The sequence below is a fragment of the Rhodohalobacter halophilus genome (genome assembly GCF_001715195.1).
GTDB classification, from domain to species: domain Bacteria; phylum Bacteroidota; class Rhodothermia; order Balneolales; family Balneolaceae; genus Rhodohalobacter; species Rhodohalobacter halophilus.
Map to the genome: position 1 here is coordinate 1 of NZ_MDWE01000031.1, position 54,419 is coordinate 54,419.

Sequence of the window (54,419 nt, forward strand, 5' to 3'; positions counted from 1 at the left end):
TCTTACGCGCCTACACCGCCAAAGATGGGAGCTCCGAGGCGTATCAGCCGGGGAATATTCCATTTCAGCCTGAAGCCTATCTGAAATTAAACAGAAGTGAACTTGCTGCCGGTGATCCGATTATCACCCTGGGATTTCCCGGCTCCACCTACCGGCTCGAAAGCAGTTACGCTTTTAAATATTATGAAAAGAGCCAGTTTCCCTTCCTCGAAAAAGCATTTCAGGCGTACCTGAACGGACTGGAATTGGCGGCTGAACGTAACCCGGCTATTGGTCAGCAAAGCGCCTCAGAGCGGGCGTCGATTGCCAACACACTGAAATATTTTAATGGGGTCAGGAAAGGGTTTGAACAGCACCAAATCACCAAGAGAAAGACAGATTTTGACCGCAGTTTTCAGGAGTGGGCTGAAGCTGATTCCCTGCGAAATCTCCGCTATGGCCGGGTGCTTTCGCAACTTAAACAGAGTTATGATATAGCAGACCAAACCGGAGATGTGCTCTATCTTACATTCTATGCCCTTCAGTTCAGCAAGGTGCTACAGGCCGCTACTCTTTTTGAGGATCTGGAAAACCGGCAGGATGAAGAGAGATGGAGTGCTGAACAAAGCCGGGAGCGGCTGATGCTTTTTGATTCCCACCGCCAACTTTTGAGCAGTGCAGTGGCTGTTGCAGAAAAAGCTATTTTAAAAGATTTACTTCATGCCATGGCAGAGCTCCCGTTCGAAAAGCGCCCGCTTGTGTTTTATCGCTTTTTTGAACCCGAAGAGAGCCATGAACTAAAACCGGAAATCGATGCCTTTGTAGAGCGACGATTCTCCAGCTCCGTTTTAACAGACACAACTGCTGCACGAAACCTTTTTTTCAATACCGAGAACCCGTCCGAAACTCTCCGGAAAGACAGTCTGTATGTTGTTGCCGCCGACATACGGGAGATGCTGGAACAGAGCAGGGAAAATTATATTCGCCACTTCCCCTACCTTCAGCCTGCTCAAGAACGATATGTTGAGGGCATCACAACCATGAGTGAACAGAAGGCATTTCAGGCGGATGCAAATTTCACCCTTCGTTTGAGTTTTGGTGAAATCATGGGTTTCAGTCCGGAAGATGCCGTCTACAAATTCCCTTTCACTTCCGTTGCCGGGATGGTTGAGAAACATCGTGGGAGTCAGCCCTTCAACCTTCCCGATCAGCTGCTGAAACACTATGAGTCTGAAACACAATTTCACAATCTCCCCGTCAATTTTTTATCTACGAACGATATTACCGGGGGCAATTCCGGCAGTCCGGCACTCAATAAGAATGGAGAACTGGTCGGGGTCGTATTTGATGGAAATATTGAAGGAATTGCCAGCGACTACTACTTTATTCCAAATCTTACCCGCGCCTTAAGCGTGGATGTCCGGTTCATTCTATTTATGATGGAAGAGATGGACAAAACTGAACAGCTGCTCAATGAGCTGGAGATTGTAGCCGACTAAAGCTCTTTCGGTGACATGACCCAAAGCAGCCTGCAAGATCGGTTTTCAAGATTTTTCCAGCTGCCCAGTTCCACCTCAAAACAGGCAATGGTTGCGGTAGGCACACGGTGGTCAAAGTATTCTGTTGCCAGGCCAGCCATGGCATCGGCAGTCATAGGATTGTGGCCAACAGTCATCACGGTTTGTACATCATCCGGAGCAGAACGAATTGTATTGACATAGTCAATCGAACTCCCGAAGTAGAGATCTTCATTCCAACTGACACGATTTAAATCGTAGTCCATACGACCGCAAACTGCATTTGCAGTCTCTTTTGCCCTTTTTGCAGGTGAACTGATCACAAGTTCAGGGATAATGCCCAACCCGGCCAGGTAATCGCCCATTCTGGGTGAATCTTCCTTGCCGCGCCTGTTCAGCGGGCGATCAAAATCGCGCAAGCCCTCATCTGCCCACGAAGATTTTGCGTGTCTCATCAGTAAAATTTTCCTTTTCATATCGATCTATATTCAAATTTCCTGTGGAACCTTGTTTAAAATTCTGGACGGCAGGTAAAGTGCGAGAACAGCACCTCTGACAATCATAAAAAGCACCATAGCCAGCCACAACCCGTGAATACCAATCATGGCCGTACCTATGTAGTAGGCCGGCAGGAAGAATACGAACGTTGCAGCAAGCATCGTATTCCGCATAGGAGCGGTTTCCGTTGCTCCAATGAACACTCCATCCAATATATAGCAAATACTGGATACCGTGGGAGCCATTACCGTCCAGAACAGCACTACTTTTGCCAGTTCTATCACTTCGGTGTTGTTCGTAAAAATCCGAAGGATTAAATCACCAAACAGACCGTAAGCCATAGAACCGATCAGGCCGAGCCCCAGCCCCCACCCCAAATTGTAATACACCGCTTTTTTCAACCCTTCCTGATTTCTGCGGCCTTTGTATTTTCCAATTAAACTTTCGGCCGCATAGGCAAATCCGTCAATTCCGTAAGATGCGACCATCCACAGCTGTAATAGAATAGTATTTGCTGCCAGAACAAGATCACCCTGTTTTGCAGACATTGCCGTAAAAAAGGAGAATGTAAATATGAGGCAGAGTGTGCGAATGAAAATATCCCGATTCACAGAAAAGTATCTGGTCAACTCTTCGGCATTGAATATTTCTTTTTGTATGAAGTGTGAGAGATAGCGCTTATATCGCTTCAAATAGAGGAAAACAGCAATACCAAGTGCCATGTAGGTAGAAATGAGTGTTCCGTACGCCACTCCATCCACATGCATATCCAAAACCTGAATGAAGAAAATATTCAGCACAATGTTGAGCAAATTGTGAACGATGGTGACGATCATGGGATATTTGGCGTTCTGCATTCCCAAAAACCACCCGTTCAACCCATAAAGGGCGAGAACACCGGGTGCTGTCCAGATGCGGATATCAAAATAGACTTTAGTGAATTCGGCAACCTCTGCACTGCTGTCGATGATCCACAGGCTAAACAGTGCAATGGGCGACTGAAGGAGAATAATCAGCAAACCCATAGACAAAGCAATAAGCTGAACGCGGGCCAGAATCATCATCATCCCTTCCCTGTTCCTTGCGCCATACTCCTGTGCTGTCAATCCTGTAGTACCCATGCGCAGAAATCCGAATCCCCAGAAGAGAAAGTTGAAAATCATTCCGCCAACAGCCAGTGCCCCGAGATAGAACACCTGATCCAGATGCCCCACAAGTGCCGTATCTACAACACCCAGCAGCGGCACAGACAAGTTGCTGATGATATTGGGAATGGCCAGCTTGAGTATATTTTTGTTCACAGAAAGTTGGTTACATTATTGGCAATTCAAGCAGACAAAGCTATCGTTTAATTTCAAGGAAAGAAACCGCAACATGGAACTCAGTTACTGGCTCAGCAGATGGAATAAGAATAAGATCGGGTTTCACATGCCGGAGGGGTACGCGTCTCTTCCCAAGCACCTGAATCAGCTGAAACTCCCCTATTTTAAAAATGTTTTGGTTCCGCTCTGTGGCAAGAGTCTCGATCTGCTAACCTTATCAGAGTATTTTGACCACGTAACGGGAGCTGAAATTTCTGAAAAAGCTGTTCTGGAGTTTCTGGCGGAACATCAGCCGGAACACACGAAAAGTACATTTGCTGATTTCAGTATCTACCGATCGGAATCGTTTACATTTTGGTGCGGTGATTTTCTAAAATTACCTCCTCGCAAAACTCCCCCGTTTGATCTGATTTACGATAAAGCAGCACTCGTTGCGCTCCCTCCTGAAAAACGCCCCGCCTACGCAGAAAAGATCCATTCATTCTGTTCGGAGCAAACAGCCATTCTTCTTCATCACTTCATCTACAACCAGGAGGAGATGCCGGGCCCTCCGTTCAGCGTTTCTGATGCAGAAATCAACCGGCTATTCGGGAAAAATTTTCAGACAGCGCTTCTTGAAAGGGAAAATCAGGACATTCACCGCTTCAAAAAGTTTGTGAAAAGAGGGCTAAAAAGTGGTTTATTAGAGCAATTCCTACTTCTAACCCCCTGAAAATGCAGCCTGAACATCAATATTTGTTAAGATTCGTTCTTAATCGAATATGAAGGTTGCATATCAAATTACCTGCAATTATTTTCTGATTCGCATTTTATTCCTATATCGTAAACCAACACATTTTCTCACATGGATTTATATACGCGCAATAAGATTTTAACAGTTGTTCTCGGGATCCTCATTATATTTCTCTCCTATTTCCTTTACCGCTCAATTGTTGATCCTTACCAGGAAGTGATCGAAGAAAGAGAAATGGTAGAACGTGAGCGTCACCGAATGGAGTTGGTTCGCGATGCACTGGTACAGTACAGAAATCGCCGTGGAAACTTCCCTCCAACCGATGGCGGACTCGACAGCCTGATTCAGTTTGTAAAAACTGATGAGTTTGTTGCTCCACGGGCAGATTCCCTTTTCGCTTTCTTGCCACCAAGCACATACAATGCCGATTCTCTTGTAGTTTCACCCCGGCCTCCACACAACAGGTTTGAATATACACTGAATGACACACTGCGCCCTCAAATCTATCTGCTGGAGAATCCAGGATCAGATGATAAGATTGGCGATCTTCAACGCACCACTCTGCTGAACGCGCCAAACTGGAATTAATATGGCTGGAGATGGTTCATGTCTCGGGGTTTCGTATGCCGACAACCACCTATTCTACTCGGTAAATGATCCTGAGACAGAGAATCATCTGAAGCACATCGGAAGTATAGACTTCAACTTTGATGTGCAGCAGGCGATTATAACGGGGGACAAAAAAGGGTTCCCCGCTCTTCAAACTTCTCTCGAAAACCTTAAAGAGACTTATGGCTGCTCAACCGTAAAAATTCTCTCACCCGCAGTTGAGGAGTGCTGGACAATCGTGCCTCGCTCTGTGTATGAAGATTCTGCTGAACGGGAAGCACACATCTCGCTTTTGATGCACGGGATAGACAGAAGCAGGATCGAAACCACCTGGATTCCTGTCAGCAATGTAGACTACAAACTTTTACTGCTGCGCAACCGCGAAGCGATGCAAGGATTCAACCATCTGCTTGGATCATTCCAAGACTCCGAATATGTGGCGGAGTTTGAAATCGGTGCAGACTGGCAGAATCACAGCCGCGAAAACGGGTCGTTCATGAAGGTTTACTGTCAAAAAAATTACATCTCCGCGGCTTCCTTCATTTTAGGAAAACTGAGAGGCTGTACATTTCTACGTTACGATACTGCGGACGATTTGCCATATCTCTGGAACCTGTATGCCGACAAACTGAGCTGGATGAACGGGTTGCACGACTCTGTTTACGTTTATGGAGAGTATGCAACACCGGTATCCGACGCATTAAACACTTTTTGGGGGGATGCCGGCAAAATTCAATCCATGAACTCATTAAAGATCATGGGTGTTGATGCTGACGAGAAAACGTATGGATTCAGGCTGGAGAGCGCCTATCCTGCCATTATAATGAGTTTAAATAAAGATGCTGAAATAGAAGAACCGGCAACATGAGAATTATCACCGGAAAACTGAAAGGGCGAACCATCCCCATCCCAAAAACAGACCTTCTTCGCCCCACATCCGACCGTACAAAAGAGGGGATCTTCAATGTTATTGAAGCGCGTACATACCTGGAAAACAGCCGCATACTCGACCTTTTTGCGGGGAGTGGAAATCTTGGGTTTGAAGCCATATCGCGAGGTGCCTCAACCGTACTGTTTGTAGATCAGGAGTCAGCACACATCAAACAGATTGAGAAAACTGCCAAGCAGCTCGGCGTGGAGGATCAAATCAGCACGCTGGTTCTCGACACAGAGCTTTTTCTGGAGAAGAAGGGTTTTGGGTCATTCGATTTCATCTTTGCCGATCCGCCATACGATTACTTCTGGATGATCGAAATGGTGGATCAAATTATGGAAAGCGACCTGCTCAAGGAGGATGGATGGTTTATTCTGGAACACGACAAGCGTCACGATTTTTCCGGCCATCCGCTCTGCAGATTCTCCAAGGCGTACGGCCGCACCATTGCAGCCATTTTCCGAAAAACGGCCGACGGGTTCTAAATTCCATCGCAAAACTTTTCAGAATTGGTGGAATAGCCCGATTATCTATACTTTAGCAGAAAATCTAACTCAACTTCTGCTATGGAACACACCGCACTCTATCCCGGATCTTTTGACCCATGGACCAACGGCCATCTTGACATTCTAAGCCGAGCCGTCAAAATGTTTGACAAAATCATTGTAACGGTCGCCGTCAATAACAAAAAAACGGCTGTATTTACCGGAGAGGAGAGGATTGAGCTCATACGGAATTCCATCAAACAGTACGATTGGTCCGACCAGGTGGAGGTCATCCAGTTTACCGGCCTTTTGATCGATCTGGCCCGAAAAAAGAGTGTAAATGTACTTTTGAGAGGTGTTCGCCAGATTTCAGATTTTGAGTATGAGTTCAGAATGGCACTGGCAAACCGCCGTCTGGCGCCGGAGATTGACACAGTTTTTCTGATGCCGGATGAACAGCTCACTTTTATATCTGCAACCATTGTTAAGGAGATTGCAGTGTGGGGCGGCGACCTCAGCAGTTTTGTACCCGATAATGTTGCGAATGCTCTCCATCAAAAATATGAAAAGAAGTAAGTTCCGCTTCTTCTGATTCGGGATCAAAACCCACACAAACTTGTACACTCGCCTGTTCTGCCTAACAAATTATAATCGAAAGTTCGTGTTTGCGACGTGCTAAAATTAATGTGTATTATAAAAGTCTGTCAGATTTTGACAGCGCACATGAGAACGATATTCAACCGGTTTGGAGTTATGTAACTCAACCAACCCCAAAAAAATTAGTTTGATAAATGATCTCAACAGGAAAAAAGATTGATACTGATTTTACGCTATCCGTTGTACAAAACGGTGAGGAAAAAGAAGTGAAATTCGCAGAACTGCTCACCCGACCAACCATTGTATCGGTATATATGAGAAATAACACCAGCGGCTGTGACAAGCAAAACCGAAGTCTTGCCGAACACGCTGATGAGTTTGACAAAAAGGGATACAACCTGATAGCCTTGAGCAAAGACACCTGCGGATCGCATAAAAATTACGCCGAAAAATTGGATATCAACTACATACTGGCTTCCGATCCGGAGTTTAAATTTGCAGAAGCAACCGATTCAGTTGTTGAAAAAAAGATGTATGGAAAAACATTCAATGCACCTTCCCGTTCTGCTTTTGTGATCGGCAAGGATGGAACTGTTCTCGGAATTATTGAAAAAGTAAATACCAAAGCGCACGCAGAAGAGCTGCTTGAACTGGTTGAAAGCCTGTAACAGAAACTCTCCGGTGCCTTTATCGTCGATTTCGAAAAATGAGGTCGGCAAATCTGAATTAAACTGCTTACATGAAATCATTAGTAATTGTAGAGTCCCCAACAAAAACGAAAACAATCAAGAAATATCTGCCAAAAGGATATGTGGTAGAATCTTCGATGGGACACATACGCGACCTCCCCTCATCTGCCAAAGAGATTCCGGCGAAGTTTAAAAAAGAGTCGTGGGCAAATCTCGGAATTAATGTAGACGATCGTTACGATCCGCTCTATGTGGTACCGGCCGGTAAAAAGAAGATCGTTACCAAGCTCAAAAAAGAGCTGAAAGAAGCTGACGAGCTGATTCTCGCAACGGATGAAGACCGCGAAGGTGAAGCGATCTCCTGGCACCTGACGGAGCTTCTGAAACCGAAGGTACCTGTGAAGCGGATGGCATTTCGTGAGATCACCAAAGAGGCGATTCAAAATGCTCTTGAGAATTTCCGAGAGATCGATATGAACCTGGTGCATGCACAGGAGACCCGCCGTATTCTGGACCGGCTTGCCGGGTACACCATCTCTCCACTCCTATGGAAAAAGATTGCTCCGGGCCTTTCAGCCGGACGTGTACAATCGGTAGCTGTTGGATTTTTGGTAGCCCGAGAGCGCGAACGGATGAAGTTCAGAAGCGCCACCTATTTTGACCTGAAAGCCCAGCTCTCGAAAGAGGGGGACAAAAACAAATTTACCGGAGACCTGACCCATCTGAATGGAAAAAGATTGGCCAGCGGTAAAGATTTTGATGAAAATACCGGCAAACTCAAAAAGCCCGATAGCGTAGTACTTCTCCACAAAGAGGATTCCGAAAAACTGCGAGATCTCCTCAATGAGGCTGACTGGAGCGTAACCGATATTGATGTTAAAACACAAAAACGGAATCCGGCACCGCCGTTCATTACATCCACCCTGCAGCAGGAGGCTAACCGAAAGTTTGGTTTCTCCGCTCGCGACACCATGAGTATTGCTCAGAAACTTTACGAAAACGGTTTAATTACCTATATGCGTACCGATTCGATGAATTTATCGGGACAGGCAATAAATGCTGCACGGAATGAAGTTGAGAAGCAGTATGGCGAAGAATACCTGTTTAAGCGAGTTCGCAATTACGGTAAATCGAAAGGAGCGCAGGAGGCTCACGAAGCCATTCGCCCTTCCGGATCAAGTTTTGTACATCCTGAAAAAGCAGGTTTAAGCGGTCGCCAGTTTAAGCTCTACGACCTTATCTGGAAACGAACCATTGCCACTCAGATGGCTGAAGCCAAGCTGGAATTCACGAATGTAACCATTACCGCAAAGAAAGATGATACGGAAGCCGATTTCCGGTCAGGCGGTAAGAAAATTCTGTTCCCCGGCTACTTCCGAGCATACGTTGAGGGCAGTGACGATCCCGATGCAGCGATTGAAAACCAGGAAATTTTCCTGCCTGAAATGAGCATGGATGAGTCGATTGATCTGCATGATCTGGAGTCTATCTCTCACGAAACCAAACCGCCGGCACGATATACCGAAGCAACATTGGTAAAAGAGCTTGAAAGTCGGGGTGTGGGCCGGCCAAGTACGTACGCAACAATTATCAGCACCATACAAGACCGCGGTTATGCCCGGAAAGACGGAAAAACGCTCGTTCCAACCTATACCGCATTTGCCGTAACAGAACTGCTTGAAAAGCATTTTCCGGAAATTGTTGACAGCGATTTCACCTCATCCCTTGAGGATAAACTGGATCAGATTGCCAATGGTAAGTATGATCCGGTGAAATACCTGGACGACTACTATAAGGGGGAGCACGGCCTGAAAGAAAAAGTTGACCAGCGTGAGGATAAGATCGATCCGCAGGAAGCACGGCTTCTGGATCTGCCAATTGAAGGCTTGAATGGCATGCAGGTTCATGTTGGACGCTACGGCCCGTATGTGAAAGGGGAAATTGACGGTGAAGAAGTGACAACGTCTCTCCCTGCTGATCTGGATCCCGGAGAGCTATCGGCTGAAAAAATCAGGGAGCTGATTGAGGCCGAAAAAGAGGGGCCGAAATCGCTTGGAGAACATCCTGAAAGCGGAGAGCCCATATTTGTACTCTCCGGCCGATTTGGCCCTTATGTACAGCTCGGAGAAGTTTCTGACGACAACAAGAAACCAAAGCGTGTTTCCCTGCTCAAAGGGATGAAACCCGCTGATGTCGATTTTGACCTGGCTGTTTCACTGCTTGAACTACCCCGAACGCTCGGAGAGCATCCGGAAACCGGAAAAGTTGTGAAGGCAGGCGTAGGGCGATATGGCCCTTATGTAGTCCATGACGGAAATTTCAAATCTCTGAAAAAGGATGACAACGTATTGACGATCGAATTGGATCGTGCAGTTGAGCTCCTCAAAGAGAAGAGTAAAGGACGGCGTGGAAGCTCCACTATAGCCGAGCTCGGAAATCATCCGGAGACAGATAAACCCGTTAAAGTGATGACCGGGCGTTACGGTCCATATCTGAAGTATGGCAAAAAGAACATCTCCCTGCCAAAAGATACCGAGCCTGAAAAAGTGTCCATGGGAGATGCCGTTCGGCTTATTGAAGAGAAAGGGAAGAAGTAGATTCAATTCCATTCAACTGTTTTAAAAGTCCGGTTTCATTATCGGGCTTTTTCTTTTTCCGCCTTGAAATTTCGATGGTGAGCGGGAGTGATTTTGTGAACTTTATGATTGTTGTTTGTGGATATACACCGCGTTGGTGTAAATAAAATTTCCGGCTGTTTATTTTTTAATTTACTCCTCCAAAACTGATTTGCAGCCGCGGATCAAACATCAATATCCCCATGCTGCAAGTCGGGGATTGAATGGAAAAGAATCATTTAGAACACTGAAGCGGTAAAATAGTTTTTACTGCAAAATCAGGACGTTAGCTCTCCATATCGAAAACAGCCTTTGGTATGGTCATTCACCAGTCCGCACGCCTGCAGATAGGCATAGATCGTTGTGCTTCCTAAAAAGGAAAATCCTCTTTTTTTCATCTCCCTGGCAATTTTATCTGAAAGTTCGGTTTTTGCCGGCACATCCCGTATTGACTCGGGTGCATTGACGATCGGGCGGTGATCAACAAACGCCCAAATATAGGAGTCATATGACCCAAACTGTTGTTGAATCTTCAGAAAAGCCTGTGCATTCCAAATAGCCGACCGGATCTTTTTATCATAGCGAACAATCCCTTCATTGTTCATCAGGCGAATTACATCCTCTTCCCCAAATTGAGCCACTGCTTCCGGATCAAAATCGGCAAATGCCTCACGATACGCTTCCCGCTTCTTTAATATTGTACTCCAGCTCAAACCGGCCTGAGCACTTTCCAGAATCAGAAACTCAAAGTGAATTCGATCATCGTGCACCGGTACTCCCCATTCACGATCGTGGTAATCGACATACTGCTGAAACGTATTTTCAACCCAGCTACATCTCTTTTTCCGGTCTAAGCTCGAACTCACTTCACCACCGATCCTTTTGCCAGCCACCAAGGTTTCACTTCCACCTGAAGCATTCCGGCCTGAACCATAGGATCTTCCGATGCCAGCTTCTCAGCCTCCTCCAGCGTTGCTACACTGTAAACAGAAAACCCTCGGATTTCACCGCCATCTCCCGTCGGTCCGTTCAGTACAATAATTCCATCTTCATAAAGTGATCCCAGGTAATTCAAGTGCTCCTGCTGAAGGCGCATCGCTTCTTCTTGGCTCTGAGATCTGTTCTCTCCGCTCTTCAGAAATACGATAAAATACTTCTGCATCGTCATCTCCTCCCCGGCCCATTCGTAAACAAATGTTTCCGGCACAGCTGTCGAATCTGAGTCTTGCGCTGATAATTCACTCATCACTCCTGCAGCTAAAAAGATGCCGGCAAAGAAAGTTAGTTTTTTCATCAAAGTTTCCATCGATTCAGGTTATGTTTGGTACACTGTAAAGTCCTATTTTATTCATCCGTAACGATGAATCCACGTTAAATGATAATAAATTCTTCACCATGCACATAGATCATATCGGTATTGCCGTCAAAAATATTGATGACGCCGTTAAAACATATGAGAAAATACTCAACACCAGCTGTTATAAGCGGGAAGTGGTTGAGGGTGAAAAAGTGGATACCGCATTTTTTCAAACCGGAGAGTCAAAAGTAGAGCTGCTTGGCGGTACTGCCCCCGATTCGGTCATCAACACTTTCATTGATAAACGGGGTGAGGGAATTCATCATGTGGCGTTTAAAGTGGATGATATTCAGGAAGAGATGAGTCGTTTAAAACGAGAAGGGTTTAAGCTGCTGAATGATGAGCCTAAACCGGGGGCTGACAACAAACTGGTGGCCTTTCTTCACCCGAAGGGAAACCATGGTGTTCTGGTGGAACTCTGCCAGAGTGTAAAAAAATGACGCTTTTTATGATCGCTTTCACATCATCTTAATTCTGCCGTACCTTTCACTCAGTTAATTTTTATTTCAAACTCTACTTCTATGCAAGACGGTGCCCGATTTTTTGCCTACGCAACCTGGTCAATCATGATTTCTCTGGCCATTATACTTTTTTCGAACCGATTTCTCGATTTTATCTCAGAACCGGGATGGATCGGAACGGTTATTCTCCTGGCTTTTGGTTTTCTCTACCTCAATCTGACGTTTGCTGCTGTTAAGCGATACATCCGAAAAGTACCGGCTCCCACCAACCTGCATATGTTGTTGGCTTTCCTCGTATTTCTCCCGCCCGCTGCCTGGATCATCATTTTTGCCGAAGCTATTACAACCACAGAAATTCTCATCGTCGCAGTACTTGCACTCTCCTGCGGACTCGGGATGGTTTACGGAAATCGTGCCGGTATTAAAGCCAGATATGAGTACGTTCAGGCTCTGAAGGAGAGACAGAAAGAGGCCGCCTCAAATTCGCAATAATTTTAAAAGGGTGGACAAAACTCCACCCTCACAACCGACCCTGAATCAATAGTGATCGAAATCACCTCTCTTCTTTCGGGCAAAGTAATCCTTTGAAGCTTCCACCACCTTGGGTGATAGCATCAATGTTCCGATCATGGTTGGAATCGCCATCATTGCAAACATACCATCAATCAGGTTTATCACCATATCAATGGTTGTGATAGACCCAACGAAGATAGAGAAGATGTAGAAGTAGTTGTAATAGTGTTTTCTGTGAGCTCCACCCAGGAAGTTCAAGCACTTTGTTCCGTAGTAGGAGTAGGTAAACATGGTTGTAATGCTAAAAATAAATACACAGATAATGAGCAGATAAGACCCAAAAACCGGGATTCCCGTGTCAAATGCCACGGCTGTCATTGTAATGCCGTCAACAGAGGTGTCAGTCCATGCACCGGTCATCAGCAGCGCAAAAGCGGTCATTGTACAAACCAGAAGGGTGTCTATAGCCGGTTCCAGCATTCCCACCAGCCCTTCGCGAACCGGTTCTCGTGTTTTTGCAGCACCGTGAGCCATCGCCTCGGTTCCGATTCCGGCTTCGTTGGAGAAGGCTCCTCGACGGATACCGTTTGAAATCACAACTCCAAGAGCACCTCCGGCAGCTGCTTCACCGGTAAAGGCGTCGCTGACAATCAGCCAGAAGTAATACGGCACATCGACAATATTATTGATGATGATGTAGACGACGGTCAGAACATAGATGAGAACCATCAACGGAACCAGACGTGCAGCTACATGCCCGATTCGTTTAATTCCGCCAAAAATAACCAGAGAAACCAGGGAAACCAATATCACACCCATAATGATGTCTGAAAGACGAAAACCGCTCTCCGTTAAAAATGAACCGGCCAGTATCATTGTGTTGTACCCCAACAGTCCATTTTCTGCTAAAATGGTATCGCGAACAATTTGAGTAAGCTGGTTGGACTGAAACATAGGAGTACACCCGATCAGACCTGCAATACTGAAAAAGATGGCCAGCGGCTTCCACTTTTTCCCCAGACCCTCGGTGATGTAGTACATCGGACCACCCTGAATTTTTCCTTCGGTATCTTTACCCCTGTACATAATTGAGAGCGTACAGGTAAAAAACTTGGTTGCCATCCCAACAATTGCCGTTATCCACATCCAAAAAATAGCCCCCGGGCCTCCAACGCCTAATGCAATCGCCACACCGCTTATATTACCCATGCCCACTGTAGCCGCAAGTGTACTGGAGAGTGCCTGAAAATGGTTGATATCTCCCGGTGCATCGGGATCTTCATATTTACCGGATAGAACCTCAATTCCATGTTTGAAGTTTCTGTAGGGCATAAATCGACTGAAGATCAGGAAAAAGATTCCGCCTCCAACCAGCAAAACAAGCATCGGAGTTCCCCAGGCGTAGTTCGCAAAATTGATAAACAGTTGTTCTAAAAATTCCAGAGCAGTACCTCAATACGGATTTAGTTTCGGGTAAGCTGAAAAGCCGTCGGCTACTCAGCGGGCAGATTGATACTGAGTATAATCAATCTTAGGCGGCTTAATATCACAATTTCTAAGAAAAAGTGAAATTTGCGCGCGATGAAATTCACCGTGAACAATCAAATGGTGGCAAATATGTTCGAGAACGGAACTCCTTTTTACCATTTTTTCGGTGTAATAATGTATTTCGGAAGAGAGGTCTACTTCATGATCTCCAATCAGGTCGAGCCATTTCCGGTTTAATTTCCGGGCTTTTCTTCGAAGATCTTTAGGGTTGTACTCATCCCACTTCTCAATCTCAGACACTGAGGTTTCTACCACGCGGTTATACCACACCTCCTGTATGTTTACAATATGAGCTAAAAAGGCACGGCAGGCGACTTCATCCCTGAATGGTGAGTGAGCCGTAAAGTGATCGAGAAGTTTTCGGGCACACCACAAATCGTAAGTAAAAAGCCACTGCAACTTCTGTCGTTGATTCATATCAGCAGCTTTATCCTATTCCGAAGTATCGGCCAATTCCACTCAATATAAATTGAACACTAATGGCAAGAGCAATAAAGCCCATCAAACGGGTCATAACATTTAGTCCCGTTGGCCCGATATATTTTGCTGAAATAGGTGCAAGCCGTAGTAAACCGTAAGTGGTTAAAACAACCAAAAAAATCGACACCCCATTGATCGCATAGTCCATCATATTTTCGGCCTGTGTTGCAAAACCGATCACAACGGCAATGCTTCCCGGACCGGATAGAAGCGGGAGTGCGAGTGGGCTGAATGAAATATCCTCTTTCTCCATGGCGGCTTTTTCATCCGCTTTGGTCAGTTTTTTGCCCGATTTTTCAGGGTTCAACATAGAGTAAGCTGCTCTCATAATAATCAACCCGCCGGCAATACGAATACCGGGAAGTGAAATCCCGAAGAAACTCAGAATAAAGGTTCCGATCAGCAGAAAGACAATTAACACCCCAAACATATAAACGGACGCTTTCTTTGCGGTATAAATCCGTTCAGACTCATCAAACCGCTCGGTAAGTGAGAGAAAAAGTGGCATGGCGGCAAGCGGGTTCACAACTGAAAAGAGTGAGGTAAAACTTGCGAAAAGTAAACCTCCCCAATGTAAAAAGTGAGCCGTTGTCCCCTCTGATACTGTATCCGGAATCCATTCAAACATAGCGTCAAAGATAATGAGGATTTATCCCATTTTGAACCTAAATCTTCCGAAGAATTCAAACAAATTTGAATTCTTTGTACCTTTTCAGCCAAATCATCTCAAACGATTTAACCAAACTCCTTTTATGGATCACTCAGAAATTTTAAACGAAGCAAAATCAATCATCAACGGATCAGAAAAGCGTGATGAAAAACTTCTGGCCATCTGCCAGCTGCTCGATCGTGAAGTGGAAGTCTTTGACTGGACCGGATTTTACCTGGTTGCCAAAGATGAAGAGAATATGCTGGAACTTGGCCCTTATGTGGGTGAAGCCACCGACCATACCAGAATTCCCTTTGGCAAAGGAATTTGTGGACAAGCTGCTGAAACTCTTCAAACATTTGTTGTACAAGACGTAAACAAAGCCGATAACTACCTGGCGTGCAGCATTCATGTGCAGTCAGAAATTGTGGTTCCCATCATGAAGGGTGACCAATTTATGGGCGAGCTGGATATCGACTCTCACACCAAAGATGCGATCTCTGCTGAGCTGCAGTCCCTTTGTGAAGACATTTGCAAAGAGCTCTCTGCAATTTTTTAACCCCCCCCTCTCCTGCTCTATTTGAACGAATCCTGAACCTTCCGAGTTTTTCAGGATTCGTATCAAACCTTTGATGATTCCGTACGTCTAAATCATCGCACGAAGTGCACGTTACGGCTACAACTTCCAAATGTAATAATTTTTAAAAATCAGGGTTTTAGCTGTGATATTTTGTATCCCGTTTAAATTTCTATCGTACGACTGCGTACATTTAATATTGTCAATTTTAACAAAACGATTATTCCGGTTGAAAAAGCTACTATTCCTATCAAGCGCACTTATTGTTTCACTTCTACTTTCCTCATGCGGTTCATCCGATGATAACGGAAATGGCCCTCAGTTTGGCAGGCCCGGCGGATTTGGCGGTGGTCCTGCAGCCAGTGTTGAGGTAGTGCCCGTTCAAACAGAAACAATTTCGGACCAGGTTCGCTCTTACGGCACTATTCGCGCGCAGGACGTTGTGTCCATCACGCCGCAGGTATCTAATCGTGTTACCAAAATTTTGGTTGACCTGGGCGATAATGTGAGCCGGGGGCAGGTGATGGCGGAAATTTATGATGTGCCGTTCCGTGATGCGGTTCAACAGGCTCGAGCACAAATCCGCCAACAGGAGGTGGCCTTTGAGCGAGACAGCACAGAGTTTGCACGGCAGCAGCAGCTTTATGAACGAAATTTGATTAGCCAAGCAGAGCTGGATAACTCCCGGGCAACCTATTTGAACAGTCAGGCTTCACTTGAAGCAGCCCGGGCCAATCTGACACAAAGTGTGGAAAATCTTGAAAACACAAAAATTAAATCGCCGGTTGACGGTGTTGTTCTCAGCCGGTCTATTGCTGAAGGCGATGTTGCCTCATCGGGGCAGGTGGCTTTTGAGGTGGCTAATCTTGTAGGATTCGAAACCAGAGTATTTCTCCCACTTCAGGATTGGGAACTGATTCAACCCGGGCAGGCCGTTTCTCTCTCACTCTCCAGCCGATCCGATGAGATTGCACAGGGTGTGGTTTCGCGCATCAGCCCGCAGCTCGATGCTACCACCGGGCTTGGCGAGGTTGTTATCACGCTCACCGAAACCACTTCCTCAATCTATCAGGGGGCATTGGTTCAGGCCCGGGTAAACCTTCAAACAAGAGAAAATGTAGTGGTAATTCCACGTTCTGCAATGGTGGAAAAGGTTGACACCTACATTGAGCCGGAAACCGGAACCATTGAGCTTGAGCGAACATATTCAGCGTTTATATCTCAGGGCGACTCCATCGCTGTACAGCGTCAGCTTGAGCTTGGCATACAACAGGGTGATCGCATTGAGATACTCAGCGGACTTCAGCCCGGAGACGGTTTGATCGTAACCGGCCACAGAAACCTGAATGATGGCCAGCGCATCAGGGTAGCTGGTGCCACACAGCAATCCCGCCCTCAACAAGTTCAGCCCAATTCAAGTGACACAACAGATTTTAGCAGCCTGAGCCCTGAAGAACGTCGAGAACGACTCCAGAATATGTCACCCGAAGAGCGCGAGGCCATGCGCGAAAGAATGCAGCAGAGTCGCGGTCAATCCGGTAACCGGCAGCAATCCTCCAACAGCAATTAGTAAGCTGAACCTATGAGAAATCTACCTAAAATTGCTGTTAACAGGCCGGTAACGTTTATGATGATCAGTATTATACTGATCGGTTTCGGGTTGTATGGACTGAACAATCTGCGCCTCAATCTCTATCCTGATGTCTCCTTTCCGACGATTACGGTTTACACGACGTTCGAAGGGGTAGCGCCTGAGGATATTGAGGCATTGATCACCCGCCCTATTGAAGAACAGGTTGGGAGTATATCCGGTGTTCGGCGGGTTCGATCCCTTTCGAGCCAGGGAGCATCGGTGGTGAAACTGAACTTCAACTGGGGAACCGATCTATTTATAGCCGAAACGGAAGTTCGCAAAAGGCTCGATATGATCCGGCGATCCCTCCCAGATGAAGTGGAGCAGCCTATTGTCTTCTCTTACGATCCGAATGACGAACCTGTTTTGGTACTTGCCCTGACCTCCGACACCCGAAGCCCTCGTGAGCTTAGAACTCTCGCCACACGACAAATAGAGCAGCGTATTGAGCGAATTGAAGGAATTGCATCAGCCGAGACTGCCGGTGGATTTGATCGGCAGATCAACGTACGGATCAGCAATGCACAAATGAGAACCTACAACCTCGATGTTGGAAATATCTCAAACCGGCTCAGGCAGGAAAATGTGCAGGTGCCTGCGGGTGAGCTGACCGAAGGAGAGACTGTTTTCTCGTTAAGAACCATCGGTGATTTTAAAAACATTGATGAAATACGAAACAGTATCGTCACTACTACAGAGGCCGGAAATCCGGTATATCTGAAGGATATCGCCCGGGTAGAGGACGGAATTGCTCAGCCAATCGGAAATGTGCGCGTTCAGGGCAATGACGGTGTGATTATGAACATCTACAAACAGAGCGACAGTAACATAGTGAGCGCTGCAAACGGTGTTGTCAACTCTTTGGATGAGATCCGTAACATTCTTCCGGGGGATGTCAGCCTGGAAATTCTAACCAATAAAGCCGATTTCATCAGCCTGTCGATCAATAATTTGATAATGACCGGGTTACAAGCTGTGATTCTGGTAATCATCATGTTGCTGCTCTTTCTAAGAAACGGCAGGTCGGCTTTGGTGGTTGCCATTTCCATCCCGATTTCCATCGTCGCCACCTTCAGTATTATGGACTTTTCGGATGTGAGCATGAACATCATCTCTCTTTCAGGACTCACACTGGCGGTGGGAATGGTGGTAGATAATGCAGTTGTGGTTCTTGAGAATATTTTCCGGTTTAAAGAAGATGGCGAGGATAGCAAAACATCGGCTATTGCGGGTGCCCAGGAGGTTGCTGCACCGGTGATGGTCTCTACGCTTACAACCCTGGTGGTATTTCTTCCCATCCTGTTTGTGCCGGGAATTGCCGGTCTCCTTTTTCGTGATCTGGCACTCACCATCTCCTTTGCGCTCATTGTTTCTGTTCTAATCGCGATCTCGTTAATTCCGGTACTCAGTTCTAGGCTTTTTGACAGAGAGCTGATCGATGCCGATAAGAAAGATCCGGCCCGTAACTTGATGAACAAACTGCTGGTGTGGCGAAGACAAAACTTTTTCACCCGCCTGTTAGCAATACCTCTTTTTATTATCTACTTCCTGGCCTGGCCATTTCTGAAGCTTTGGGGATGGATTGCCAAACAGTCAAAAAACCTGTTCTCAGACCGTGTGGGCCCGTGGCTTGGCCGGCAGTTCGACAGACTTGAGAACAGCTACAAACGTGTACTCGACAAGAGTTTAAAGCGAAGTGGTTTGGTTGTACTCGGTGCATTTGCCCTGCTCTTGGCCTCCCTGCCGATCTATTATCTCCTGGGAGGTGAGTTCTTCCCTCAGGTTGATGAAAACTTTATCATTCTTGAAGTGCAGCGAGAACCCGGTGTAAGCCTGTTTGAACTGGAACGAACCATCATTCAAACCGAAAACATCATTCGGGAAGAAGTGCCCGAAGCCCGCCTCATCGTTTCTGACTACGGGGATAAAATTGGAATTGAAGGAGCTGACAATCCCGGTGGAAACCAGGGCAGAATTCGTGTTGAACTCGTTGAGGTTGGTGACAGAGACCGAAGCCAGATGGAAATCACATCTGCAATTCTTTCATCTCTTACAGCCGTGCCCGGTGCAAATATCCGGGAAGTTCGCGAAGATCCGCTGAGTCCAGATGGCGAAACCGGCCTAATCGTTCAGATCTACGGTTTTGATCAGGATGTCAAGCGAACACTTGCATCAGATGTAATGGCGGAGCTCAACGACATCAATGGAATTGTTAACGTGTTTAGTTCTGCAGATCAGGGCCGGCCGGAACTGCGGGTTGAGATGGACCGTGAACGAATTGCACGGGTGGGCCTGACGACCTCACAGGTGGCCACATCCCTCAGCAATGCTGTACAGGGAGCAACTGCAACAACATTTGTAGACGAAGGCCTCGAATTTGAAGTGCTTGTCGAAATTGACCCAATCGATAAAGCTCAATCCACATCACTCGAAGAGCTGCAAATTCAGACTCCCGGCGGTGTTTGGATGCCATTGAAAAACCTGGCCCGCGTTGACCGCTACACAGGGCCGTCCAACATTCTTCGGGTCAACCAGGAGCGAATGGTTGAAGTTGAGGGAGACCTGGGCGGAATCGATCTTCGGACCGCCACAGAACTGGCAAATGCAGCCATTTCAACCATCGATTTCCCGGAAGGTTACCGGTATGAACTGGGCGGCTCTGCCGAAGAGCAGCGCGAATCATTCTTCTTTTTGATCATCGCGTTTATCATTGCCGGAATTTTAACCTACATGGTGATGGCTTCGCAGTTCGAAAGTCTGGTTGAGCCGTTCATCATTATCGTAACAATTCCACTTGCACTTACCGGTGTACTCCTGATCCTTTGGATGACATCCACACCAATCAGCGTAACTGCCATGGTTGGATTGGTTCTGCTTACAGGAATTGTGGTAAATAACGGTATTGTGATGATCGACTATATTAAGATTTTGCAAGCCCGCGGACAGAACAGGCACGATGCCATTGTAAACGGTGCCGGCCGCAGGTTGCGTCCCATCCTGATGACCGCCTTCACCACGATTTTAGCGATGGTTCCTCTCGCGCTTCAACTGGGTGCCGGAGCCGAAACCTGGAGCCCGATGGCGCGAGCTGTAATTGGCGGACTGACAATGAGTACCATTTTGATGCTCTTTGCCGTTCCATGTATGTATAACATGATCAACAGTCTGGTAGAAAAAGCAGGCTTTGATGCGGTTCACAAGGAAGATCCTTTGAAAAGCTAAGGCATTCGATATGAAAAAAATCACAATCACAGAACGAATTCTGAAGCGGCCGGTAACAGCCATCATGATGTCATTGCTTGTAATCGGCTTTGGAATCTTCTCCCTGATGAACCTGAAGGTGACCCTCTACCCCTCCTTCAATATTCCGGTAATGGCGGTGTCGGTAAACTACTCTAATGTAGCTCCCGACGATATGCTCCGGCTGGTTGTTGAACCGATTGAGGGTGTAATTATGGGAGTGGAAGGAGTAGAATCTCTCGACTCAAATGTGCGACAGGGAGGAGCATTTCTTATTCTTAGATTAAAGCCGGGAACCAATATTATGGTAACCGAGCAGAAGGTTCGTGAAGCTGTTGACCGTATCCGACCGCAATTACCTGCCGAAGCGAATGAACCCTTTATCTTTCAGTTTGATCCGGACCGTGCTCCTATTATGCAGCTCAGTGTGGAATCTGATGTGCTGGGGCTGGATGAACTCCGGACACTATCCGTCGAATTTATGGAACCCCGCTTTGAACGAATTCCCGGGGTAGCTTCTGCTGAGACACGCGGCGGCCTGAACCGTAACATCTATGTCGATCTCTATCCCGAGGCACTTTCACGCCACAGGCTCCTCCCTTCGGATGTTACCGGAGCCATTCAGTCAAATAATGTTCAACAGCCTGTGGGCAGTATTGTAGCCGACAGAACAAGTTACAGTATCCGGGCCAATTCAATGTATGACAATGTTGAACAGATCGCTCAAACCATCGTTACCATGCGCGATGGTGCGCCGATTCGGGTCCGAGATGTGGCCAGCGTCAGAGATGACTATGAAGATATCACCAATATTGTTGAGATTAACGGCAGGAACAGTGTAACCGTAGAAATTCAGAAACAGTCGGATGCAAATACGCTGGATGTTACCCAGCAGGTCGTGCAGACAATGCAGGAGTTCGCTCCGAATCTGCCGGCAAGTGTAACCATGCAGGTTCTGAATAACGAAGGGCAGTTTATTGAGGACTCAATCTCAAATCTGGCTCAGTCTGCACTTATTGCGTTGGTCGTGGTTATTCTGATACTATTACTCTTTATGGGCGGCTGGAGAATTGCCTTTGTGGTAGCAATGAGTATTCCGGTATCACTTACGGCTACGTTTGCCTTCATGTATTTCCTCGATATCACACTAAACATCATCTCCATTACAGGCCTTGCACTTGCGATCGGTTTGTTAGTTGATAACTCCATCGTTGTGTCTGAAAGTATTGCCAGCCAGCTCGAAAAGGGTGAGAGCCGATTTAAAGCTGCGTTAAATGGAACCAATGAGGTGGGGGGAGCCCTTCTTGGATCAACCCTTACCACCCTTGCCGTTTTTATACCCATCATGGGTTTGAGCGGTTTTCAGGGAACCGTGGCAAAAGACCTTGCTCTCACCATCTCCATCTCTATTACCATCTCGTTTATCGCCTCTATTGTACTGATTCCGGTACTTGCCTCACTTTTGCTGAAACGAGAGGAGTTTCTCAAAAAGAGCTACACATTCGCCTGGATTAAATCTCTTGAAAACAACTACATCAAAATTTTAGAGTGGATACTGGCCAGAAAATATGTCATTACCGTTGGTGTGGTTCTTGTCATCATCGGGGCCGGCTATCTGTTTCAGGATATTCAGAAAGAGTTCTTCCCGGAAACAGATGAAGGACAGTTTGACCTTCGGATTGAACTCCCGGCCGGAACCAATCTGGCAACCACAGCCGAAAAACTTCGCGAATATACCGGTAAACTCATTGAGTCACCTGATGTACAGACAGTAATTACCAATATTGGAAGGCGAGGCCGCAGTACTCAAACCAATGGCGGGAATTTAAGCGTAACCCTTGTGGATGAAAACCTCAGAGAGAAATCTACCAGCGACATCGCATCTGAACTGCAAACCATGCTTCGCGAACCCGATATCAATATTGAAATTGCAAACCTGGGCGGCAGCGGCGGTATTCCGATGGGTCGAGGCGGTTGGGGAGGACGAGGAATTCGAGTCAGTCTGATTGGCCCCGATGTGGAAGTCCTGCAGCGATTAACACTCGAAATGGAAAACGCTCTGATCGACGACCCCCAGGTTATGTCGGTAAGTAATCCGCGCTCTCGCCCTATGCCGGAACTTCAGTATCAGCTCGACCGAAACCGAATCAGCCGTACCGGCGTAACTTCACAGAGTGTGGCAAGCGCACTGGGTGCACAAGCGCGGGGTTCACGTGCGGGCTTCTACAGAGAAGAGGGACGCGAAATTGCCATTCAGGTCCGAAATAATCGAGACCAATTCCAGAACCGGGAAGACCTGTTCGGGCTGGAGCTGGCACAGATCGGAGACCAACGCATTCCGGTTACCGGCCTGGGTGCGTTTGTCCCCGTTGAAGGCCTCAGCACCATTACACGCCGCGACCGGGAAACCCTGCTCGATGTCATGATTATGGTACGGGGTGATATGGAAGAGTATCAGCAGCGTGTAGTTGACGTACTGGAAAATGAAATTATTCTTCCCGATGGATACCGATACGAATTTTCCGGTTCGGTATTCTCCCAGCAGCAGAGTTCAGGCGAAATCTTGCTCGCGCTCTTTTTTGCATTAATGCTTACGTACATGGTGATGGCTTCCGTTTTCGAGAATCTCCGCGATCCTTTTATCGTGATGTTCTCTGTTCCACTCGCCTTCTTTGGCTCCCTCTTGTTCCTCTACATTACCGGAACTCCACTCAGTGTTCCTGCCTACATCGGGATCGTTATTCTGATTGGAATTGTGGTAAACAACGGAATTGTACTCCTCGACTACATTCACCTGAAAACCAAAGGGAAAGAAGATTCTCCCGACTATACCACCCTTTTTATTGAAGCCTGCAAACGCAGAATGCGTCCGATCTTGCTTACCGCTATGACAACCATCTTCTCTATGATTCCGCTTGCGCTCGAATTTGGAGCCGGGTCCGAAACGTGGAGCCCATTGGCACGATCCGTAATTGGCGGACTTGCATTTGCCACGGTTCTGACGCTTTTCGTCGTTCCAACTGTTGTGGTCGGAATTTCGAAGAAACGCAGAAAACAGGTCAAAAAAGCACTGATAGATTAAACCGCAACTGTATTATCTGCAACCTTCCTAGGATTCTGAACCTTTGGAAGGTTGCTTTATTTAGAGATGAACGACCTTTCCTGACTAACTCGTCGGCTCAAAAATTTTACTCATTCCCGTGTGCAGTTTTTCAGCAAGCAATTTCCGCTCATCACACTGTACGGGTTTTTCACAAAATCGGATATTACAATCAATCCGGCGGTTCTTCGCCAACTTCATCACATGTACATGAAAGGGATCACGGGCACCGTAAAAACAGACCGATTCATCGGCTGGCGGATCTCCCTTCTGTTCTGCAGTACTGTACTTGATTGAGCAGTAGTGGACCGGAATATTTCTGTTGGCGGGAAAATCGAGCAGGGATGGCCGAAACGGCAACAATTCCTCCCCGGCGGATGTCGTTCCCTCCGGAAAAAGAATCATCCCCTGATATCGATTCAGACTTTTTGAAATCAGCTCATTTACACGGGTTACATCTCTTTTCCTTGATCGATCCACAAAAATAACGCCCATCGTCTTTACCATAAACCCAAGTAATGGCCACGATCTCACCTCTTTTTTTGCTACAAAGGTGCAGTTCACATTTAAATAGAGCGGGATGATGTCGATATAGCTGAGATGGTTCGAAACCAGAAAAAATGGAGCTTCCGGCGGTTTTCCCTCCGTTACCACCCGAATATTCAGTACTGTACACATCCCTTTCGACCATAGGTACATATAGAGATTTCTGAGCGGTTCAACCCTTAGCCTAAAAACCCTCAACAGAGCATAAATAGGCAGATAGATCAGGTAGATTGAGAGCGTATAGACGATCAGGAAAAAGATTTTTGTGGACGCGATAAAGGATCTCATTCCCTTCAGGTTAATTTAAATTACTGACTATCCGAAAAACATTTTTCGAGTGCGGTCTGAAATTTTCTCCACATCCAAAAGGATCATAAAGTGTATCAGGTTGAGCTTTTTATCAAAGGATGGCCCGGCAATTACTTTTGAGCCCACATCCAGATAGTTTTTAAAGAGCGGCGGAATTTCGATCTCTTTACTCTCTGCATCCCCGGGATTATCAAACGGTTTAAACTCCTCTTTAGGCTCAATATAGTAGTCGGGATGCAGGTGCCCCTCTTTTTTCAGATATTCGAACGTATTGCGGGCTATTTTCAGGTTACTTGTATCTAAGGCGGCATAACCAAACAGATACCTTTTATTGAAATGCTCCAGATAGCCGGCAAATCCTTTCCAAAGCAGAAACAGAACACGGCCGCTTCTATGCTCTTTGCTTATACACGCCCTTCCAACTTCAACGGCATTTTTTAGCACATCTTCAGGTAAAGTGTTCACTTCAAATCTTACCTCACTTGTAAACCCATTCCCCTTTTGAGCCTGCTCAAACGTCTGCATACGGTAGGTGCCAACAATTTTACCCGTCTTATTTTCAACCACAATGAGATGGTGCGACTGGTCATCATACCGATCTTTATCCACACCCTCTTTGAAATCAAAATCTCGGCCCAGCTCCTCTTTGAATACCCTGTATCTTAATCGAAGAGCCTCTTCAACTTCCTCTTCCGTCTTGGCAAACTTAATTGTGTATTGTTGACTCTCAACATCAGTCAGCACATGCTCTTTAATCAGCAAATCAACACCTGTATTTATATTTTAAATTAGAACCTTCAGATGGTAACAATTTTTTTTATCGAATTGTATCAAAAATTTCACCTAAGCAATCGTGAACGAAAATGGTTTAAAACACTTTATTCAATTCTCTGATAAATGGCCTATTTTCATACACCCAAATTAAAACAGAATTTCACCCAATAACACTCCTTTTTTGAATTCAGAAGAGTCGAATCGAAGTCTTTTAAAAGATTTAAACTTATACATCATATTCGGAGTCACACTCACGGCTGTAATGGGGGTCTCCAGTATAGCACCGGCATTCCCATCCATTGCCCGTTCACTTGATGTATCTTCCGATCAAATTGGGCTTTTGATTACATTTTTCACTCTTCCCGGAATCATCTTCACGCCCATTTTTGGAGTGCTTGCGGATCGGTACAACCGAAAGGTCATCCTGATTCCCTCCCTTTTTCTATTCGGAATTGCCGGAACAGCGTGTGCATTTGCCACCTCATTTGATCAGCTTCTGATGTTTCGTACTTTTCAGGGAACAGGGAGTGCTGCGTTAGGGGTACTCAATTTAACACTCATCGGCGATCTCTACTCCGGCAATAAACGGGCAACCGTTATGGGTTATAACGGTAGTGTTCTGAGCATCGGCACGGCGATGTATCCGGCTATTGGCGGAGCCCTTGCAATACTGGGTTGGCACTACCCATTTTTTCTGAGCCTGCTTGCCATACCGGTGGGGCTTTTTGCTCTCTTTTTTCTGAATCAGAACAGTGAAAAAAATGGATTGGGTATGAACCTCTACCTGAAGGAGGTGAAATCTGCCCTGATGTCTAAAATGGTTCTCGGGCTGTTTTTGGGCATGTTTCTCACGTTTATCATTCTCTACGGCGGATACATCACATTCTTCACCATCCTGTTGGATGAGAAATTTGCTAAAAGCTCGCTCGCCATTGGGGTTATTCTGTCCGGATCTTCCCTGGTAACCGCCATTACATCCGCGCAGCTTGGCAAACTTACTCAGCGATTCAGTGAAAAAAACCTGATCACAACCGCGGCCATTCTCTATACGTTGATTTTTCTCATCATCCCAATGGTTGATAACATCTGGTTTTTTATCCTTCCAATTTCACTTTTTGGTGTGGCACAGGGTATGAACATTCCGAGTATTCTCAACTTACTGACCGGCTATGCGCCCAAAGAGTTTCGGGCTGCATTTCTCTCTGTTAACTGGATGGTGATGAGAATAGGCCAGGCGGTCGGTCCATATATTCTTGGGCTCGTATATCTGCATATCAGCCTGGAAGGTACATTTTATGTAACGGCCATTGCAGGGGGCCTATTTGTTTTGGTGTGCTTGACTCTGATCCGTCCCGGTAAGCGAAAAGCGGAAATTACAACCAACTGAGCGACTCCACACTGCGTCCGCCCGACTCCACATACTGTTCGAAAATCTCATTTAAATTGGAGTTTTTCTCCAGCTCTTTGCGTGTGGCTGAATCGAGATAAGCAAGGATTTTCCCTTTGTGCAGAATGGCGATATCGTCGCATAGATTTTCTACCACTTCAAGAATGTGGCTGGTGATAAAAATGGTTGTCCCCTTCTCTTTTAATCTTCGAATCACATTTTTCATACGTCCGATCGATATCACATCCACGCTTTCAAACGGTTCATCCAGAAATAGCAGTTTGGGTTCTGTTAGAATAGCCGCACAAAACGCCAATTTTTTCCGGCTTCCTGAGGAAAGCTGCTTGGTTTTTACATGAGTAAATTCTGTGATCTCAAAATAGTCGAATAGGGATTTAATCTTTTCATTCAGCCCGTGAGATGCAATTCCGTACATCTCACAAACGTATGTTATAAACTCATGAGAGGTGAAATTTTCGAATAGCAGAGGTGGCTGCAAAACAGATGCCACATCTTTTTTGATCTCAATTTCATTCGAGGAGTTGTAACTCAATCCATTGATGATAATGGATCCCTCGTTGTAGTCGAGCAAGCCCGTTAATATTCCGATCAGCGTACTTTTACCTGCACCGTTGGGACCAATCAACCCAAAAATAGTTCCTGTTGGTACTTCCAGATCCAGCTCGGTCAGAACCGGTTCTTTGTCGTAAGCCTTTGTAAGTTTCTCAATAATCAGAGCTCGTTCCATAGCTGGGGGATCACTTTTTCATTAAAAGAGTCAGATACACTTTGTAGCTTTTTAATATACAGAAACAGCAGTATTAGATTACCGGCAAGAAGTGCCGTAATGTGAAACCACTGTAAATTCTCCAAAACGGGGAATGTTATCATTCCAATTAGCACTACGATAAACATACCCGTAAAATTCACGGAAGCGGGCACAACCGGATTTGATACAGACATCAGACTCACGTCTTCAATTTTTTTATAATTGGTCATAGAGCTTTGAAAAACGTAGTGTGCAAAAACCAGTGTGATGAAGATTACCCCGATAAAAACCTGTAGCATGGTTACAGCAGAGTAGTATAAAAATGGAATAAAAATAAGCACTGAGAGCAATCCTGCGGCCGTAATCTTAAAAGCCGTATGCAGGCGCTCCCGAATAATTTGACCGCGCTGTATGGGAGCCTGAAGGGTTAACAGCAATTCACGATTTTCGAAACCGAACATATTTGCCATCAGCACCATTAAGAAAATTACCGGAATTAGAGACAGTAAAATAGATGTCATAAAACCACCGTTTTCTGTTCCGGTTGAGATAAAAATGATGTATGGAATAACAAAGAAATAGGTGAGAAGAATCTGGGTTTTACTGAATGGGTGTTTCCAGACAGAGTAGAAATATTTCCCGCCATGGAGCCCAAGCCATTTGATAAAAAGCCGAACCCCGCTGTTCTCTTTGTCATTCGATTCACTTGATGCGGGTGTTAAAAGGGCACGCTCGGTTTGTAGGTAAAGATCTCGTTGAAGAAGAAAGCCACAGATCAAAACCGTAACAAACGTTACGAGTACGTTGAGCTGCCCCGGGGTCCAGATGGCGGAAGAGTAGATCACCATTCCGGGAGTGTAAACCAGCCAGTTATTTACAATGGGAGCATAAACATCAGGCTTGGCAAAATACTGACTCAAATCAATTTGAACGAGAAAAATGAGAAAAAGCATTGCAAGCATCCCATAAAGCCCGTTAATTCTATTTGAATTCCCTGCTGTAAACCTTTTAAATCTCCACTTGATGGCATTAATCAGTCCGTAGTTGAGCACAATGAGAATGGATACCATAATGGCCTGAATAATTGTGGTTGCCATCAAACCCAGATAAATAAACCAGAATAGGTTAAAAAGTAGGTTTACCGGGTGTAAAAATCCGGCAATATTCATGTAGTTGATTAGCCTGTGCAGAGGCATGCCCATAGCTAAGAGCTTTCGGTTATCATTAAGGCGAAGGCGGCTGATCTTTGTATAGAAAAGCTGGGCAAACCAGACCAGATTAATAAAAAGCAGATGGATCATATACTGAACTTCTGCCGTATACCAAGGGAACTGTTCCTGTACAGCAGCGTGATCGGAAGCGAATATCAATGTAAATCCAACACCTACAAATTGCCCAAATACCAATAAGAGAAAAAGGGAGTAAAAAAGAATTGCTCCAATTTCTACAGCGCGCAGGGATCGCCACCAAAGTTTCCCGTTAAGTTCAAGAAATAATCTTGTCATGAGATTGAGAACACATTAAACCCGATAATCAATAGTCGCTCCAAAGCTGATTCAAAATCTTATTTTTGAATGCTTTGGAAAGCAGATCAAAATTAAGCCATAAGTAGATACTGATTGCGCCGATCAGCCCAGTCATCACCCATAACCGATAGGGGTGCCATTCGCCAAGCGGAACAAAAACCGTGTAACCGAGAATGAATATCGCGGATGACATTGTAAAAGTCACTTTTTGTGGAATTACAGGGTGCTTGAAGCTAAATGAGCTGTAACTCGCCTGCTGATATTGATAAAATGAACTCCACAAAAAAATCAGCATGAAACATACAAAAAAGAATGTATTTGCAATATAGATGGAGAAAACGGACCCGAGCTGTGGCAGGTAGATCAGCTCAAAGATGGTTATTGCGTAAAAAATAAAGAGTGGCACAACAATGATCCCCAGCACCCTCTCTTTTAATTGACGCTCAAATGGAACCGGGAGCTGCAGATGAAGCAAAAACTCACGGTGCTCATATCCGAACAGGTTGGCCATCACCATACCGAGAAGCGCCACCGGAATGGCTGCCAGCATGGTTGTAATCAAGATTGTAGAAATTACACCGAAATCAACCAGCAGAAGCAGCGGTATATACACAAGCGGAATGAGGGCAATTGCGAACACCTGCAGCTTGTTGTACGGGTGAGTCATCACGTAGTAGTAGTACTTTCCTGCATTGCTGCCTAACCACTTTTTTAAAAAGCGAAGAAGTGAACCTGCTTCCCGGCGAAGCTTAATGGCAGGGGGCTTCATCAAACCTTCTTTTGTTTTGTAGTAGTGATCACGAAAAATGAGAAAGGTCAGCGTAAAAAGGAATCCAAACAGAACGGTGGTAAGAAGCGGCTCATGGGAGTAAGATGCGGATTTCAGGAGGAGCCCTCCGGGCAACCAGTAAAAAAGTTCTATGAAACCTGTAAAATGCTCTGCAAATTGCCCGATAACTGATTCCGGTCTTCGTGAAAAAATAGTCAGCAATGAAATCACCCCGAACACAATAAAAATAAAGCTGAAAACGATGATTCTGAATCGTTTTTCCACCATCCGAAGAAACCGGTGTTTGATGGAGAATATCATCCCGTAATTGAGCAGAACCGCCGTAACCAGAATAGGGATGTTCCATCCGCTATTGACCTGAAGTGAGAGAAAAACAAGCCAGGTGATGTTGTAGATCATATTTACCGGGTGGTAAAGCGCCATCAGGTTAAGATGCCAGGAGAGTTTACCTGCCGGATAACCAAATGAGAGCAGCTTTCGATTCTGTTCCATGTTGAGCAGACGGGTACTCGTAAATGAAAAGTGCAGAATCCAGAAAACGTTCGCAAACACAAGGATGATAAGCTGATGAATTTCTGGAGTGAGCCATGGCAGATCGACTGCAAGTTCTGCGGTTGAGTCGAGAAAAATGACAACTACTGCCGAACCCATTAAATTCACTGTCATTACAATCAAAAACAGACTATACCCAATCAGAAGAATTGTCTGAAACGTCGTCAGTTTCGACAAAAACAGTTTCCAGTTTAGGTATAGAAGTTTTGTAATCATGAAGTTGGCATGGGGTATATCAGCTACCGGTTCTCGATATCAAAAAGACAAAAAAGCCCCGAAATAGATTCCGGGGCTTACAGTTAAAAAGATAAATCGGCCAGCTCTTAAAACATGATGCCCAAGGCAATTGAGAAGACTGCATTACGATCACTGTCCACATCACTGTCATCCCATACCGATGTAAATCCATAACTGTAACGTGCAGTTGCATTCAACTTAGTTAAGCCAAGGTTAAAATCCAGACCAAGAGCTCCTACGCCACCAAACTCTGTACCTTTAATGCCATCGCTAATATCATCAGTTTGGGTTACACCTCCGCTGCTGAACTCCTCTTCGGCATTAACATTAAATCCAAGGTAAGGGCCCACAGCTAAACTTGGAGTAATGGGTCCGGGAGGGCCCAATTGAAATTTAGCCATCACAGGCACTTCAATATAATCCAGCTTTATTTTTGATTCGAAATTATCCCCACTTAATTCGGCACCTTTTTGGCTATAGTAAACCCCGCTCTCTACACCGAATGGAAGTGCCGGTACATTAATATCTAAAACAGCTCCCAATAGTATCCCGGTTTTGGCGTCCGGCTCAAAATCTGAACCATGCAGATTTGAAATATTCATCCCGGCTTTCAGCCCGAAACTTACCGGACTCTGGGCGTGCACAGATTGTGCCATTACGGTTGTTATAAAAATTACAACCAGCAGGCTTGTTAGCTTTCTCATGTCTTTCCTCTGTCGTTTTATGTGATTTGTTTTACTTAGGATCGTTTCCCTCAACCTTTGTTACAACAATAAATCAATTTCGGTCATTAAAACAAAGATTTACATGATCTTCTCAGCCAAAATCTTAATTACTGCTGCTCGGAAGACTAATCCCAAACGTAATGGCAAATACACGATGTTTTCCATCTCTGTCGGTAAATGCATTGGCAAGACCAAAGTTGTACCTCGCATCCATAGTAAAGATGGAATTTCCAACTTCGATATCAACTCCGCCACCGAAAGATAGCCCATAATCAACCTGTTCAGTTTGACTTTCGATGTTTGTGCTTCCGCCAAACAACCCTCCGGTACCGCCATCCTGTTCTGCAAGCAATCTTAAACCTGCATACGGACCGGCAAACAAGTTTGGCTCAACAGTTGTATTTTGATTCATTGCGAATTTAAAGAGTACGGGTATTTGCAGATAATCTATCCTCACTTCATTATTATCTACTTTTCCACCCTGTTGACTATACATGATTTCGGGCTGAATTGAGAGAGGTGAGTCTGGAATCCCAAATTTTGCAAACCCTCCTACAACAAAGCCAGTCCGGCTGTCATATCCGTCGCTCATTGTTGCAAAGTTTAATCCGCCTTTAGCGCCGGTTTTGACGGCATCTTGTGCATTGGCTTGAAATGAAAGAAGTGTCATTAAAACAAACGTGATTATCGTAACTGCTTTTTTCATAATGTTTTACTGGATTGGTTAACTGTTTGTTACTCAATGCATAAAACTTAAGAAATTGAAGAATGTTTCAACATCCCTGTTTGAAAAAGCTAACTACAAAATTTCCTTCAGAAAACGGCCGGTGTGGCTCTCTTCAATGGTTGCGATCTCTTCAGGTGTTCCGGTTCCAACTACCTGTCCACCGCCAAATCCACCTTCCGGGCCAATATCGATAATCCAGTCAGCCGATTTAATCACATCCAGGTTATGTTCAATAATAATCACCGAATGGCCCTGATTCACAAGATCGTTAAACGACTTCAGCAGTTTGGCGATATCCTCAAAATGGAGTCCGGTGGTTGGTTCATCAAAAAAGTAGAGTGTGTGCTCATTGTTGGTCTTGGATAAGAATTTTGCCAGCTTCACACGCTGAGCTTCGCCTCCCGATAGCGTTGTGGCACTTTGTCCCAGTTTCAAATATCCGAGACCAACATCATCCAGTGGCTGTAGTTTATTCACAATCGATGACTCATCCACAAAAAAGTCGATGGCATCGCTTACACTCATTTCCAAGACATCGTGAATGTTCTTTCCCCGATATTTCACCTGCAGAATCTCTTTCCTGAAACGTGTGCCGCCACACTCCTCACATACCAGTTCGATGTCGGCCATAAACTGCATTTCAATCTTCTGAACACCTTCGCCCTGACACGCTTCACATCGCCCGCCCGGCACGTTGAAGGAGAAATGTCCCGGTGTATAACCCATAATTTTTGACTGCCGCGTATTGGCAAACAGGTCGCGGATTCCATCAAAAGCTTTGGTATAGGTAGCCGGATTTGATCGAGTGGAACGCCCGATCGGGCTCTGATCCACCATCTCCACTGCTTCAACATGGCGCAGCCCGCTCAGTTTTCGATGACGACCAATCTTCTCCTTCCAGGTTCCCAGCTCATTTTGGATGGATGCGTAAAGCGTATCATGCACCAGGGTTGATTTTCCGGAGCCGGAAACGCCCGTTACACAAACCAGTTTACCAAGAGGAAACTCCACATCTATACTTTTCAAATTGTGCTCGAAGGCTCCCTCAACCAGCAACGCTTTTCCGTTACCTTTCCTCCTCTTTTCAGGCACAGGTATCTCCTTCGCTCCACTCAGATACTTTCCGGTCAGGGTCTTTGCTTTCAGCAGCTTGTCATAAGGGCCGCTAAACACCACTTCACCGCCGTAACTTCCGGCAAAGGGGCCTATGTCGATTATGTTATCCGCCGACTTGATCATCTCGGGATCGTGCTCCACAACCAGTACCGTATTTCCGATATCCCGAAGCGATTTTAGAATATTGATCAGTCGGTCGTTGTCTCTGGGGTGAAGCCCGATGGTTGGCTCATCCAGAACATACAGACTCCCGATCAAGGAACTCCCAAGCGAGTTGGCCAGGCTGATGCGCTGAGATTCACCACCACTTAGCGTATTTGTAAGACGATCGAGCGTGAGGTAGTCGAGCCCAACTTCGTCCAGGTACTTGAGCCGTTTTCGGATCTCATACAGTATCTGTCCGGCTACCGCCTGTTCAAATTCCGTGAGAGTAAGATCATTAAAATATTCCCTTGCATGACCGATGGTCATCTCTGAAACCTCACCAATGTGAAGCTCGCCCACTTTCACATAAAGAGCATCTTTTCGCACACGGAAGCCCTCACAGTCCGGGCAGCGGCTATAACCACGGTATCGAGAGTAGAGCACTCGCATGTGAACTTTATAGAACTGGCTCTTTACATCTTCAAAAAATCCATGGATTCCGGCATAGCCATCTTTCCCATGCCACAATATTCGCCTGGTTTTCTTATCGAGATCTTTATATGGCACATCGATTGGAAGTTGCTCTTTCGCCGCCACCTTTATAAAATCCTTCAGATATTTACTGAACTTTGGCGAATCGAACGGGGCAACGGCACCGCCACGAATGGTCTTATCGTGATCGGGAATGACCAGATCTTCATCGATTCCTGCCACGCGGCCAAAACCTTCGCAGGTGTCGCAGGCGCCAAACGGGTTGTTAAATGAAAACATCTGCGGAGTCGGCTCCAGAAACTCCAACCCGTCGCGTTCAAACCGCTCACTGAACGGGAACTCTTTACCATCTCTTACCTTGATTGAGCAGCGGCCGTTGCCTTCCCTGAATGCGGTTTCAATGGAGTCGGCCAGCCGGCTTCGTCCGTCGTCATCTTTTTTCAGGGCGAGGCGGTCAACCAAAACCCGGAACTCTTTCGGCTTGATCTTTTTCGGATCCACATCATTACCGCTTAAGTCCACCATCTGCTCGTCATCCAGCTTCAACAGACGCGTAAAACCCTTTTCCTTCATCACTGCGAGCTGCTCTTCCATTTTTCTTCCCTCTCTCAAATCGAGCGGAAAAAGAACATAAAATTTGGTCTTCTCCTCAAGCTCATCATACAGCTCTTTGATGATCGTTTCGGGGGTATCCTTTTGAACCTGCTTTCCCGACTTCGGCGAGATCGTTTTTCCAATTCTCGCAAAAAGGAGTCGTACATAGTCATAAATCTCTGTAGAAGTCCCAACTGTAGACCTCGGATTACTGCTGGTTGTTTTTTGTTGAATAGCCATCGCAGGAGAGATTCCCTGCATAAAATCGACATCGGGTTTATCCATCCGTTCCAGAAACTGGCGGGCATAACTCGATAAACTCTCCACATAGCGGCGCTGACCTTCGGCGTAGATCGTATCAAATGCCAGGCTCGACTTCCCCGAACCGGACACACCGGTCACCACTGTTAGTTTATTCCGGGGAATTTCTACATCGATATTTTTGAGATTGTGAACCCTGGCACCCTTAACAACAATGGGACGATCTGAAGTTGGGGTACCGTTTTTTGAAATTGCTTTTTTTTCGATAGCTGATTCGCTCATGAAGCGTGGTTTAGATGATTCCGAAAACGTGTAAAAATACGAAACTATTTACCCGAATGGCAGAATGATTGGTAACAAATATTCTTTAACAATCAGATCAGCCTGGTGCGTTCGATGGTTCACCGCAGTGGCGCTGGGTACGCGGAGGAAAATGTGGGCGCGGGGATAAATCCCGCGCTCGTGTGTACACCCCATGAATGGGTTATAACAATTGCCTGAACTGAATTAGTAAAAAGTCTAGGGGCTCCGAGCGTTAGCGACACGTGAAACGAAATTTAGAGGGGTGTTCATTGGATATTAATATTCCGTACAGCTTTACCTTTCCCAGATTTATCTTCATGTAACTTCATGACTTGGCGTCTTTGTGGCCTAAACACTCAATTCTGCCACCAAGGCTCGAATACTCTAAGCTGTTCGAAGGATCTGAATTTATGTTTCCTGACAATTGATCACCGTCAATTCGATGCCGCCTGAAATAGGTGGTTCACCGCAAAGACACTTGTTGCGTTGACCTTTTTTAATAAACCTGTCAGCGATGCAGGATTTCCATGCAAAACGACAAATCGAAATTTTAACCATCCTATTCCATAGGAATATCCTGTATATAGTAACCGAAAGAAATTTACAACGACGCTCCGTAGGTGCCTCCTTTTCACTGAACTTAGCCAAATAAAAATTAAATACAGGAGGCTCCTCCGGAGCCTTTTTGATAGCACTGTGATTTCTATAAACAGGAAACCCCTGACGGAGTTTTCTTAACCTGATCTATATAATTAAATTTGCTTCTGGTCATCAGATTTGATTAAGAATCAGCAATCCAATACACATTATTCTCTAAGTACACTGTGCCTCCGCGGTGAACCTTAGATCAAAAACTAAAAAACCCTTCTCCAAAATTATTGAAGAAGGGCTTCTAGTTATTCATGAGGTTTGATCTACTCCGGCTTGTAAACTACCTCGCCGTCAATTATCACACCTTGTACTTTCGTTAAATACTCAAACGGATCACCGTCAAACATTGCAATATCCGCATCTTTGCCTCGCTCAAGTGAGCCGACTCGATCATCAATTCCCAATATATTGGCTGCACCTGCGGTTATTGAGTAGAGAGCATTCTCCATTCCCAATCCATTTGCGGCGGCAATAGCGGCTTCGTAACGAACAACTCGTGTTTTGGGAACGTATCCCTCAAACCCACTCTGAAATGCAATTGGAATATCTGCATCAAACAGTTTGGAAGCCGTCTCGAAGCTCATATTTTTCATTGCTCCACCGGGACGAGCCATCGTTGGGTGGATAATTACAGGAATATCCGCCGCTTTGATCTCATCCATCAGCAGATAAGATTCTGCTCCGCCTTCCAATACCATTGGAAATCCGAACTCGCGCTGTAACCGAAGTGCAGTGTTGATATCCTGCGAAGTCTGCACGTTGATCATGGCGGTGATTTTACCATCAATCAGATCTGCAATTACCTCAGACTTAAGGTCGGTGCCATTGGTCTCACCGGAAGCTCGTTTTTTAGCATAATCCTTGGCGCGGATCAACTCCTGTCTGAGCATAGCCACAGTTTTTGACCGGGTTCCCGGAGAGCTAAATGCACGACTCACACCGGACCCCATCGTAATTGAGAGCATTGTGCCATCTTTAACCAAAGCCTCATCAACCGTTGATCCGGTTGTTTTTACGATCATCATCTGACCGCTTATCACAGCACCGGGCCCGTGACCTGTATGCACTGTGGTAATCCCGTGCTCTTTCAAAAAATTAACCAGATACTCACGGGCATTGTACGAATCGGATGCTCGCAATTCAGGCTGAATAGCCGAGGAAGTTTCCAGCTGATCCTGATCGTGATCCTGGTTGTAATAACCGGCCAGACCCACCACAGAACGGGCATCAATCAATCCCGGTGTAACAACCTTCGCTTCGTGCACTTCATAACCCGAAGGAATATTCACCCGGTTCGCAGAACCAACCCGCTCAATCTTTCCATCGCGAATCAATACTACCCCATTTGATATGGCATTGCCATTCATGGTATAAACCGTTTCACCTTTTACGGCAATTTGTGCATCAGCAGACTCCGGCAGAACCGATACTGCAAAACCAATCAGCAAAAGGGCTAATCCGGCTAATTTTCCTGCTCGTTTCATTATGTTATTTTCTTTGATTTTCATTGTCAGACCTCCTTAGTGGTGAGTATGAAGAGTGGACGCCCGGAAAATATCGTATCCTCCGGTGGCATATTTACCCTGCTCCGGATCTTCCCGATCCCAGGCTTTTTCTCCCTCAATCCAGGTCTGTTCAACATGCGAGTAGACGCTGAACGGATCACCCGAAAGAATGATAAAGTCAGCATCTTTTCCTGCTTCAAGTGAGCCCACCCGATGTTCCAAATCCAGCATTTTAGCGCCGGAAATCGTCAGTGCTTCAAGAGCCCTTTCGCGGCTCATTCCCTCTTTCACTGCCAGGGCAGCCATTCGAAGTAAAAATCGGGAGTCAACAATTCCATCATCCGTATGAAATGCAACTTCGGCACCGGCCCTTTCGAGCTCTCTTCCGTTGATGTCGAAGATCTCAATCGTCTCCATCTTACCGCCCGGAGAGTCCAGTCCGATAATAGATGATCCGATCACGTTTGAGTTGGCAATTTCGTCGGCCACTTTCCAGGCCTCGCTCACATGCTGCAGAACAACCCGATACCCAAACTCCTCAGAAAGGCGGATCGCCGTCAGGATATCATCATGGCGGTGGGTATGATTATGAACAATGCGTTTACCTTCCAGTACTTCCACCAGCGTTTCCATTTCAAGGTCGCGCGCAGGCATCTTTTCAGGGTCACCATCAGCCTCTTCTATTTTTTTCTGATAGTCCTGAGCTTTCAAAAACAGGGAGCGAACCATCGCGGCAGATTTTGCGCGTGTGCCAGGCGTGCCTCCGGATCGAAGCGGATTCGTACCGTTCGCCATTTTCAGTCCCCCGTAAATCCCTGTCTCCTCATCAACAACAACCAGCATCTCTTCAATTGTATTTGCAGGCTTTGGTTTTACATAAACCGTCTGCCCACTCATCAAGTGGCCTGAACCCGGCATAATATTGACCGTGGTTAATCCACCGGCAAGCGCTTTATAGAATGTTTTGCTTCTCGGGTCGATGGTGTCCATAATGCGAACATCCGGATGAAGTGTTGCGGACCGGTCCCCGCCATCACCTTCACCTATATGAGAATGGGTATCCACCAATCCCGGCATAATTACTTTGCCTGATGCATCAACTCGAACGGCATTTCGTGGTATGGATACTGAACCTGACTCGCCCACAGCCTGAATTTTTCCATTTTGCACAACCAACACACCGTTGGATATCACATCTCCCGTAATCGGGATGATTTCCGCACCTTCAAAAACATGCGGACGATCTTGTGCATGCAGGCTAAACACCCACATGAACAACATCATACTTACAGTAAACAGTTTTTTCATAAATCTGACTCTGTTTGGTTTATATTAACATGTGGAATTAACATAGATAAACAGAACCATTTTGTAAAAAGAAATAAAGAAAGGCTTCAGGCTTCAGGCTTCAGGCTTCAGGCTTCAGGCTTCAACGGCAAGATGTAGAGAGTGACACTATGCTCTATGATATACGGTGTACGGCAAAAGTGTCACGCATTCGTCTGCCGAATTCCGGTGTTCATTTCGCTGGTTCGTGCGACGAGTTTTGGAAAAGTGACGAACATTGTGGTTTGATTTCCACAAAATGAGCTTCGTTTTCGATTTACCTCGGAGGGGTGTGCTGCTTTTAGAATATCAACCAAATGTATACTCCTCCGCTGAACAGAGGGAATGGAATGGAGCTCAGAATAAACCAGAGACGGTATTCACGCAGAACATTATTTGCAGCGGAGCTGCGTGGTTGTCGTCACGTAGCAGAACTCCGGACGAGGGAATTCTCAAGACTCACATCTCAGGACTCAATACTATTTTACCGCATTCGCTATCTGATCAACAAAATCCAGCTTCTCCCAAGAAAATTCATCCCGACCAAAATGTCCATAGGCAGCCGTTTTTCTAAATACAGGTTTTTTCAGGTCAAGTCTCTTAATGATTCCGGCAGGAGTCAGGTCAAACGTTTTCATCACAGCATCGGCCAGCTTTACATCATCCACCTTACCCGTTCCATACGTATTAACATAAATGGAGACCGGGTCAGCCACACCAATAGCGTAAGCCACCTGCACCAGGCACTCATCTGCCAATTCGGCTGCAACAATATTTTTCGCGATATGCCGGGTTGCGTATGCGGCACTTCTGTCAACTTTTGAGGCATCTTTCCCCGAAAATGCGCCGCCACCGTGAGCACCGCGTCCGCCATAGGTATCCACGATAATTTTACGTCCGGTGAGACCTGTATCACCATGCGGACCGCCAATCACAAACTTACCGGTTGGATTTACATGCAGAATGGTATCAGAATCGATAAAATCTTCAGGTATCGCGGTACCTATCAGGTGCTTTTTAATATCCTGTTTAATCTGAGCCTGCTCTACCCCCTCATCGTGCTGGGTTGAAATCACAATTGTATCTACACGCTTAGGCTGTTTGTTCTCGTCATACTCCACGGTAACCTGGCTTTTACTGTCCGGGCCAAGATATGGCATCAATGCAGTATCCTTCCTGATATGTGCCAATTTTCGGAGCAGGTCGTGCGAATATTGAAGTGTCATCGGCATGTACTGTTCCGTTTCCCGGTTGGCATATCCGAACATCATGCCCTGGTCGCCGGCCCCCTGCTTTTTCTCACCCGATTCATCCACACCCTGCGCAATATCCGGGCTCTGCTGATGAATCGTAGTGAGTACCCCGCACGAATCGGCATCAAACCGATAGCTCGCCTTTGTGTATCCTATATCACGAATAACTTCTCTGACAATCTCCTGCACATCAACATAAGAGTCGGTTGTCACCTCACCGGAAACCACGGCCAAACCGGTTGTCACTAATGTTTCAACTGCTACACGAGAGTTTCGATCCCCTTCCAGCATTTTATCTAAAATTGCGTCAGATATCTGGTCAGATACCTTATCAGGATGTCCCTCTGATACCGATTCGGAAGTAAATAATCTTTTCATCAATTTGTCTGTAGAAATTAATTCGTTGATTTAAAAGCGGTTTGAAAGTACGAAATATTTGTAAGGTTTTCACTTTGCGGATTTTTAATTATCCGCCGAAAATAGATCATTGCCATCGCCGCTGCCACTCTGCTTTATCCCCAGGTATTGATACGCTTTTGCTGCCGCAACCCTCCCCTTTGGAGTGCGCTGCATAAACCCCTCTTTAATCAAAAAAGGTTCATAAACCTCTTCAATCGTCCCTTTATCTTCCCCTACGGCAACGGCAAGTGTGCTCAAGCCAACCGGACCGCCGCTGTAGTTTTCAATAATTGCCTTTAAAATTCTCACATCCATTTCATCCAGGCCGTTTTGATCTACATCCAATGCGTTCAGTGCCTTGTCGGCTATTTGATCATTGATCTCCGTCATCTCCTCCACCTGGGCAAAATCTCGGGTTCTGCGAAGCAATTTGTTCACAATTCGCGGAGTCCCGCGGCTTCTCCGGGCAATCTCATGCGCGCCGGATTCCGTAATTCCAAATTTCAAAATGTGAGCCGTTCGCAGTGCAATTCGCTGCAATAGCTCGGTATCGTAGTAGTCGAGCCGCATATCTATGCCGAACCGAGCTCTGAGCGGTGCCGTTAACAGTCCTTTACGGGTGGTTGCTCCCACCAGGGTGAAGTGATTCAGATCAATTTGCACACTGCGGGCATTCGGCCCCGAATCGATCACAATATCCAGCTTATAATCCTCCATTGCAGAGTAGAGATACTCCTCAATAATCGGATTCAGCCGGTGAATTTCATCAATAAAAAGCACATCACCCTGCTCCAGATTGGTGAGCAGTCCGGCCAGATCTCCCGGTTTTTCCAGTACCGGGCCGGTAGTCGGTTTGATCTGAACACCCATCTCAGCTGCAATGATATAGGCAAGAGTAGTTTTCCCCAACCCCGGAGGGCCTGAAAGAATAACATGGTCAAGAGCTTCGTTTCTCTTTTTAGCAGCCTGAATAAAAACATTCAGATTGTTAATCACTTTCTGTTGTCCAACAAATTCATTCAATGAAGAGGGACGCAGATTTTCTTCTACTGAAAAATCTTTTTCTTCGGGGTCTAAAAGTGGATTTTGCAAGGTGCTACAGGTCTGATTTGTTTAAACTTTGGTAACACTATAATACTTAACTTAAAATGAAAATGCTTCATTGCAATGATCTTCTGCCCTGATTGCAATTCGAGCCTCAGATCTATCGGTCAACTATTAAAGCATTCGAATATACAATGAGTGAATTTTTGAATGAATATGAAATTCAGAAAAACGGAGGGCCTGCTGAGCTGAACCTTGCCGGAATGGATTACTTCCTGAACTATGAGCTAAGCTGGCTGAAGTTCAACTGGAGGGTTTTGCACGAAGCTCAGGATTTAAGCAATCCGCTTTTAGAGAGAGTCAAATTTATAGGAATTGTGTGCTCCAACCTGGATGAATTTTATCAAAAGCGAGTGGGCGGATTAAAACGACAATTCCATGCCGGTGTAACAGAGCTTTCTGTGGATGGGTTGACGCCAAAACAGCAATTAACTGCCATCCGAAAAGATGTTGGCAAGATGATCAGCTTTTACCGGAACTGCTTTTTCAATAACCTGATGCCGGCAATGAACCAGGAGGGCATTCGAATTGAGAGGTATAGAAACCTTAAGTCGGATCTTCGATCAAAAGCCGACCACTATTTCCAAACTCAACTCTACCCGATCATCACCCCGCTTGCTGTTGATGAAGCTCACCCATTTCCATTTATTTCCAACAAAAGCAGATCGCTGGCTGTAAAACTGAAGCAACCAGGGTCAGATGAATATTTTTTTGCACGTGTAAAAATCCCGGCCAACCGCCCCAGATGGATCACACTTGAGAAGAGTTCGGGAAGTGTCACTCTTCTCTCTACAAGTGAACTGATTAAGGCAAATATCTCATCCTTTTTCCCGGGAATGGAGATCATATCAGCCCACATATTCAGAGTAACAAGAAATGCTGATTTAAAGAGAAATGAAGAAGAAGCCGACGACCTTCTTGAAATGATTGAGGATGAACTCCGGGAGCGTCGATTTTCTGAAATTGTGCGACTGGAGATAGACCGTGAAATGCCGGACGATGTCAAGCAGTATCTGATCGACCAGCTAAAAATTAAAAAACACGACCTTTTTGAGATGGACGGCCCGCTTGGCCTGGCGGATGCAACCCAGCTCTATGACCTGGAAGGATTCAATCACCTGAAATATACGCCCTGGACTCCCGCTCTCCACCCGGTTTTTAAACATCAAATGGAAGAGGATCTTCCAGATATTTTCAGCACAATACGAAAGGGTGATTTCATCGTACACCATCCCTATCACAGCTTTGAAACCTCCACTCAACGATTCATTGAAGAAGCCGCGAACGACCCAAAAGTGCTTGCCATCAAGCAAACACTCTATCGCACATCCAGTGACTCTCCGGGAATGCACGCTCTCATTCGAGCAGCCGAAGCCGATAAACAAGTGGCTGTTCTGGTTGAACTGAAAGCACGGTTCGATGAGGAGAGAAATATCAGCTGGGCACAAAAGCTCGAAAAAGCCGGTGCGCATGTATCATATGGTATTGCCGGGTTAAAAATTCACACAAAATTGACGATCGTTGTTCGTGAAGAACATGACGGACTCCGACGTTATATTCATGTCGGTACCGGAAATTACCACCCCGATACGGCGCAATTGTACGAAGACCTTGGCTTCTTTACTTGCCGGGAAGATCTTGCGTCCGACGTGAGCGACATCTTTAATCTGCTCACCGGCTATGCACCCGATCAGACTTATAACAAAATGCTGGTTGCGCCAAAACGGATGAGAAATCATCTGATGGAGCTCATTCAGCATGAAATTGATGCTGCTAAACGAGGTGAAAACGCCCAAATCATAGGAAAAATGAACAATCTGGAAGATCCATTGATTATTCAGAAACTGTATGAGGCATCACAGGCAGGAGTTCAAATTGACCTGATCGTCAGAAGTGTTTGCCGATTGATACCTCAAAAAAAGGAGTTGAGTGATAATATTCGGGTTCACGCAATTATCGGGAGATTTCTGGAGCACTCCAGATGCTACTATTTTCATCACAGCGGTGAAGATAAATACTTCATTGGCTCGGCCGACTGGATGCACCGAAACCTTGATGCCCGTGTTGAAGTGCTGTCGCCGATCGAGAACAATCAGCTTAAAAGATATCTTAAATTTTTCCTCGACCTCTACCTTAAGGATAACCGGCAACGCTGGATACTGAAACCGTCAGGGAAGTATAAAAAAGTAAAACGGATAAAGGGTGAGGATGAAATTTCCGTACACAAATTCCTGATGGATCACATCAAAAACGGAACTGAACCGATCCCTGGCATTTACGATTCTATTTGAGTACCCAAACATGCTCAGATTACTGAATACTACTTTTTTACTCTGACTCTCCATCCATTTTTTCCAGCAGATTCTCAGCCTGACCGGCAAATCTGCCATCGGTACTGTAGACTTTATAGACGGCATCCCTTGCCTCTTCCAGAAGCTCCAGGTTCAGGTATGCATTCCCCAAAAACCACCAGGCTTTTTCCACAAAAAACTTATTCATCTCTTCAGAATTAGATGCAGCCTCAAAGTACCGTGCAGCATCTTCAAAGTTTGCCATGTTGTAGTGAAGAATCCCGAGGTTCATCATCACTCTGGCTTCCTGTTCAGGGTTTAGATTCTCCATCAAAATGGATTTAAATTTGGCATCTGCCTCTTCATACTCTCCTTCATATGCTAACGTCAGCCCCCGACTTATTTCCACATCAATAAAGGAAGCGGTAACCTCGTCAGATCGCATAATATCGGTTCCCGACATCTCGTCAATCTCAATCTGTGATATTGAGAGAGGATGAATCGAAACCGTATCCTGCACGGAATAGAACTGAAGGCCGATACTAACAATTATGATGGCTGCGACCGCATAGAACCAGCCTTTCATGCTCTTGTTATTTCTCTCAGGTTTAGCACCGTTAACGGAATCAATCGATGTGATGTTACTCTTTTCGGCCTCTTTAGCCAAATCCCTCAAGTGCAGCTCTGTCTCAAACCACTTATAGTACTCCGGGTTATCAACAAACTTCTCCCAAAGGCTGTCAATCTCATTTCCTGACAGTTCTCCATCAATATAGCGGGTAATTTCTCTGTAGATTTCTTTATCTGACATTTCTCTTTTTTTATGTATTTATGTCGGAATCTCAATGATTTTAGAATACAGTATCCGGATGTATGGCACCATTTGTCAGAAATCCTTACAAAAAAATTTTTATTTATGAGCTGTACTCTTCTGCACAGGAGCTTAAGTGCTTAATTACACGGTGTCTCCGCTGCCACGCATTATTTACTGATATATCAAATTTTTCGGCTACATCGGCCGCATCCGCCTCCGGATAGGTAAGCAGAAATTCGACCAGAGAGCGGTAGTGAGCTTTCAACTTATCAATACAGTGCTTTAAGATCTGTTTACGATCATCATTTATCAAATTCCAGATCTGATTTTCCGGCACAACCGGTTCTTCCGCGAGCTCTTCATACTCATTGAAGTTGTAATCACGTAAAAGGTTGAGATAGGTGTGGCGGGCGGCTTTCATCATATATTTTGCAAGCCCGCCAGGATTATCAATCACGTCTTCACGAATTTTGGGAATCAAATATTCAAACATCTGCTGTACAGCGTCTTCCGCATTCTCAGGCGTTGCGCCCATTCGGGCGATCAAATACTTTTTCAGAATAACCAGAGAGTCGGCACAGATCTGGTTTACAGATTGTCTATCATTCCTCTGAAGTGCTTCTACAAGTTCTGAATAGTCCATACCCCGGCAGATTTTATTTTGTGGAACTTTGAAGATAACAGATGATCTGAACTGAGCAAATTAAAAATAAGCTTAAACGCGTAGGTGATAACGCTATCTTTCAAATCAGATTCTTGTTTCGAAAGCTAATAAATCGGTCTCCCGCAATAATAATATGATCATCCAAGGGAATTCCAATATGTTTTCCGCTCTCTACGATTCGGTTTGTTAAATTGATGTCTGAAGCGGACTCCTTTGCATATCCGGACGGATGATTGTGAGCCACTAAAATAGAATTGGCCTGATTCAGAATGGCCTGGCGCATCACCTCCGGCACATCCACAACCGTTGCCTTATTTCCACCCTGACTGATTTTCTTATATCCGGTTAAAATTTTTGCGTTGTTCAGAAATGCCACGTAGAACTCCTCGTGTGGAAGATCTCTCAACCGAGGAGCAAAAAATGCGGCCGCATCATCCGGTGATGTAATTTTTACCTGGTCGCCCAGCGATGCCATCTGGATCCGTTTGGATAGTTCAAAAACAGCCTCGAGCGTGAGCGCCTTGACCTTCGCAATTCCGGGTATCACTTTTAGGGATTGCCAGTCTTGACGTGAAAGGTTTCTGAGGCCGTCAAATCGATCCAGCAGTGCACGCGATGCATCAATTACGTTCATCCCTTTGGTACCGGTTCGCAGCAGAATGGCCAATAGTTCAGCATCAGAAAGTGAATCAGCTCCGTACTTAAGCAACTTCTCTCTTGGCTGTTCATCCGGCTGCATATCGCGCACGGCTCGTCCAAAATATTTTTTCGTATCAAATTCCTCTGTTCTCATATCTCTTTCCTTTTTATCTGTAAGAGGCAAAAACAGAGAGTTCCTTACAAAATTTTTTCAAATCCCCCGACAGACCGCTACCCGCGGTCAGTCGGGAAAACCCTGAAACCGTTGTTCCCAAACTCGGGTAAGGTTGTGCCAAATACTATATTCGTGGCACGACTTGGAGACGTGCCACGAGTAACAACAGGTTCGTGGCCGACGCATCGGTCGGGCGGACTTTTCAGTCATCGTCCCGATACTCCAAAATATCACCCGGCTGGCATTCAAGCGCCTCGCAAATCACCTCAAGTGTGGAAAAGCGAATGGCCTTGGCCTTGCCAGTTTTAAGAATAGAGAGGTTCGACATGGTGATATCCACCTTCTCGGAAAGTTCTGTGAGCGACATCTTTCGCTTGGCCAGCATTACATCCAGATTTACGATGATAGCCATGGTTACACCGTCAGTTTTAATTCCTGATACATATCATGCCCTTTTTCGAAAACCGCAGCAAGGGCAAAAAGCAGGAGCCAAAGACAAAACTGCCAAGTTCAAAATCGAGGCTTACCGAGATTTCATTGGCAACCATAAGTTCATCAATGGGTACCACAAAAAGCTGATACATAAGCCACCCGAGGAGCTCGAAAGCTATGATCAAACCGGCAATAATTTTAAGCCGCTTGATATTCTTTTGGGTGAAGACTTTATCATTCCAGGCTGATTTGAGGATCATACGAAGTTGAAAAAAACCAAACAGAGATAAACCCAATCCAATTATCAAAGAGATGATCATTCCGACATAAAGGCCAAAATGGTTATTCATGATATAATCCAGATTTAGGAAAGCTGTGGCTGAGTCGATGCTGATCATGGACGAGTCGATCGCTGTTTGAAAAGTAAGCTGATCAGCTTCTACCGGAATTTGAATTTTTAAAAATTCCACCGTCAGGCCAAAAGTATGCTTGGCGAAAATGAGTCCAATCAACAGTATTGCAACTCCACACAACGCGTACCAAAGAAAATTGATAATGGCGTATGAGTAATAAACTGAATTTTTGTCTTTAAGTGAATTCATAATCTACACCGTCAATTTTTGTTCTTCGTGCATGATAGCTGCCCGGTTCAGAATTTCGGCAATCACAAAGCAGACCAAGCCGGCAAAGAAAAGAGTAAAATCAAACGGAGGCAGTACAGCTGTGATCTCATCCATCATAACATGAGAATCAAAATAGAGTTTTACTCCCCACTCGAAAAGAAATCTGAGAGGCGCGGCTATAACCAAAAGAAACCCCACAATCCGAATGTCTGATCCGTTTTGAATCGTAAATGTATCCGTTTTATGCATGGCGTCCAGAACCCGTTTCAGCACTGAAAATCCGTAAAGCGCTAATCCAAAAATTCCTATTTGAACAAGAAGCAATATCGCGCCGAGCATCACCTCACCCTTCAGAGGCATAAAACTCATCTCTACGCTTCCGGCCGAAAACAAAAACGCCTGCTCACCCGATAATACCTCTTTTAGATGATTCACTAAAAAAGATGAATCCAGATATACCGAAAACGTAGCTCCAATCTCACCCCCCGAATAAACAAAAATGCCCAGCATCAGAAGTTGTCCGGCTATGGTAACGAGCAGAACCGCCCAGATGAATTGGGCTACAAACCTCAGAAATGAAATAATAGACCAGCTTCCGAAAGTTTTCATATCTACACCGTCAGTTTTTGTTCTTCGTAAATATTACGCCCCTCTTCCATGATGTAGCCAAACAGCACGAGTATCATCCCCACCAGAATAAACTCAACCATATAGCCACTTGAGCCGCTAATCTCACTCCCCGGCGCAGACAACTCATCCCGGATCAAATAGGAAATAAGAAAGCCTCGGAGGTAGTAGTAAATTCCAATTGTTGCCACAGTATTACCGGCAAATTTCAGGTATTTGGAATTTTGAGCCATAAACAGCTGTCCTTTGGCAACGAGATGAAAAAACTTTGCCATCAGGAAGAAAACAGCTACAAGCGCTAAACTTTTAAGCAACTCAGCCATCATCAGGAGATAGACATTCAATCCCAGTGAAAAAGGCAGTGTTATATAGAGAGTTTCCTTACGCTGAGAGACCTCAATACTCTCCGACAGCATATCACCGCTCGTTTTCGAAACAGTTTCTACCGGCATGCTACCCACACCTCCATCGTGAATAAAAACAGCCAACGTATAGGCCACAAAACCGATCATAATTACCGCCCCAAAAAGCGACAAAAACGCCAGTTGACGAAGCAGAGTGAGTTCTTTTTCTAAATATTGTATCATATCGTCAAGTATTAGATCATACATTCATCTCCAATTACGGCAAATATTTATTGATAAACAATAAATATTTGCCCTTTAAAGAAATTTTATCCTTCTGTAGTCATTTACAGAATACCGAGGCATTGTTTAAATCCTTAATAATTATGACCGTCTGACCGCGCATAGCGGTCTGACGGGGGCATGAATCTCAACCATTCGTGGTACGACTTTAAGGCGTGCCACGAGTAACAACCAGACCCGTCTGACCGCGCATAGCGGACGGACGGGACATAAAAAAACCGGCAGACTCTTTCGAATCTGCCGGCTCAATTTTATAGTAGATAATATTCTAAACTAAACTCGCTTCTCGCCTTTTTCCTCTCGCCAATAAATCATTCCGCTCCGCCCATTAACGGTTCGTTGAATGCACGAATGCTGGAGTTGGGCAAACCTTCAGGATAGTATGTTTTACTCAGATCCAATGCCTCAATCACCATTTTCAGATGCAGCTCCTTGGAGTTTTCGTAGAATGACTGCGCTGCGCCGGTCAGTTTTGGCTTTCCATGCAGCGGCTTATCGCTTACACAAAGGAGAGTGGCAAACGGCACGCGGTAGCGGTATCCGTTGGTCGCCACCGTAGCCGATTCCATATCCACCGCCAAACTGCGGCTGATGTGAATCTGCTCAACCGTTCGTTTTTTAATGAATTCCCAGTTCCGGTTCGCCGTAGTATAGACCGTTCCAAGACGGTAATTTCTGTCATACTTATCCATCACCTCTTTCAGATACACATTCAACAGGTGATTGGGCGTGATTGGAATGTTGAGCGGAAGAATATCATCCAGAACTTTATCCTCGCGCATAAAGCCGGTGGCAAGGACAAAATCCCCGATCTCCTGGTGGTTTCGGAGTCCGCCGCAGTGCCCGACCATAATCATGGCATCGGGACGCAGAACCGCCACATGATCTGAAATCGTTTTAGCATTAGACGGTCCCACCCCCATATTAATCAGTGTAACTCCTTTATTATCGGGCAGTTTGTGATGATAGGCCGGCATCTGTACAGACCGGTTTGGCTCTACACAATCCGGGTAGCGCTCCTTAAACACCTCAACGTGCATATCGTAGTTGGTGAACAGGATGTACCGCTGAAAATCCTGAGGGCGTGTTCCGGTATAGTGCTCCAATCGGTTTAGGGAGATATCAATTCGTTCGGGAGTAAACAGGAAAAGTTTCTTCTGTGTGATATCCCACTCATCCTCATCAGCATTATCAAACAGGTTTGGGTCATTCATTTCAACCCGGGGACGGGATGGAAATATTTTCACATCCGCTCCCTTTTGCATCAGTTTTTTCAGTTCGCGCGTCAGATACCACCGGTAGGCGTGCGGAAGCGCCATCTCTCCGGTTATAATCGGGTTATGCTCCGACCACGACCGTTTGATCATCAACTTTGGATAATCGCCCTCATCGTAGATCTCCTCCATCATATCGCACGCTTTGTTGGCGAGCTCCTCGATTTCTTTTTCGTTGCTGAATGAGTCTTTTGTAATTTCAAGTCGTTTATCCATAAAAGAGGTTACTGATGAGTGTTATGTTCAAATTTTCTAAACCCGGATGGGAACTGCTCAAAGATAAGAAACTCTATGAAACTCCCATTTTTTCTCTGCATCAATTACAACTGAATCCACCCGAATTTCAGTCCAATCACCCGTACTACATTTTAAAAGCACCGGAGTGGATTAATGTAATCCCCCTCACTGCTGAAAATGAAATTGTCTTGGTTGAGCAGTACCGTGTTGGTATTGATGAAACAACGCTGGAATTGCCGGGCGGAATGGTGGATCCGGGAGAAAAGCCGCTGGAAGCCTGCAAACGTGAGCTGCATGAAGAGACCGGCTATCTTTCTGATGAGTGGGAAAAGCTTGGCAGAACCAGTTCAAACCCCGCCATTTTAAACAACTTCACACATCTTTATGTAGCCAGAAACTGCTCATACACGGGAAGTAACAATCCGGACGGCTCTGAAGATATCAAAGTTCACACCATGCCTCTTAACCGTTTTCTATCCTTAGTTCAAAACGGAACTGTACACCACGCTATCGTATTGGCTGCAGTTGCCCAGTTTCTTTTAAATGAGAGGGATCTTGAGTAATCGGGTATCGGGTAAAGAAAATGATGTCTCCGGCATACAAACCACCAAACCCACTGCTTAGTACTTAATAATCGATGCTTACCACTCAATACTTATTACTCACCCAAAGAACCCGATAGACAAACAACGCCCTTTTTGGTACCTTTGGCGTACAATCAAAATTTCAGGAATTTATGATATCAAAAAGAGCTCAAAATTTATCTCCGTCCGAAACATTAAAAATAACTGCCAGGGCAAAAGAACTCGCAAGAGAAGGCAAATCAATTGTATCCCTAAGTGCCGGAGAACCTGATTTCAAAACCCCGTCTCATATCTGCAATGCGGCAATTGAAGCCATTACAAATGGCTTTCACGGTTACACAATGAACACCGGCATGCCGGAACTGCGTGAGGCAATCAGCCATAAATTAAAAAGAGACAACCGGCTTGATTATGATTCCGGACAGATTGTCTGCTCAAATGGCGCCAAACAGTCAATCGGTTTTACATTACTTGCCACCATCAATCCGGGCGATGAAGTGATTATCCCTGCACCCTACTGGGTTTCCTATCCTGAGATGGTAAAAATGGCTGAAGGAGTTCCCGTAACGGTAAAAACTGACTTCAGCAACAACTACAAGCTGACGGCAGAGCAACTCGCTGATGCAATTACAAAGAAAACCAAAGCCATTATTCTCTGCTCGCCATCCAACCCAACCGGTGCATGCTACACAGATGAGGAGCTTCGGGAGCTGGCTGATGTTCTTGCAGATCATCCTGACATACTGATTCTCTCAGATGAGATATACGAGTATATTGTTTTCGATGATCATCACACAAGTATTCTCAATGCTGCCCCTGAGCTAAAAGACCGTACGGTTATTATAAACGGTTTCTCCAAAGGATTTGCTATGACCGGTTGGCGACTTGGGTATATGGCGGGTCCTAAACAAATTGCAGATGCAGTAGCAAAAATTCAGAGTCAGGAGACCTCCGCTCCTTCATCCATTTCTCAAAAAGCCGGGCTTGCAGCCTACACCGGCCCAATGAAACCGATTGAGGAGATGCGAAAAGCTTTTAGAGAACGACGAGATTTTATCGTTGCAGAGCTCAATTCAATCAGCGGTGTAGAGTGCTTTACACCCTCCGGTGCGTTTTATGTATTTCCGGATGTTCAGGGAATTCTTGGTAAATCAACTCCTTCAGGCAAGCGCCTTCAAACAACTACTGACTTAGCTCTCTACTTGCTGGAAGAGCATGGGGTTGCCACCGTACCGGGTGATGCTTTTGGAGAGCCCGGAGGTTTGAGACTCAGCTATGCCGCTTCAATGTCAGATCTTCAGGAGGCTTCCAAACGTTTAAAAACAGGGATCTCTGAATTGACATAATCGATTGTCAATTTTTTCAGAAATTCATAATTGGCACATTTTCTGCTGATATGTTTCGGAAATTTAAACCAAACAATTGTTGCAATGCCTACATACGAATATAAGCGGGAAGACGGGTCTATTTTTGAAATCTTTCAAAGTATGAGTGATGATGCACTTACCTCATGTCCTGAAACCGGACAGCCGGTAAAACGAATGATATCAGGTGGCGGAGGTGTAGTTTATAAAGGTACCGGCTTCTACAATACTGATTACAAAAACAGTAAACCTGAACCCACCTGCAGCTCTGAAGCCGGTAGTTCCTGCGGTTGTTCAATTCAGAAGAATTAAGATTCTATGGCCGGGTCTAAAAAGGAGATACATCAGCAGGCTATTGACCAATTTGTTCAGGTTTGGGGTGAAATGGCCTCTGCCTGGGGTATCAACCGGACCATGGCACAAATACATGCTCTTCTATACGCCGAAGGTGAGCCGCTCGATACTGATACCATTATGGACCAATTGAGCATCAGCCGCGGCAACGCTAACATGAATCTCAGAAATCTGATTCAGTGGAAGCTGGTGCAGAAAGTTCACTATAAAGGGCAGCGCAAAGATTATTTTACTGCCGAACAGGAAGTGTGGACCATCGTATCCAGGATTATTCAGGAGAGGCAGTTCAGAGAGGTTGAACCCATCAAGGAAAATTTATCGAACACTCTCTCCATTTTACAACAGTCCGAAAACCTAAGCATTGAAGAGGCTGATTTTAAAGAGCGAATAGAAAATTTTGTTGAATTTCTTGAGATGTTCGATCGTTTTACGAAAGCACTTCTGCCCTACATCAACAAGAATAACCTTACTTTTTTAAAGCATCTGGTTAAACTGGCCGAAGCCCATCAGTCACTGAAAGGAACCGGAAAATCGAAAACAGATTAAACATGACTCAATCTAATCGAGACATAGGCAACCGGGGCGAAGATATTGCAGCAGCATACCTGGAATCGAAAGACTGGCTGATTTTTGACCGAAACTATTTTTTTGAAAAAGCCGAAGTTGATATTGTGGCTACCGATCGAAATTACATCGTTTTTGTAGAAGTTAAGTTCCGAAGCAGCACCTATTTTGGTGAACCGGAGGACTCCATCACGCCAGAAAAGGAGTTGAATATTCGCAAAGCGGCCGAAGCCTGGCTCTATGAACGTAAAATGGAGACTGCCGTTGCCCGGTTTGATGTTATTTCCATTGTTCAGAAGAAAAATGAAGCGCCTGAGATCAAACATTTTAAAGATGTTTTCCGGTAGTTTGATCAATCTATAAGCAAGCATCCCATCCTTACAATTTAAATATGTCTGATAGTAAACAGCGATTAACCATCACGGAATATATCCGCAGTTCCCTCGCTATCGTACTGTTTTTTTTGATGCTTCTCTTCATGACTCCGTTCATCCTGATTCTGCTATTTATTTCGGCAGGTCGTTTAAGTAATTTCGTCGTTGAAAAAATAGCCCCACTCATTGTAAAACCCGTTTTTCCTGTTGCCGGTATAGATTTTAGCATAAAAAAGCATTCAGGTAACGTTCACTATCCCGCAGTTTATATCATCAATCACAGTTCAACTTTAGATATCCTCACCATTTTAGCCCTTGGCCTTCCCAGGGTTCGATTTGTAGCCAAATGGCAACTGCAGTACAATCCACTTTTCTTCCTTTTGGGACGATTAACCGGGCAGGTTTTCATCCGAAGAGAGAAGTCTGACAAGGCCGTTCAAACACTTAAAAAAAATGTAGACCGGATAAAAAGACGAGGCTTAACCGTTATGCTCGCCCCTGAAGGTTCACGCAAACACCCAGGTGTCATTGGACCATTCAAGAAGGGTCCTTTTAGAATGGCTATGGATTTAGGCTATCCGATTGTTCCCATCTATTTTGAAGGTAATAGAGAATTAAGCAAAGGTGGGTTTCTGTTTACAAAACAAGGAAAAGCAACAGCTCATATACATGATCCAATTGATACAGAAGACTGGACACTTGAGAATCTTGAGGAAAAAATTGAGGAAGTGAGGTCGCTCTATCTTAATTGGGCAGATGTAAATTAATGATCACACATTAAAAAATGGCATCCCTATTTTTACTAAGGATGCCATAATTACTTTTCAAATGATCTATTTTTCTCTATAGAAATAGATCTTCTTATTATTAGCGTCTTTGCCGCTTTTAATTTTTACGTTGTTTTCCTGGTTGTATTGATATACAGCGGTACGCATCGAATTCACACTCTTCTCATTTGAATAACTAACCTCAACAGCTTGTCCGCCCGGCTCCAGTTTATCCAGCGCATCCATTAGCGGTTTAAATTTTGAAGATCTTCGTTTACTTGATTGTACCTGAGAACGCTTTACAAATTTAATATCCATTATAAAATCACATTTACTTTAAAATGATTGGCTGTCAAATATAAAAAAGGAGATGCACTTATACATCATGTTAATTTAAATTTTACATTCATTTCAATTTATTGATTATCAAGGAAAACTAAATTCCGCAGCTTTTATTTCAATTAAATTCATTTTAAAGAATGTTTTTTCATAAACATCCTTTAGCTTTTTTATCTTATTTAACCATTCAAAACTAACTTTATCTCTAATGGCATGATTGAATCTACAAGGCAAAACTATAAGTTGATAGCGATTTTGATCTCAACGATTGCGGCCGGCATTCCGCTTTGGACGCACTCAGGAAGAGCTATTAATTTTACAGATACAACGTTTATCCTCACCTGGGTTGCCATTGGAATTGTGGCGTCATTTGTGGCTCTTTTTGTCGTCAATCTTAAAACAAAGGATATGATATCCAGTTTTATTATCGGATATATGGTTGCAGTAATTACCTATTTTGTCAGCCGTATTCTCATATCCAATATGATTCACACTCAGTTTGTGATCTCACTTGCACTCGCCATTGGTGTTGGCGCATTTTCGGGATGGGTAGGCTCACTTTTTTGGTCGAAAGCCAAAACTAAAAATCGAAACAAGAAAAAGTCTTAACCTTCTTTGAATCAC

The 54,419-nt window shown here is 45.2% G+C and carries 51 protein-coding genes; 23 read left to right on the forward strand and 28 right to left on the reverse strand.

The window, feature by feature from the left end:
* Positions 1 to 1,478, forward strand: a 1,478-nt coding sequence (locus BG260_RS08995; protein WP_141691563.1) for a S46 family peptidase, incomplete at its 5' end; no start/stop codon positions are given.
* On the opposite strand, the gene BG260_RS09000 is transcribed toward BG260_RS08995, so the two are convergent.
* Both BG260_RS09000 and BG260_RS09005 read right to left on the reverse strand, forming a co-directional pair.
* Complete coding sequence (locus BG260_RS09000; protein ID WP_218089752.1) at positions 1,475 to 1,951, reverse strand: SixA phosphatase family protein; 477 nt, start codon at positions 1,949 to 1,951, stop codon at positions 1,475 to 1,477. The genes BG260_RS08995 and BG260_RS09000 overlap by 4 nt on opposite strands.
* A gap of 33 nt (positions 1,952 to 1,984) precedes the next feature.
* The gene (locus BG260_RS09005; RefSeq protein ID WP_069131862.1) at positions 1,985 to 3,295 is read right to left on the reverse strand and encodes an MATE family efflux transporter; all 1,311 of its coding nucleotides are present in this window, start codon (positions 3,293 to 3,295) and stop codon (positions 1,985 to 1,987) included.
* Between the two features lie 73 nt (positions 3,296 to 3,368).
* On the opposite strand from BG260_RS09005, the gene BG260_RS09010 reads away from it, so the two are divergent.
* From BG260_RS09010 to topA, 7 genes are all read left to right on the forward strand, one after another.
* Positions 3,369 to 4,028: a class I SAM-dependent methyltransferase gene (locus BG260_RS09010; RefSeq protein WP_069131864.1), complete on the forward strand. Its 660-nt coding sequence runs from the start codon at positions 3,369 to 3,371 to the stop codon at positions 4,026 to 4,028.
* A 132-nt stretch (positions 4,029 to 4,160) separates the two neighbouring features.
* Positions 4,161 to 4,637 (forward strand): hypothetical protein, encoded by a 477-nt coding sequence (locus tag BG260_RS09015; protein ID WP_069131866.1) that lies wholly within the window; start codon positions 4,161 to 4,163, stop codon positions 4,635 to 4,637.
* Position 4,638: 1 nt separating this feature from the next.
* On the forward strand, positions 4,639 to 5,526 hold the full coding sequence (locus tag BG260_RS09020; RefSeq protein WP_069131868.1) for a hypothetical protein: 888 nt from the start codon (positions 4,639 to 4,641) through the stop codon (positions 5,524 to 5,526).
* Positions 5,523 to 6,077 (forward strand): 16S rRNA (guanine(966)-N(2))-methyltransferase RsmD, encoded by a 555-nt coding sequence (gene rsmD / locus BG260_RS09025; protein ID WP_069131870.1) that lies wholly within the window; start codon positions 5,523 to 5,525, stop codon positions 6,075 to 6,077. Before BG260_RS09020 ends, rsmD begins: the two co-directional genes overlap by 4 nt.
* An 81-nt stretch (positions 6,078 to 6,158) precedes the next feature.
* Positions 6,159 to 6,653 (forward strand): pantetheine-phosphate adenylyltransferase, encoded by a 495-nt coding sequence (gene coaD, locus BG260_RS09030; RefSeq protein ID WP_069131872.1) that lies wholly within the window; start codon positions 6,159 to 6,161, stop codon positions 6,651 to 6,653.
* Between the two features lie 215 nt (positions 6,654 to 6,868).
* Complete coding sequence (locus tag BG260_RS09035; RefSeq protein WP_069131874.1) at positions 6,869 to 7,342, forward strand: peroxiredoxin; 474 nt, start codon at positions 6,869 to 6,871, stop codon at positions 7,340 to 7,342.
* Between the two features lie 71 nt (positions 7,343 to 7,413).
* Positions 7,414 to 9,960, forward strand: coding sequence for a type I DNA topoisomerase (gene topA / locus BG260_RS09040; protein ID WP_069131876.1), 2,547 nt, complete (start codon positions 7,414 to 7,416; stop codon positions 9,958 to 9,960).
* A gap of 296 nt (positions 9,961 to 10,256) precedes the next feature.
* Here topA and BG260_RS09045 read toward each other — a convergent pair whose 3' ends face one another.
* Both BG260_RS09045 and BG260_RS09050 read right to left on the reverse strand, forming a co-directional pair.
* Positions 10,257 to 10,844, reverse strand: coding sequence for a DNA-3-methyladenine glycosylase I (locus BG260_RS09045; RefSeq protein ID WP_069131878.1), 588 nt, complete (start codon positions 10,842 to 10,844; stop codon positions 10,257 to 10,259).
* Positions 10,841 to 11,272 carry a YciI family protein gene (locus BG260_RS09050; RefSeq protein ID WP_069131952.1) on the reverse strand — a complete coding sequence of 144 codons (432 nt, stop codon included), beginning with the start codon at positions 11,270 to 11,272 and terminating at the stop codon, positions 10,841 to 10,843. The genes BG260_RS09045 and BG260_RS09050 overlap by 4 nt, the downstream gene beginning before the upstream one ends.
* 101 nt (positions 11,273 to 11,373) lie before the next feature.
* On the opposite strand from BG260_RS09050, the gene mce reads away from it, so the two are divergent.
* Complete coding sequence (mce, locus tag BG260_RS09055; protein ID WP_069131879.1) at positions 11,374 to 11,775, forward strand: methylmalonyl-CoA epimerase; 402 nt, start codon at positions 11,374 to 11,376, stop codon at positions 11,773 to 11,775.
* A gap of 81 nt (positions 11,776 to 11,856) precedes the next feature.
* Positions 11,857 to 12,288, forward strand: coding sequence for a hypothetical protein (locus tag BG260_RS09060; RefSeq protein ID WP_069131882.1), 432 nt, complete (start codon positions 11,857 to 11,859; stop codon positions 12,286 to 12,288).
* A 45-nt stretch (positions 12,289 to 12,333) separates the two neighbouring features.
* On the opposite strand, the gene BG260_RS09065 is transcribed toward BG260_RS09060, so the two are convergent.
* The 3 genes from BG260_RS09065 to BG260_RS09075 all read right to left on the reverse strand — a co-directional run bounded on the left by BG260_RS09065 (position 12,334) and on the right by BG260_RS09075 (position 14,965).
* Positions 12,334 to 13,695 carry an alanine/glycine:cation symporter family protein gene (locus tag BG260_RS09065; RefSeq protein WP_218089753.1) on the reverse strand — a complete coding sequence of 454 codons (1,362 nt, stop codon included), beginning with the start codon at positions 13,693 to 13,695 and terminating at the stop codon, positions 12,334 to 12,336.
* A 111-nt stretch (positions 13,696 to 13,806) separates the two neighbouring features.
* The gene (locus tag BG260_RS09070; protein WP_069131886.1) at positions 13,807 to 14,274 is read right to left on the reverse strand and encodes a DinB family protein; all 468 of its coding nucleotides are present in this window, start codon (positions 14,272 to 14,274) and stop codon (positions 13,807 to 13,809) included.
* A gap of 10 nt (positions 14,275 to 14,284) precedes the next feature.
* Positions 14,285 to 14,965, reverse strand: coding sequence for a MarC family NAAT transporter (locus BG260_RS09075; RefSeq protein ID WP_069131887.1), 681 nt, complete (start codon positions 14,963 to 14,965; stop codon positions 14,285 to 14,287).
* Positions 14,966 to 15,089: 124 nt separating this feature from the next.
* On the opposite strand from BG260_RS09075, the gene BG260_RS09080 reads away from it, so the two are divergent.
* From BG260_RS09080 to BG260_RS09095, 4 genes are all read left to right on the forward strand, one after another.
* Positions 15,090 to 15,545 carry a GAF domain-containing protein gene (locus tag BG260_RS09080; RefSeq protein WP_069131954.1) on the forward strand — a complete coding sequence of 152 codons (456 nt, stop codon included), beginning with the start codon at positions 15,090 to 15,092 and terminating at the stop codon, positions 15,543 to 15,545.
* A gap of 247 nt (positions 15,546 to 15,792) precedes the next feature.
* Positions 15,793 to 17,133 (forward strand): efflux RND transporter periplasmic adaptor subunit, encoded by a 1,341-nt coding sequence (locus tag BG260_RS09085; protein ID WP_069131889.1) that lies wholly within the window; start codon positions 15,793 to 15,795, stop codon positions 17,131 to 17,133.
* 12 nt (positions 17,134 to 17,145) lie between these two features.
* A complete protein-coding gene (locus tag BG260_RS14365) occupies positions 17,146 to 20,418 on the forward strand; it encodes an efflux RND transporter permease subunit (RefSeq protein WP_245683935.1) in 3,273 nt (1,090 codons plus the stop codon).
* 10 nt (positions 20,419 to 20,428) lie between these two features.
* Positions 20,429 to 23,518 (forward strand): efflux RND transporter permease subunit, encoded by a 3,090-nt coding sequence (locus BG260_RS09095; protein WP_069131893.1) that lies wholly within the window; start codon positions 20,429 to 20,431, stop codon positions 23,516 to 23,518.
* A gap of 84 nt (positions 23,519 to 23,602) precedes the next feature.
* Here the strand turns inward: BG260_RS09095 and BG260_RS09100 are convergent, their stop codons facing one another.
* Positions 23,603 to 24,370 (reverse strand): lysophospholipid acyltransferase family protein, encoded by a 768-nt coding sequence (locus BG260_RS09100; RefSeq protein ID WP_069131895.1) that lies wholly within the window; start codon positions 24,368 to 24,370, stop codon positions 23,603 to 23,605.
* A gap of 27 nt (positions 24,371 to 24,397) precedes the next feature.
* On the reverse strand, positions 24,398 to 25,153 hold the full coding sequence (locus tag BG260_RS09105; RefSeq protein WP_069131896.1) for a GNAT family N-acetyltransferase: 756 nt from the start codon (positions 25,151 to 25,153) through the stop codon (positions 24,398 to 24,400).
* Positions 25,154 to 25,346: 193 nt separating this feature from the next.
* On the opposite strand from BG260_RS09105, the gene BG260_RS09110 reads away from it, so the two are divergent.
* Positions 25,347 to 26,552: an MFS transporter gene (locus BG260_RS09110; protein ID WP_069131899.1), complete on the forward strand. Its 1,206-nt coding sequence runs from the start codon at positions 25,347 to 25,349 to the stop codon at positions 26,550 to 26,552.
* On the opposite strand, the gene BG260_RS09115 is transcribed toward BG260_RS09110, so the two are convergent.
* The 10 genes from BG260_RS09115 to ruvB all read right to left on the reverse strand — a co-directional run bounded on the left by BG260_RS09115 (position 26,539) and on the right by ruvB (position 41,014).
* On the reverse strand, positions 26,539 to 27,300 hold the full coding sequence (locus tag BG260_RS09115; protein ID WP_069131900.1) for an ABC transporter ATP-binding protein: 762 nt from the start codon (positions 27,298 to 27,300) through the stop codon (positions 26,539 to 26,541). The genes BG260_RS09110 and BG260_RS09115 overlap by 14 nt on opposite strands.
* Positions 27,285 to 28,826, reverse strand: a complete 1,542-nt coding sequence (locus tag BG260_RS09120; RefSeq protein WP_069131903.1) for a hypothetical protein — start codon at positions 28,824 to 28,826, stop codon at positions 27,285 to 27,287. The genes BG260_RS09115 and BG260_RS09120 overlap by 16 nt, the downstream gene beginning before the upstream one ends.
* Positions 28,827 to 28,854: 28 nt before the next feature.
* Positions 28,855 to 30,366, reverse strand: a complete 1,512-nt coding sequence (locus BG260_RS09125; RefSeq protein ID WP_245683936.1) for a hypothetical protein — start codon at positions 30,364 to 30,366, stop codon at positions 28,855 to 28,857.
* Between the two features lie 146 nt (positions 30,367 to 30,512).
* A complete protein-coding gene (locus BG260_RS09130; RefSeq protein WP_069131907.1) occupies positions 30,513 to 31,130 on the reverse strand; it encodes a porin family protein in 618 nt (205 codons plus the stop codon).
* Positions 31,131 to 31,254: 124 nt separating this feature from the next.
* A complete protein-coding gene (locus BG260_RS09135) occupies positions 31,255 to 31,857 on the reverse strand; it encodes a porin family protein (protein ID WP_069131909.1) in 603 nt (200 codons plus the stop codon).
* Positions 31,858 to 31,950: 93 nt separating this feature from the next.
* Entirely contained in the window at positions 31,951 to 34,767 is a 2,817-nt protein-coding gene (gene uvrA, locus BG260_RS09140) for an excinuclease ABC subunit UvrA (RefSeq protein ID WP_069131911.1), read from the reverse strand.
* A 935-nt stretch (positions 34,768 to 35,702) separates the two neighbouring features.
* Positions 35,703 to 36,947, reverse strand: coding sequence for an amidohydrolase family protein (locus BG260_RS09145; protein ID WP_245683937.1), 1,245 nt, complete (start codon positions 36,945 to 36,947; stop codon positions 35,703 to 35,705).
* A gap of 12 nt (positions 36,948 to 36,959) precedes the next feature.
* Positions 36,960 to 38,252 (reverse strand): amidohydrolase family protein, encoded by a 1,293-nt coding sequence (locus BG260_RS09150; RefSeq protein WP_069131916.1) that lies wholly within the window; start codon positions 38,250 to 38,252, stop codon positions 36,960 to 36,962.
* 497 nt (positions 38,253 to 38,749) lie between these two features.
* The gene (gene metK, locus BG260_RS09155) at positions 38,750 to 39,901 is read right to left on the reverse strand and encodes a methionine adenosyltransferase (protein ID WP_069131917.1); all 1,152 of its coding nucleotides are present in this window, start codon (positions 39,899 to 39,901) and stop codon (positions 38,750 to 38,752) included.
* A gap of 84 nt (positions 39,902 to 39,985) precedes the next feature.
* A complete protein-coding gene (gene ruvB, locus BG260_RS09160) occupies positions 39,986 to 41,014 on the reverse strand; it encodes a Holliday junction branch migration DNA helicase RuvB (RefSeq protein ID WP_069131919.1) in 1,029 nt (342 codons plus the stop codon).
* A gap of 146 nt (positions 41,015 to 41,160) precedes the next feature.
* On the opposite strand from ruvB, the gene ppk1 reads away from it, so the two are divergent.
* Positions 41,161 to 43,317: a polyphosphate kinase 1 gene (gene ppk1, locus BG260_RS09165; RefSeq protein ID WP_083750221.1), complete on the forward strand. Its 2,157-nt coding sequence runs from the start codon at positions 41,161 to 41,163 to the stop codon at positions 43,315 to 43,317.
* Between the two features lie 37 nt (positions 43,318 to 43,354).
* On the opposite strand, the gene BG260_RS09170 is transcribed toward ppk1, so the two are convergent.
* The 8 genes from BG260_RS09170 to BG260_RS09205 all read right to left on the reverse strand — a co-directional run bounded on the left by BG260_RS09170 (position 43,355) and on the right by BG260_RS09205 (position 49,428).
* The gene (locus BG260_RS09170) at positions 43,355 to 44,128 is read right to left on the reverse strand and encodes a tetratricopeptide repeat protein (protein ID WP_069131921.1); all 774 of its coding nucleotides are present in this window, start codon (positions 44,126 to 44,128) and stop codon (positions 43,355 to 43,357) included.
* A gap of 103 nt (positions 44,129 to 44,231) precedes the next feature.
* On the reverse strand, positions 44,232 to 44,774 hold the full coding sequence (locus tag BG260_RS09175) for an RNA polymerase sigma factor (RefSeq protein ID WP_069131922.1): 543 nt from the start codon (positions 44,772 to 44,774) through the stop codon (positions 44,232 to 44,234).
* A gap of 100 nt (positions 44,775 to 44,874) precedes the next feature.
* Positions 44,875 to 45,588 carry a RadC family protein gene (gene radC, locus BG260_RS09180; RefSeq protein WP_069131958.1) on the reverse strand — a complete coding sequence of 238 codons (714 nt, stop codon included), beginning with the start codon at positions 45,586 to 45,588 and terminating at the stop codon, positions 44,875 to 44,877.
* Positions 45,589 to 45,811: 223 nt separating this feature from the next.
* On the reverse strand, positions 45,812 to 46,021 hold the full coding sequence (locus BG260_RS09185) for a helix-turn-helix domain-containing protein (RefSeq protein ID WP_069131924.1): 210 nt from the start codon (positions 46,019 to 46,021) through the stop codon (positions 45,812 to 45,814).
* A 16-nt stretch (positions 46,022 to 46,037) separates the two neighbouring features.
* Positions 46,038 to 46,643, reverse strand: coding sequence for a DUF2975 domain-containing protein (locus tag BG260_RS09190; RefSeq protein WP_069131926.1), 606 nt, complete (start codon positions 46,641 to 46,643; stop codon positions 46,038 to 46,040).
* 3 nt (positions 46,644 to 46,646) lie between these two features.
* Positions 46,647 to 47,273, reverse strand: a complete 627-nt coding sequence (locus BG260_RS09195; RefSeq protein ID WP_069131927.1) for a DUF2975 domain-containing protein — start codon at positions 47,271 to 47,273, stop codon at positions 46,647 to 46,649.
* Between the two features lie 2 nt (positions 47,274 to 47,275).
* Positions 47,276 to 47,878 (reverse strand): DUF2975 domain-containing protein, encoded by a 603-nt coding sequence (locus tag BG260_RS09200; protein ID WP_176719468.1) that lies wholly within the window; start codon positions 47,876 to 47,878, stop codon positions 47,276 to 47,278.
* A gap of 371 nt (positions 47,879 to 48,249) precedes the next feature.
* Positions 48,250 to 49,428 carry a phosphorylase family protein gene (locus BG260_RS09205; protein WP_069131932.1) on the reverse strand — a complete coding sequence of 393 codons (1,179 nt, stop codon included), beginning with the start codon at positions 49,426 to 49,428 and terminating at the stop codon, positions 48,250 to 48,252.
* Positions 49,429 to 49,442: 14 nt separating this feature from the next.
* On the opposite strand from BG260_RS09205, the gene BG260_RS09210 reads away from it, so the two are divergent.
* From BG260_RS09210 to BG260_RS09235, 6 genes are all read left to right on the forward strand, one after another.
* A complete protein-coding gene (locus BG260_RS09210) occupies positions 49,443 to 50,012 on the forward strand; it encodes an NUDIX hydrolase (RefSeq protein ID WP_083750218.1) in 570 nt (189 codons plus the stop codon).
* A gap of 173 nt (positions 50,013 to 50,185) precedes the next feature.
* Positions 50,186 to 51,379 (forward strand): pyridoxal phosphate-dependent aminotransferase, encoded by a 1,194-nt coding sequence (locus BG260_RS09215; RefSeq protein ID WP_069131938.1) that lies wholly within the window; start codon positions 50,186 to 50,188, stop codon positions 51,377 to 51,379.
* 84 nt (positions 51,380 to 51,463) lie between these two features.
* Positions 51,464 to 51,709, forward strand: coding sequence for an FmdB family zinc ribbon protein (locus tag BG260_RS09220; protein ID WP_069131940.1), 246 nt, complete (start codon positions 51,464 to 51,466; stop codon positions 51,707 to 51,709).
* 6 nt (positions 51,710 to 51,715) lie between these two features.
* Positions 51,716 to 52,297, forward strand: a complete 582-nt coding sequence (locus BG260_RS09225) for a GbsR/MarR family transcriptional regulator (RefSeq protein ID WP_069131942.1) — start codon at positions 51,716 to 51,718, stop codon at positions 52,295 to 52,297.
* Between the two features lie 2 nt (positions 52,298 to 52,299).
* Positions 52,300 to 52,662: a YraN family protein gene (locus tag BG260_RS09230; protein WP_069131944.1), complete on the forward strand. Its 363-nt coding sequence runs from the start codon at positions 52,300 to 52,302 to the stop codon at positions 52,660 to 52,662.
* A 44-nt stretch (positions 52,663 to 52,706) separates the two neighbouring features.
* The gene (locus BG260_RS09235; protein WP_069131946.1) at positions 52,707 to 53,456 is read left to right on the forward strand and encodes a lysophospholipid acyltransferase family protein; all 750 of its coding nucleotides are present in this window, start codon (positions 52,707 to 52,709) and stop codon (positions 53,454 to 53,456) included.
* A gap of 66 nt (positions 53,457 to 53,522) precedes the next feature.
* Here BG260_RS09235 and BG260_RS09240 read toward each other — a convergent pair whose 3' ends face one another.
* Entirely contained in the window at positions 53,523 to 53,774 is a 252-nt protein-coding gene (locus BG260_RS09240) for a hypothetical protein (protein WP_069131948.1), read from the reverse strand.
* Positions 53,775 to 54,008: 234 nt separating this feature from the next.
* Between BG260_RS09240 and BG260_RS09245 the strand changes: the two genes are divergently transcribed.
* Positions 54,009 to 54,404, forward strand: a complete 396-nt coding sequence (locus tag BG260_RS09245) for a hypothetical protein (RefSeq protein ID WP_069131950.1) — start codon at positions 54,009 to 54,011, stop codon at positions 54,402 to 54,404.
* The last annotated feature ends 15 nt before the right edge of the window (positions 54,405 to 54,419 follow it).

Excerpts from the sequence above, each read along its gene's own strand:
- topA (WP_069131876.1), top strand. The coding sequence starts at position 7,414 with ATGAAATCATTAGTAATTGTAGAGTCCCCAACAAAAACGAAAACAATC.
- ppk1 (WP_083750221.1), top strand. The coding sequence starts at position 41,161 with ATGAGTGAATTTTTGAATGAATATGAAATTCAGAAAAACGGAGGGCCT.
- BG260_RS09215 (WP_069131938.1), top strand. The coding sequence starts at position 50,186 with ATGATATCAAAAAGAGCTCAAAATTTATCTCCGTCCGAAACATTAAAA.
- BG260_RS09010 (WP_069131864.1), top strand. The coding sequence starts at position 3,369 with ATGGAACTCAGTTACTGGCTCAGCAGATGGAATAAGAATAAGATCGGG.
- BG260_RS09235 (WP_069131946.1), top strand. The coding sequence starts at position 52,707 with ATGTCTGATAGTAAACAGCGATTAACCATCACGGAATATATCCGCAGT.
- BG260_RS09150 (WP_069131916.1), bottom strand. The coding sequence starts at position 38,252 with ATGAAAAAACTGTTTACTGTAAGTATGATGTTGTTCATGTGGGTGTTT.
- BG260_RS09070 (WP_069131886.1), bottom strand. The coding sequence starts at position 14,274 with ATGAATCAACGACAGAAGTTGCAGTGGCTTTTTACTTACGATTTGTGG.
- BG260_RS09210 (WP_083750218.1), top strand. The coding sequence starts at position 49,443 with ATGAGTGTTATGTTCAAATTTTCTAAACCCGGATGGGAACTGCTCAAA.
- BG260_RS09050 (WP_069131952.1), bottom strand. The coding sequence starts at position 11,272 with ATGAAAAAACTAACTTTCTTTGCCGGCATCTTTTTAGCTGCAGGAGTG.
- BG260_RS09015 (WP_069131866.1), top strand. The coding sequence starts at position 4,161 with ATGGATTTATATACGCGCAATAAGATTTTAACAGTTGTTCTCGGGATC.
- BG260_RS09080 (WP_069131954.1), top strand. The coding sequence starts at position 15,090 with ATGGATCACTCAGAAATTTTAAACGAAGCAAAATCAATCATCAACGGA.
- BG260_RS09075 (WP_069131887.1), bottom strand. The coding sequence starts at position 14,965 with ATGTTTGAATGGATTCCGGATACAGTATCAGAGGGGACAACGGCTCAC.
- BG260_RS09115 (WP_069131900.1), bottom strand. The coding sequence starts at position 27,300 with ATGGAACGAGCTCTGATTATTGAGAAACTTACAAAGGCTTACGACAAA.
- BG260_RS09120 (WP_069131903.1), bottom strand. The coding sequence starts at position 28,826 with ATGACAAGATTATTTCTTGAACTTAACGGGAAACTTTGGTGGCGATCC.
- BG260_RS09195 (WP_069131927.1), bottom strand. The coding sequence starts at position 47,273 with ATGAAAACTTTCGGAAGCTGGTCTATTATTTCATTTCTGAGGTTTGTA.
- uvrA (WP_069131911.1), bottom strand. The coding sequence starts at position 34,767 with ATGAGCGAATCAGCTATCGAAAAAAAAGCAATTTCAAAAAACGGTACC.
- radC (WP_069131958.1), bottom strand. The coding sequence starts at position 45,588 with ATGAGAACAGAGGAATTTGATACGAAAAAATATTTTGGACGAGCCGTG.
- BG260_RS09230 (WP_069131944.1), top strand. The coding sequence starts at position 52,300 with ATGACTCAATCTAATCGAGACATAGGCAACCGGGGCGAAGATATTGCA.
- BG260_RS09060 (WP_069131882.1), top strand. The coding sequence starts at position 11,857 with ATGCAAGACGGTGCCCGATTTTTTGCCTACGCAACCTGGTCAATCATG.
- BG260_RS09065 (WP_218089753.1), bottom strand. The coding sequence starts at position 13,695 with ATGCTTGTTTTGCTGGTTGGAGGCGGAATCTTTTTCCTGATCTTCAGT.
- BG260_RS09020 (WP_069131868.1), top strand. The coding sequence starts at position 4,639 with ATGGCTGGAGATGGTTCATGTCTCGGGGTTTCGTATGCCGACAACCAC.
- mce (WP_069131879.1), top strand. The coding sequence starts at position 11,374 with ATGCACATAGATCATATCGGTATTGCCGTCAAAAATATTGATGACGCC.
- BG260_RS09035 (WP_069131874.1), top strand. The coding sequence starts at position 6,869 with ATGATCTCAACAGGAAAAAAGATTGATACTGATTTTACGCTATCCGTT.
- metK (WP_069131917.1), bottom strand. The coding sequence starts at position 39,901 with ATGAAAAGATTATTTACTTCCGAATCGGTATCAGAGGGACATCCTGAT.
- BG260_RS09145 (WP_245683937.1), bottom strand. The coding sequence starts at position 36,947 with ATGAAAATCAAAGAAAATAACATAATGAAACGAGCAGGAAAATTAGCC.
- BG260_RS09135 (WP_069131909.1), bottom strand. The coding sequence starts at position 31,857 with ATGAAAAAAGCAGTTACGATAATCACGTTTGTTTTAATGACACTTCTT.
- BG260_RS09130 (WP_069131907.1), bottom strand. The coding sequence starts at position 31,130 with ATGAGAAAGCTAACAAGCCTGCTGGTTGTAATTTTTATAACAACCGTA.
- BG260_RS09225 (WP_069131942.1), top strand. The coding sequence starts at position 51,716 with ATGGCCGGGTCTAAAAAGGAGATACATCAGCAGGCTATTGACCAATTT.
- BG260_RS09190 (WP_069131926.1), bottom strand. The coding sequence starts at position 46,643 with ATGAATTCACTTAAAGACAAAAATTCAGTTTATTACTCATACGCCATT.
- BG260_RS09240 (WP_069131948.1), bottom strand. The coding sequence starts at position 53,774 with ATGGATATTAAATTTGTAAAGCGTTCTCAGGTACAATCAAGTAAACGA.
- BG260_RS09200 (WP_176719468.1), bottom strand. The coding sequence starts at position 47,878 with ATGATACAATATTTAGAAAAAGAACTCACTCTGCTTCGTCAACTGGCG.
- BG260_RS09205 (WP_069131932.1), bottom strand. The coding sequence starts at position 49,428 with ATGGATAAACGACTTGAAATTACAAAAGACTCATTCAGCAACGAAAAA.
- BG260_RS09100 (WP_069131895.1), bottom strand. The coding sequence starts at position 24,370 with ATGAGATCCTTTATCGCGTCCACAAAAATCTTTTTCCTGATCGTCTAT.
- BG260_RS09220 (WP_069131940.1), top strand. The coding sequence starts at position 51,464 with ATGCCTACATACGAATATAAGCGGGAAGACGGGTCTATTTTTGAAATC.
- BG260_RS09245 (WP_069131950.1), top strand. The coding sequence starts at position 54,009 with ATGATTGAATCTACAAGGCAAAACTATAAGTTGATAGCGATTTTGATC.
- coaD (WP_069131872.1), top strand. The coding sequence starts at position 6,159 with ATGGAACACACCGCACTCTATCCCGGATCTTTTGACCCATGGACCAAC.
- BG260_RS09175 (WP_069131922.1), bottom strand. The coding sequence starts at position 44,774 with ATGGACTATTCAGAACTTGTAGAAGCACTTCAGAGGAATGATAGACAA.
- BG260_RS09170 (WP_069131921.1), bottom strand. The coding sequence starts at position 44,128 with ATGTCAGATAAAGAAATCTACAGAGAAATTACCCGCTATATTGATGGA.
- BG260_RS09185 (WP_069131924.1), bottom strand. The coding sequence starts at position 46,021 with ATGGCTATCATCGTAAATCTGGATGTAATGCTGGCCAAGCGAAAGATG.
- BG260_RS09095 (WP_069131893.1), top strand. The coding sequence starts at position 20,429 with ATGAAAAAAATCACAATCACAGAACGAATTCTGAAGCGGCCGGTAACA.
- BG260_RS14365 (WP_245683935.1), top strand. The coding sequence starts at position 17,146 with ATGAGAAATCTACCTAAAATTGCTGTTAACAGGCCGGTAACGTTTATG.
- rsmD (WP_069131870.1), top strand. The coding sequence starts at position 5,523 with ATGAGAATTATCACCGGAAAACTGAAAGGGCGAACCATCCCCATCCCA.
- BG260_RS09000 (WP_218089752.1), bottom strand. The coding sequence starts at position 1,951 with ATGAGACACGCAAAATCTTCGTGGGCAGATGAGGGCTTGCGCGATTTT.